Source organism: Cupriavidus gilardii, assembly GCF_008801915.1.
Lineage (GTDB): Bacteria > Pseudomonadota > Gammaproteobacteria > Burkholderiales > Burkholderiaceae > Cupriavidus > Cupriavidus gilardii.
In genome coordinates this window covers 112,398-164,285 of sequence record NZ_VZOV01000011.1, presented here as the reverse complement: position 1 = coordinate 164,285, position 51,888 = coordinate 112,398, and the positions used below count along the sequence as shown (strand labels likewise).

Below are 51,888 nucleotides of genomic sequence, written 5' to 3'. Positions count from 1 at the left end.
GGCCGCGCCCGACGGCGGGGTCGCCAATGGCGCCGGCGTGGCGCGCGGCGGCGTGCCGCGCGCCGCCAGCGGCCGGGCCGGCAGCGCGATGGTCTGGCGCGCGCCATTGCGTTCGATCACGACCGCGCGGTCGCGGATCTCGACCAGGCGGATCTGCTGCGACAGCGCGGCGCCGGCGCGCAACGCCTTCGGCGGGCCGTTGTCGATCGACACCACCGCCGCCCCGCCGCCGGCCGGGTCGGCGATCACGCCGAGCAACTGCACGTCGCGCACGCCGGCCTGCGGGCTGCCGCCGAACAGCGTCGCGATGGCGCCGGTCTCGACCGCCTCGGTCTGCGCGACGCGGGCGGTCTTGGGCACGGGGATCGTATCCATCGCGCTGAACGTCAGCACCCAACGCGTCGCCAGCGCGCACAGCGCGACGAATAGCAGCAGCGTGGCGACGCGAGGCAGCCAGGCGGCGCCGGCATCGAAACGGAAAGCGGATGGCAGGGACAGTGGCACGAGATCGCGTCGGGCGGTCCGCGATGGGCCGCCGCAGGTTGTCGATGGCGGCAAGCGTAACAGAGCGTCATGTCGATTGTCTTGCGGCCCGCATGACGGCCGCCGCCCTCGCGAGGACAGCGGCGATGTCGGTGCCTGTCCGGTACCGAGGCGTCACAAGCCGCGGGTATACTGGACGACCATCCCACCGGTGCGCGACGCGGTCGCCGCGCCGGCTTCGACTCCGTCGACAACCTAGGCCTGAAAACCCGATGCGCAGAAACACTCCGTCCCGCTCCGCCCTCGCCCGAACCAGCCAATCCGGCGCCGCCCGCCTGCGCCGCCGCCGTGCCGGCTTCACGCTGATCGAGATCATGGTGGTGATCGTGATTCTTGGCGTGCTGGCGGCACTGGTCGTGCCCAAGATCATGAGCCGCCCGGACGAAGCGCGCATCGTCGCGGCGCGCCAGGACATTTCGTCGATCATGCAGGCGCTGAAGCTGTACCGCCTCGACAACAGCCGCTATCCGACCACCGAGCAGGGACTGGCGGCGCTGGTCACCCGCCCGACCACCGAGCCGATCCCCAACAACTGGAAGGGCGGCGGCTATCTGGAAAAGCTGCCGCGCGATCCGTGGGGCCAGCCGTACCAGTACCTGAACCCGGGCGTGCGCGGCGAGATCGACGTGTTCAGCTTCGGCGCCGACGGCCAGGCCGGCGGCAATGGCAACGACGCCGATATCGGCAACTGGGACTGACGGTCCCGCCGCCGGCCGACGCCCGTCTTCATCATGGCCACCGGCCCGCACCGCACCCAACGCTCGCATGCCGCGCCCCCGTCGCGCAGACGGTCACGCGGCTTCACGCTGCTCGAGCTGCTGGTCGTGATGGTGCTGGCCGGCATCGTGGTGTCGATGGTGGCGATCAACGCCACGCCCAATGAGCGCGGCCGCATCCTCGACGACGGCCAGAAGGTCGCCCGCCTGTTCGAACTGGCGCAGGAAGAGGCGCAGCTGCGCGCCCGGCCGCTGGCCTGGGAAGCCGACCCGCAGGGCTGGCGCTTCCTCGAGGCGACGCCGTCGGGCTGGATGCCGCTGCTCGACGACGTCTTCGCGCCGGGCCAGTGGCGGCTGCCGCTGGACCAGGTCGCGGTGACCGCCGGCGCCGCCGGCCAGGGCGGCGCGCGGCTGGTGTTCGGCCGCGAATGGATCGACGCCCCGCGGCAGCTGGTGCTGGTACGCGGCAATGTCCGCGTCGAGGTGACCGGCGACGGCACCGGCCGCTATTTCGCCAGCGCGCAATGATTCCGCACCGCCGCGCCCGCCTCCCTCGTGCGGGAACGCCCGGCCGCCGCCCGCGCGGCTTCACGCTGATCGAGGTACTGGTCGCGCTGACGATCCTGGCGGTCGCGCTGACCGCCGCGATGCGGGCGATGGGCTCGATGATCGAGGCCGGCGGCTCGCTGCAGCAGCGCATGCTGGCCGGCTGGAGCGCCGACAACCAGCTGGTCGCGCTGCGCCTGACCAAGACCTGGCCCGAACCCGGCACGCGCGGCGCGCCCTGCCCGCAGGGCGGCATCGCGCTCTATTGCGAGCAGACCGTCGCGCCGACCCCGAACCCCGCCTTCCGCCGCGTCGAAATCGCGGTCTACCCGTCCGCCGAAGACCGCTCGGTGCGGCTCGCCTGGCTGGTCACCATCGTTCCCAATGAAACGCGCAACCTGCTCTGAGGCGCGTGGCTTCACGCTGATCGAGATGCTGGTCGCCATCACGCTGCTGGCGGTGATGGCCGTGATGGGCTGGCGGGGTCTGGACGCGATGACGCGCGGCCGCGAACGCCTGGTCGACCACGACCAGCGGCTCGACGCGCTGAAGCTGCTGTACGGCCAGTTCCAGACCGATTGCGAGAACCTGGCCCGCCCCGAGGCGCTGCAGCAGAGCCCGGTCGAGCTCGAGGACGGCCGGCTGCTGCTGGTGCGCGATCGCCGCGAGCCGGGACTGCCCGGTGCGTGGCAGGTGGTCGCATACCGCGTCGAGAACGGCGCCGTGGTGCGCGCCGCCTCGCCGCCGCTGGACAACCGCCAGGGGGTGCAGGCGGCGCTGATCGCGCTGCGGCAGCCCGGCGGCGGCGGCGAGCTGGTGCGGCCGCTGGTGCCGAACGCGGAGGGACTGGCCGCGCGCGCCTGGGTCGAGCCGGGCGGCTGGCGCGATACCAGCGGCGAGCTGCGCGCGGCGCTGCGGATCGGGGCGGCCAGCGCGGTACCGGCCAGCAATGCGCAGATCGGCGTGCCGGCCGGCGCGCTGCGCGGGCTCGAACTGGTGGTGGTGGCGCGGATGGGCGACGGCGACACGCCGCGCCGCTTCGACAAGCTGTGCATGACGGGGCAATGAGCGCGATGAACGGCACCTTCCGCGCCCCTTCCGTGCGCCCGCGAGCCGGCCGCCACCGCGGCGCCGCCGTGGTTACCGCGCTGCTGATCGTCACGCTGGCGGTCGTCGTCGTGTCCGGTCTGCTGTGGCGCCAGCAGGTGCAGATCCGCTCGGTCGAGAACCAGCGGCTGGTGGCCCAGGCCGCCTGGATCGAACGCGCCGCGGTCGACTGGGCGCGGCTGATCCTGCGCGACGACCTGCGCCGCTCCAACGTCGACCATCTCGGCGAGCCGTGGGCGGTGCCGATCGCCGAGACGCGGCTGTCGGACTTCCTCGGCGCCGCGCTGCGCACCGACCGCGCCGGCGAAACCTCGTTCCTGTCCGGCCGCATCCTCGATGCACAGGCCCGCTTCAATCTGCGCAACCTGGTCACCACCAGCGCGGGCGCCAACGGCGGCATCTCGGTGACCATCGACCCGGCCGGGCTCGCGGCCTATCGGCGCCTGCTGCGCGTGCTGGGGCTGAACCAGGGGCTGGCCGAGGCGACCGCGCGCTATCTGCTCGAGGCGGAGCGGGCCGGCGCCGGCCGCGCCGCGCCGCGGCCGCCCGACAGCCTGGCCGACCTGATGGCCATCCCCGGCTACGAGCCCGACATGCTGCCGGTGCTCGAACCCTTCGTCGACCTGCTGCCCGACCGCACGCCGGTCAACGCCAACACCGCCGATCCCGAGGTGCTGGCCGCGGTCATCGACAAGCTGCCGCTCGATCGCGCCCGCGAACTGGTACGCCAGCGCGACCGAGCCTATTTCAACAACGTCGGCGACCTGCAGACCCAGCTGCGCGCGATCGCGCCGCAGGCCGATGCCGGCGTCGGCACCGCGCTGGAGACGCGCTCGCACTACTTCCTGATCTACGGGCTGATCCGCCACGAGCGGGCGGTGCGGATGCAGGTCTCGCTGGTTCGGCGCGCGGCGATCCTGGGCAGCGCCCAGGCGACCCAGGTGGTCTGGACCCGCGACCTCGAGCGGATGCCGGAGCTGCGCTGATGGATGGGATGCCGATCGCCGCCGCCCGCCGCGAACGCGCAAACCGCCCGCACCGCGGCCTGCCGCACGTCCCCGAAACGGTTGACGCGAATCCGCCACAAAGGCAAGGTATGCTGATGCCTTGGCGGAAAGGCATTTACCGGCACCCGGCTATGCAAACGGCGATCGCTGCCGGCACAGCCGAGACCGGGCCGGACCAAGCCCTGGCATGGAACCGGGCCAGATTGCAGACGCGCCGCCACGCCGTCGACGATTCCGCCATCCATCTTTACTGCCGCGCAGTCCCAAGGAAACCTTGAGCACCACCCTGTTCGTCCGCCTGCCGCATCGCCCCCACGATCAACCGCAGCCCTGGCGCTTCGGGGCGATGCCGTTCGCGCTGGTGCGCGATGCCGTCGCCGCCCAGGGCCGGCGCGAGCGTGCGCCCGCCGCGGGCCATCTGCTGCGCGAGGGCCAGGCGCCGATCGCCGAGCTGCCGGCGGCCGACCGGCTGGTGCTGATCGTCGCCGCCGCCGACGTGCTGGTGACCACCGCCGCGGTGCCGCCGCTGGCGCCGAACCGGCTCAAGCTGGCGCTGCCGAACCTGGTCGAGGATTCGCTGGCAGCCGATGCCCAGGCCTGCCATATCGCGGTCGGGCCGGAGGCCCCGCAAGCCGCTGCCGATGCCAGCAGTGCGGCCGCCGCGGCGCGCGGTCCGCGCCGCCGCCTGCTGATGGTGACCGAGCGCGCCTGGCTGCGCGCGGTGCTCGACGCCTTCGCCGAGCACCGCCATCGCCGCCGCCATCTGCTCGCCGCACAGTTCTGCCTGCCGCTGCTGCCGGCGGCGGACCAGGCCGCCGCCGCGCACGCATCGAGCCCCGCCGGTCCCGCCGCGGCGCCCGAACCGGCCGCCCCGTCCGAGCCGTCGGAGCCGCCCGCCACATTGGCGCTCGAGGCCGCCTCCAGCGCGCTGGCCGCCGCGGCCCCGCTGCTGGACGGGGAGGCGGACACCGGCCAGGCCGCGCCGGTCTGGCAGCTGACCGTGCGCACCGACCGCTATCAGGGCTACGGCCTGCTGCTCGGCGACGACGCACTGGCCGCCTGGCAGGCGCTGGCGCCGGCAGGCGTCTGGTACGCCGACCGCAAGGCCGCGGCGCTGCCGACGCTGAACTCGGTACGCCCGCTCGGCTGGCCGGTCTGGATCGAGGGAGCGCAAGCCGCGCTGCGCGAGAGCGCGCTCGATCTGGCGCAGTTCGACTTCGCGCAGGGCCGCGCCGACCGCTGGAACCTGCGCGCGTGGCGCGCGCCGCTGGCGCTGGCCGCCGCGCTGCTGCTCGTCCACCTGGCCGCGCTGAACATCCACTGGCTGATGCTGCGCGGCGAGCAGGCACGGCTGCAGCAGGCCCAGACCCAGCTGCTGCGCAGCGCCTTCCCGCGCATGCCGGTGGTGGTCGATCCGCCGCTGCAGATGCGCCGCCAGGTCGAGCAGCTGCGCCTGGCCAGCGGCCGCAGCACGCCCGACGACTTCCTGCCGCTGGCCGACCGCTTCGCCCAGGCCGGCCGTCAGCTGCCGCCGGACGCGCTGCTGGCGCTCGAATACCGCGGCAAGACCCTGCACGCGACGCTCAAGCCCGGCACCGACACCAATGCGCTGCGCCAGGCCGCGCGCCAGGCCGGCCTGTCGATGGAAGAAGACCGCGCGCCGGCCGAACCCGCCCGTTCCGGCGGCGGCCCCGCGCCCGCCGGCTCGCGCTGGATCATCAAGCCCGGAGCGCTGTCGTGATGCGCGCCACCACCTCCGCCGGCCTGGCGGCGAAGCTCGGCAAGCTGCGTCCGCGCATACCGGCACGCTGGCGCGAACAGGCCGAGGCCTTCTGGACCGCGCGCAATCCGCGCGAGCAGACGCTGCTGGCGGTCGGCGGCGCGCTGCTGGCGCTGACGATCGGCTACAGCGTGCTGTGGGAGCCCGCCGCCGAAGGCCGCGAGCGGCTGCAGAAGAGCCTGCCCGAACTGCGCGCCCAGCTGGCCGAGATGGAAACGCTGGCGCAGGAGGCGCGCGGCCTGTCGGCCAGCCCTGCGCCGGCACTGCGTGGCGAGGCGCTGGTGCAGGCGCTGCGCGACGGCCTCGCCCAGCACGGCCTGAGCCCCAGCCGCGTCGCACCGACCGGCGACAACACGATCCAGGTGCAGCTCGACAAGGTGCCGTTCGGCGCGGTGGCGGCCTGGCTGTCGGACGTGCGGCAGCAGCAGCGCCTGAAGGTCACCGACGCGCGCATCGTCTACGTCGGCGCCACCGCCATCGTCAACGTCACCGCCACCTTGCAGGGACCCGGGGCCGGCCCCGAGCGTCCGGGCGGACGCGGCTGATGGCGCGGCTGGAAGCGCTGCGCCTGCGGCGACGCGAGCCGCGGCCCGCCCGCCGCCGTGGCCTGCTGCGCTGGACGCTGCTGGGCCTGGCCACGGTCGTGGTCACGATGATTGCCGCGCTGCCGGCCGCCTGGATCGCCGACGCGGTCGCCAGCCGCACCGAGGGCCGCGTACTGCTGGCCGATGCCGCCGGCTCGCTGTGGCGCGGCAGCGCCACGCTGGCGTTGTCCGCCGGCGCCGGCAGCCGCACCGCCACGGTGCTGCCCGGCCGCCTGCAGTGGCAGGTCGCGTTCTGGCCGCTGCTGACCGGCTCGCTGCGGCTGGTCGCCCAGCACACCGAGGCGATGCCGGCGCCGGTCGCGGTCACGGTGACGCCGTCCGGCTGGCGCGCCCAGTCCGGATCGCTGCGGCTGCCGGCCTCGCTGCTCGAAGGGATCGGCGCGCCGTTCAACACGCTGCGCCCGGACGGCGCGATGCGGCTGGACTGGAGCGCGCTGGAGGGCCGTTTCCGCGCGGACGCGGGCAGCGGCGGCCGGCCGGCCCGACTGTACGGCCACCTGACGCTTCGCATCGACCAAGTATCATCGGCCGTCAGCCGGCTGCGGCCGCTCGGCAGCTACCGCGCCGAGATCGACTGGACCGGCCCCACCGGCATGCTGCGGCTCTCGACCGTGGCGGGGCCGCTGCACCTGGAAGGCAGCGGACCGCTGGGCCGTCAGGCACGCTTCGAGGGCACCGCCCACGCGGACCCCGACGCCGCCAATCAGTTGGCCTCCCTATTGAGCCTGCTGGGAAGACGTGAGAACAATGTGACCAGGCTGCGCTTCTGATCCGGCGCAAGGCACGACGCTTGGCACGACGCCAGGCACCGCGCCAGGCACCGGGCCGCGCAACCAACCGACGCTTATGACGACAACAGACCGACGCCCCATCCTGCCCACCGCCTGCGCGCGCGCCGTCACGGCGCTGTGCGCCCTGTCGCTGATGGCGCCGGCCCCGCTCTGGGCGCAGGCACCCGGACAGGCGAGCCCCGCCGTGCCGGCCCCGCCCGACATTACGCCGCGCAACCGCGACGAGGTCGTGCTCAATTTCGTCAACGCCGACCTGGAAGCGGTCGTGCGCGCGGTGGGCCAGGCCACCGGCAAGAACTTCGTGATCGACCCGCGCGTCAAGGGCACCGTCAATCTGGTCACCGAGGCGCCGGTGTCGCGGGCGCAGGCGCTGGAAACGCTGGGCTCGGTGCTGCGGATGCAGGGCTATGCGATGGTCGAGGCCAACGGCTTCACCAAGGTCGTGCCCGAGGCCGACGCCAAGCTGCAGGGCTCGCCGACCGTGGTCGGCGCCGGCGCCAGCCGCGGCGGCCAGGTCGTGACGCAGGTGTTCCGGCTGAACTACGAGTCGGCCAACGCGCTGGTGCCGGTGCTGCGCCCGATGATCGCGCCGAACAACACGATCACGGCCTATCCGGCCAACAACACGCTGGTGATCACCGACTACGCGGACAACCTGCGGCGCATCGGCCGGATCATCGCGGCAATCGACGCGCCCGCGTCGGGCGAGGTCGAGCTGATCCCGCTGAAATACGCGATCGCCAGCGATGCCGCGGTGGTGCTGCAGCGCCTGCTCGACCCGGGCGCGGCCGGCGGCGCGCCGGGCGGCGCGGCCGGTCCGGCGGTCGATGCCAGCCTGCGCACCTCGGTCGTCGCCGAGCCGCGCAGCAACGCGCTGCTGGTGCGCGCGACCAGCCGCGCGCGCCTGCAGCAGGCGCGCCAGCTGATCGAGAAGCTGGACCAGCCGCACGCGCGCCCGGGCAACATCTGGGTGGTGCCGCTGAAGAACGCCGATGCGGTCAAGCTGGCGCCGACGCTGCGCGCGATCGTCGCGGCCGATGCCAGCTTCAACGTCGCCCAGCAGGGCCAGGGCGGCATCGGCGGGATCGCCGGCGCCGCCGGTGGCGCGGCGGGCATGGCCGGCGCGCAGAACATCGCCGCGCCGACCGGCCAGTTCACCGGCGGCACGACCGGCATGGGCGGCTACGGCCGCACCGGCAGCACCGGCGGCGGCTTCGGCGGCGGCACGGGCGGAACCGGCTCGGCCTTCTCCGCCTCGTTCGCGCCGAACCAGATTCCGACCACCGGCGGCATCATCCAGGCCGATCCGTCGACCAACTCGCTGATCATCACCGCCAGCGAAGCGGTCTACCGCAGCCTGCGCGCGGTGATCGACGACCTCGACGCGCGCCGCGCGCAGGTCTACATCGAGTCGATGATCGTCGAGGTGACCTCGACGCAGGCGGCCGAGCTCGGCATCCAGTGGCAAGGCATCCTCAGTTCGGCGGGCGGCAACAACAACTTCTTCGCCGGCACCAACTTCGGCACCGGCGGCAGCAACATCATCAACCTGAGCGGCGCGGTCTACGACATCTCGCAGAACGGCGCCGCGGGGATCGAGCGGGCGGCCGGGCTGGTGCCCGACATCGGCGGCCTGAACCTGGGCGTGGTCAACCGCGCGCTGGGCCTCGGTGCGCTGCTGCGCGCGCTGGGCAGCCAGGGCAGCGTCAACCTGCTGTCGACGCCGAACCTGATCACGCTGGAGAACGAGGAAGCCAAGATCCTGATCGGCCAGAACATTCCGATCACCACCGGCTCTTACGCGCAGAACAACGCGGTCGGCGGCGGCACGCCGTTCAATACGTTCGACCGCAAGGATGTCGGCATCACGCTGCGGGTCAAGCCGCAGATCACCGATGGCGGCCTGGTCAAGCTGCAGATCTACCAGGAGTCGTCGTCGGTGGTGCCGGGCACCACCAACCTGATCCAGGGCCCGACCACCAATGTCCGTTCGATCGAGACCAATGTGCTGGTCAACGACGGCCAGATCATCGTGCTGGGCGGCCTGATCGAGGACAACTACGGCGACGGCGTGCAGAAGGTGCCGGGCCTGGGCGACCTGCCGTGGATCGGCGGGCTGTTCCGCTACGAGAACAAGTCGCGCGCGAAGACCAATCTGCTGGTGTTCCTGCGCCCCTACGTGATGCGCACCTCCGGCGCCACCGACCGCATCACGCAGGACCGTTACGGCTATATCCGCGGCGAGCAGCAGGGCTTCGTCTCGCCGAACATGATGATGCGCGACACGCAGACGCCGGTGCTGCCGCCCGCAGACGCGCCGGCCGCGCCGTTCGTCGATCCGCGCAACAATGGGCCGGTGCCCGGTCCGCTGCCGCTCGAGCAGACGCTGCCGCCGCCGGGCCCGACCTCGCGCGCGCCGAACCAGGGCGAAGGCGCCTGAACGCGGGCAGACCATACAGGCGATCACGATGGCGACAGTCCCCTCTTCCCTTCCCGGCCCGGCCGCGCCGGCGCCCGGCGCCCCGGCCAACGCCAACGCCGCCGCGAGCCCCGTCGACACGCCGCTGTCCTCCCCGATCGCGGCGCGCCTGGTGCCCTACGGCTTCGCGCGCGAGGCCAGGCTGCTGGTCGCGCACCAGCGCGCCGACGGGCTCGAGGTCTGGGTCAGCCGCGCGACCTCGCCGGCGGCGCTGGCCGAGCTCGCGCGCGTGCACGGCCCGCTGCATCTGCGCGTGCTCGACCCCGAAGCGCTGGAACGGGCGATGTCCGACGCCTACAACCGCCAGGACGGCACCGCCGCGCAGGTCGTCGGCGAAGTCGAGGGCGAGGTCGACCTGTCGCGGCTGATGCAGGACATTCCCGCGGTCGAGGACCTGCTCGAATCGGAGGACGACGCGCCGATCATCCGCATGATCAACGCGCTGCTGACGCAGGCCGCGCGCGAAGGCGCCTCGGACATCCATATCGAGCCGTTCGAATCGGCCTCGGTGGTGCGCTTTCGCGTCGACGGCACGCTGCGCGACGTGGTGCGGCCGAAGAAGGCGCTGCACGGCGCGCTGATCTCGCGGATCAAGATCATGGCCCAGCTCGACATCGCCGAGAAGCGGCTGCCGCAGGATGGCCGCATCACGCTGCGCGTCGGCGGGCGGCCGGTCGACGTGCGGGTGTCGACGCTGCCGACCGGCCACGGCGAGCGCGCCGTGCTGCGTCTGCTCGACAAGGAGGCCGGCCGGCTCGACCTGGCCAAGCTCGGCATGGCGCCCGCCACGCTGCACGCCTTCGACGAGCTGATCCGCCAGCCGCACGGCATCGTGCTGGTGACCGGCCCGACCGGCTCCGGCAAGACCACCACGCTGTACGCGGCGCTGTCGCGGCTCGATGCGCGCACCACCAACATCATGACGGTCGAGGATCCGATCGAATACGACCTCGACGGCATCGGCCAGACCCAGGTCAATGCGCGCATCGACATGACCTTCGCCAAGGCGCTGCGCGCGATCCTGCGCCAGGACCCGGACGTGGTGATGATCGGCGAGATCCGCGACCTCGAAACCGCGCAGATTGCGGTGCAGGCCTCGCTGACCGGCCACCTGGTGCTGGCGACGCTGCACACCAACGACTCGGCCTCGGCGGTGACCCGGCTGGTCGACATGGGGATCGAGCCCTTCCTGCTGTCGTCGTCGCTGCTCGGCGTGCTGGCGCAGCGGCTGGTACGCCGGCTGTGCCCGCAGTGCAAACGCGAGGAGACCATCGCGGTAACGCCGGCGCAAGCCGAGACGCTGCTGGCCGACGGCAAGCCGCTGCAGAAGCTGTGGCACCCGGTCGGCTGCGACAAGTGCGGGCAATCGGGCTACCAGGGCCGGATGGGCGTCTACGAGCTGCTGGTGGTCGACGACCGCATCCGCACGATGATCCATCGCCAGTCGCCCGAATCCGAAATCAAGCAGACCGCGCTCGCCAACGGCATGCATACGATGCGCGGCGACGCGCAGCGCTGGATCGACAGCGGCGCGACCTCGCTGGAAGAGGTGCTGCGCGTGACGCGCGATTGAAGCGCGATCGAAGCGCGATTGAAGCCGGGATGGAACGCTTGCGAGCGCGCCCCGTGCCGAGGTCCGTGCCACCGAACCCCGTGACCTGAGCCATGCCAGCCTACCGCTATGAAGCCGTCGACGCCGCCGGCAAGACCGACCGCGGCGTCATCGAGGCCGACAGCCCGAAGCAGGCCCGCACCCATCTGCGCACGCGCGGGCTGACCCCGCTGACCGTCGATGCGCTGGGCAGCGCGGCGCAGGCCGCGCGCGGCAGCGCGGTCGGCTTCGGCCGCCGGCTGTCGACGCAGGAGCTGGCGCTGTTCACGCGCCAGCTGGCCAGCCTGATCGTCGCCGGCCTGCCGCTGGATGAAGCGCTGGCGGCGCTGGCCGACCAGGCCGAGCGCGCCTACGTGCACGAGCTGCTGGCCGGCGTGCGCGCCGAGGTGATGGGCGGCAGCGCGCTGTCGGTCGCGCTGTCGCAGCACCCGCGCGACTTCCCCGACATCTATCGCGCGCTGGTCTCCGCCGGCGAGCACTCGGGCCACCTGGGCCTGGTGCTGGAGAAGCTGGCCGGCTACATCGAGACCCGCAACGCGCTGACCGCGAAGATCCGGCTGGCCTTCACCTATCCGGCCATCGTCACCGTGGTGGCATTCGCGATCGTGATCTTCCTGCTGTCGTACGTGGTGCCGCAGGTGGTCAGCGTGTTCGCCAACACCAAGCAGAAGCTGCCGTTGCTGACGGTGATCATGCTGGCGCTGTCCGACTTCGTGCGGCAATGGTGGTGGGCCGCGCTGATCGTGCTGGTGCTGGCGGTGATGGCGGTCCGCGCCATGCTGCGCCAGCCCGGCGTGCGGCTCGAATGGCATCGCTGGCTGCTGACCGCGCCGCTGGCCGGCAAGCTGATCCGCGGCTACAACACCGCGCGCTTTGCCAGCACGCTGGCGATCCTGGTGTCGGCCGGCGTGCCGATCCTGCGCAGCCTGCAGGCCGCGGGCGAGACGCTGGGCAACGAGGCACTGCGCGCCAACGTCGAGGACGCCACCACGCGCGTGCGCGAGGGCTCGTCGCTGGCGCGCGCGCTGGCCGCGCAGAACCAGTTTCCGCCGGTGCTGGTGCACCTGATCCGCTCCGGCGAAGCCACCGGCAATCTGCCGACGATGCTGGAGCGCGCCGCGCAGGGCGAGGCGCAGGAACTGGAACGGCGCACGCTGTTCCTGACCAGCCTGCTCGAACCGCTGCTGATCCTGACGATGGGCGTGGTGGTGCTGCTGATCGTGCTGGCGGTGCTGATGCCGATCATCGAGATCAATCAGCTGGTGAGGTAGCGCGCGGTCCGCCGCGCGAGGCGGACCGGAACGATCGACTTCTCGGCGTTATTCCGCAGCCGCCGACTTCTTCGCTGCGCGCTTGCGCGGAGCCGGGCTGCGGCGCTTGCGTGCGGGCGGCGCGGCCTCGCTGGACTGCACCGATCCGGCGGTTTCCACCGGTTCCTCCGGCTCGGCCATCGCCGGCGCGTCGGCGCCTGGAACCTCCAGCGCTTCACCCGCCGCGGCCGGCGCGGCAAACACCGTGCTGTCGATCGGCCATGGCGTGTCGCTGAGCTTCACGTCCGGACGGCGCGAGGCCCGGCGGCCGCGCGCCGAGCGCGGCGCCGCCGCGGGTTCGGGATTGCCATGGGCGGCATGGCCGGCCTGCTCGGTCGCGGCGGCTACCGCGGGCTCGTCGAACTGCTCCGGCTCGGGCGCGGGCACGGGTTCGCCGACGGCCGGCGCGGCTTCGGCCGGTGCCGGTTCCAGTGCGGGTTCCAGTGCCGGTTCCGGGGCCGCGCTGCCGCGTCCGCGCTGACCGCCCCGCCCCTGGCCACCCTGCCCCGCGTGGTCGTGCCTGTCTCCCCGCTGCTCACCGGCTCGCTGTTCACCACCCCGCTGCTCACCACCCCGCTGCTCGCCGCCGCGCTGTTCGCCGCCTCGCTGCTCACCGCCTCGCTGTTCGCCACTGCGCTGCTCGCCGCGGCGCTTGAGCCGGACCCAGATGGTCTTGTTGTTGCCGCCGTTGCGGGTCTCGACCTCGAACAGGCCGGTCGCGGCAACCAGCTCCGACAGCTTGCCGTAGCCGTAGTTGCGCGAATCGAATTCGGGCGCCTGCTTGGCGATGTGGGTGCCCATGCTGCCCAGCGTGGTCCAACCCTCCTCGTCCGAGACCGCCTGCGCGGCCGATTGCAGCAGCCGCACGAGGCGCGTGTCCTGCCGTAGCTCGCCGCCGCTGCGGCGGCGCGCAGGCGCGGCGGCCTCGTCCGCCTCGTCGGCACCGACGTCGCCGCGCAGCAGATCCGAGTAGATGAACTTGTCGCAGGCGGTGACGAAGGGCTTGGGCGTCTTGCGCTCGCCGAAGCCGTAGACCGTCAGGCCCTGCTCGCGGATGCGCGAGGCCAGCCGCGTGAAATCGCTGTCGCTGGAGACGATGCAGAAGCCGTCGAATCGGCCGGTGTACAGCAGGTCCATCGCGTCGATGATCATCGCGCTGTCGGTGGCGTTCTTGCCGACCGTGTAGCGGAACTGCTGGATCGGCTGGATCGAATGCGACAGCAGGCATTCCTTCCAGCCCGACAGATTGGGCTTGGTCCAGTCGCCGTAGATGCGCTTGACGGCGGCCACGCCGTACTTGGCCACTTCGGCCAGCAGGCCTTCGACGATGCCGGGCCCGGCATTGTCGGCGTCGATCAGAACGGCCAGGGTCGCGGTGCCCTGGCGAGGATTTGGATTCATCGGTTTGTCCTGGGGGAGCGGTCGCTCCAGCAGTGGGAGGTTGCACCACCGCGGCGGGGGGCATCCGGCGGACGCCGCCCGCTGCCGGGCTTGGATGCAGTGCAGTGTACACGCCGGGGCTTGTCCATTCGGGAAATCGCCGAGCCGGAAGGGGCTTGGGATGCTGCGCCGCAGGGTGCCGTGTCAACGTCGCCGGTGCTACCATGCCGGGCAGAGACACGGTCGCCAACGCCTTCACAAGAGGCCTGCCGCGGCTGCCCACCACTGAAGTGTGTCGGCGATCCCGACAACATGCCCGAAGAGGAGCACCCATGAATGCCCCCCTGACCGCCCCGGTCAGCGACGCCATCCGTCGCGCGCTCGCCAACGTTACCCTCGACGACAAATACACGCTCGAACGCGGCCGCATCTACATCAGCGGCACGCAGGCGCTGGTCCGTCTGCCGATGCTGCAGCAGGAACGCGATCGCGCCGCCGGCCTCAATACCGCCGGCTTCATCTCGGGCTATCGCGGCTCGCCGCTGGGCGCGCTGGACCAGGCGCTGTGGAAGGCCAAGTCGCACCTGGCCGGCCACAACATCGTGTTCCAGCCGGGCCTGAACGAGGACCTGGCCGCCACTGCGGTATGGGGTTCGCAGCAGGTCAACATGTACCCGGGCGCGAAATACGACGGCGTGTTCGGCATGTGGTACGGCAAGGGCCCGGGCGTGGACCGCACCGGCGACGTCTTCAAGCATGCGAACTCGGCCGGCTCGTCGAAGCACGGTGGCGTGCTGGTGCTGGCCGGCGACGACCACTCGGCCAAGTCGTCGACGCTGGCGCACCAGTCCGAGCACATCTTCAAGGCCTGCGGGCTGCCCGTGCTGTTCCCCGCCAACGTGCAGGAATACCTGGACTACGGTCTGCATGGCTGGGCGATGAGCCGCTACTCGGGCCTGTGGGTGGCGATGAAGTGCGTCACCGACGTGGTCGAATCGTCGGCCTCGGTCGAGCTCGATCCGCACCGCGTGCAGATCGCGCTGCCGCAGGACTTCGCGATGCCGCCGGGCGGCCTCAACATCCGCTGGCCCGATCCGCCGCTGGAGCAGGAAGCGCGGCTGCTCGACTACAAGTGGTACGCGGCGCTGGCCTATGTGCGGGCCAACCGGATCGACCGCATCGAAATCGATTCGCCGCACGCGCGCTTCGGCATCATGACCGGCGGCAAGGCCTACCTCGACACGCGCCAGGCGCTGACCGACCTGGGCCTGGACAAGGAGACCTGCGAGCGCATCGGCATCCGGCTGTACAAGGTCGGCTGCGTCTGGCCGCTGGAAGCGCAGGGCGCGCGCGCGTTCGCGCAAGGCCTGCAGGAAATCCTGGTGGTCGAGGAAAAGCGCCAGATCATGGAGTACGCGCTGAAGGAAGAGCTGTACAACTGGCGCGACGACGTCCGGCCCAAGGTCTACGGCAAGTTCGACGAGAAGGACAATGCCGGCGGCGAGTGGTCGATCCCGCAGAGCAACTGGCTGCTGCCGGCACACTACGAGCTGTCGCCGGCGATCATCGCCAAGGCGATCGCCACGCGCCTGGACAAGTTCGACCTGCCCAGCGACGTGCGCGCGCGCATCGCCGCGCGCATCGCGGTGATCGAGGCCAAGGAGCGCGCGCTGGCCACGCCCCGCGTCGCGGCCGAGCGCAAGCCCTGGTTCTGCTCGGGCTGCCCGCACAACACCTCGACCAACGTGCCCGAGGGCTCGCGGGCGCTGGCCGGCATCGGCTGCCACTACATGACGGTCTGGATGGACCGCAGCACCAGCACCTTCAGCCAGATGGGCGGCGAGGGCGTGGCCTGGATCGGCCAGGCGCCGTTCGCCGGCGACAAGCACGTGTTCGCCAATCTCGGCGACGGCACCTACTTCCATTCGGGCCTGCTGGCGATCCGTGCGTCGATCGCGGCCGGCGTCAATATCACCTACAAGATCCTGTACAACGACGCGGTCGCGATGACCGGCGGCCAGCCGGTCGACGGCCAGCTGTCGGTGCAGGACATCGCGTTCCAGGTCGCGGCCGAGGGCGCGAAGCGGATCGACATCGTCACCGACGAGCCGGAGAAGTACAGCGCCGCGATCAAGCTGCCGGCGGGCGTGAGGATCCACCATCGCAACGATCTGGACCGCGTCCAGCGCGAGCTGCGCGAGGTGCCGGGCTGCACCATCCTGATCTACGACCAGACCTGCGCGACCGAGAAGCGCCGCCGCCGCAAGCGCGGCAGCTTCCCCGACCCGGCCCGCCGCGTGTTCATCAACGACACCGTCTGCGAGGGCTGCGGCGACTGCTCGGTCAAGTCGAACTGCCTGTCGGTCGAACCGCTGGAAACGGAGCTCGGCACCAAGCGGAAGATCAACCAGTCGTCCTGCAACAAGGACTTCTCCTGCCTGAACGGCTTCTGCCCGAGCTTCGTGACGGCCGAGGGCGCGCAGCTGCGCAAGCCCGAGGCGCACGGCGTGTCGATGGCCAACCTGCCGCCGCTGCCCCAGCCGGCGCTGCCCGCGCTGGAGAAGCCCTACGGCGTGCTGGTGACCGGCGTCGGCGGCACCGGCGTGGTGACCATCGGCGGCCTGCTCGGCATGGCCGCGCACCTGGAACAGAAGGGCGTCACGGTGCTCGACATGGCGGGCCTGGCGCAGAAGGGCGGCGCCGTGCTGTCGCACGTGCAGATCGCCGCGCGGCCCGAGGACATCCACGCCACCCGCATCGCGATGGGCGAGGCGGACCTGGTGATCGGCTGCGATGCGATCGTGTCGGCCACCGACGAGGTCCTGTCCAAGGCGCAGGCCGGACGCACGCGCGCGATCGTCAATACCGCGCAAACCCCGACCGCCGAGTTCATCCGCAATCCGAAGTGGCAGTTCCCCGGTCTGTCTGCCGAGCAGGACGTGCGCAACGCGGTCGGCGAGCAATGCGACTTCGTCAATGCCAGCGCGCTGGCGGTGGCGCTGCTCGGCGACGCGATCTACACCAATCCGCTGGTGCTCGGCTATGCCTGGCAGAAGGGCTGGGTGCCGCTGTCGCTGGACGCGATGGTGCGCGCGATCGAACTGAACGGCGTGTCGGTCGACAAGAACAAGGCCGCGTTCGAATGGGGCCGCCATATGGCGCACGACCCGGAGCATGTGCTGTCGCTGACCGGCGAACTGAAGCGCACCGCCGAGGGCGCCGACGTGGTCAAGCTGCCGACCTCGTCGGGCGCGCTGCTGGAGAAGCTGATCGCCCATCGCGCCGAGCACCTGACCGCCTACCAGGACGCGGCCTATGCCCAGACCTATCGCGATGCGGTCAATCGCGTGCGCGCGGCCGAGAGCGCGCTGGTGGGTGCAGGCAAGCCGCTGCCGCTGACCGAGGCGGTGGCACGCAACCTCGCCAAGCTGATGGCCTACAAGGACGAGTACGAGGTCGCGCGGCTCTATACCGATCCGGTCTTCCTCGACAAGCTGCGCAACCAGTTCGAGGGCGAGCCGGGCCGCGACTACCAGCTGAACTTCTGGCTGGCGCCGCCGATGATCGCCAGGCACGACGAGCAGGGCCGGCTGATCAAGCGCCGCTTCGGCCCGTCGACGATGACGATGTTCAAGCTGCTGGCCAGGCTCAAGGGCCTGCGCGGCGGTCCGCTGGACGTGTTCGGCAAGACCGAGGAGCGCCGCACCGAGCGCGCGCTGATCGGCGAGTACCGGGCGCTGCTCGACGAGCTGGCGGCGGGGCTGAACGCCGCCAACCACGGCACCGCGGTGGCGCTGGCCAGCCTGCCCGACGACATCCGCGGCTTCGGCCACGTCAAGGCCAACAACCTGAAGGCAGCGCGCTCGCGCTGGCAGACGCTGCTGGCGCAGTTCAGGAATCCGGCGCAGGGGCAGCAGGCGGCTTGAGGCTACCCTGGATCCCCGCGGGCTGGCTCCCCTCTCTCACTTGTGGGAGAGGGGGAGAAAACCGGCGCGGGATGCCGTCGCTGCCCTACTCCACCTGCGCCAGCTTGTCCTCGCCCTTCTTCACATACATCGAGTTCTTCGGCTGCGCGAACACGCGCCGCACCATCGGCTCGAAGAACGACAGCGGCAGCGTGTCGTAGTCGGTCATGAAGGCCGCCGCATCGTACTTCGCGCAGAACTCCGCGGTGCGCTCGAACAGCTCGGGCTGACTGCGGAATTGCTCGCGCAGGTTGCGGTCCAGGCCCAGGTGGTGGAAGAAGTAGTAGCCCTGGAACACGCCGTGCTTTTCCACCATCCACAGGTTCTCGGCACTGACGAAGGGCTTCAGGATCGCCGCGGCGATGTCCGGATGGTTGTAGCTGCCCAGCGTGTCGCCGATGTCGTGCAGCAGCGCGCAGACCACGTATTCTTCGTCGCGGCCGTCGCGGTGGGCCAGCGTGGCGGTCTGCAGGCAGTGGGTCAGCCGGTCGATCGGGAAGCCGCCGCAATCGCCGTCGAGCAGCCGCAGATGGGCCAGCACGCGGTCGGGCAGCGCGGCGGCATAGGGCATGAACTCGGCCGAGATCGCGGCCCAGTCTTCGCGGGTGCCCTGTTCCATATGGCTGAAGCGCGCACGCGGCGCCTGGTGGGATTCGCTCATGGTGGTCTCCTGGTGGGGTCGGCGCTGATGCGCTCTTGGGGATTCCGGCATTGTGACACCGGTTGATGCCGCTACACTGTCGGGATACCGACAATCGCCGCCACCAGCCCGGACCCGCCGGCTGGAGCCCACCCGCTGAAGCGACCCGCGGCACCTTCCACGGAACCGAGGAGAACACCATGCCATACCAGGGCAGCTGCCATTGCGGCCGCATCGCATTCGAGGTCGAGGGCGAGATCGACGCCGTGCTGTCATGCAATTGCTCGATCTGCCAGCGTCGCGGCCATCTGCTGTGGTTCGTGCCGCGCGAGCGCCTGCACCTGAAGACGCCCGAGTCGGACTACTCGACCTATCGCTTCCACACGATGAAGATCGCCCACCATTTCTGCCCGGTGTGCGGCTGCGGCCCGTTCGGCGAAGCCATCGATCCGAAGGGCAAGCCGACGGCGGCGGTCAATGCGCGCTGCCTGGAGGGGATCGACCTGGACAAGCTCAAGGTCATCCCGTTCGACGGGCGCCGCCTGTAGTGTTGCCTCTAATGCCGCCGCACTGACACCATGCTGACGATCCGGGGCATCGATCATCTGGTCCTGCGAAGCGCCGACGTGCCGGCGCTGCTGCGCTTCTACGTCGACGTGCTGGGCTGCACGCTGGAGCGCGAGCAGCCGAAGCTGGGGCTGACGCAGCTGCGCGCCGGCGCCAGCCTGATCGATCTGGTCTCGCTCGATGGCCCGCTCGGCAAGGCGGGTGGCGCGGCACCCGGTCCCGAGGGCCGCAATCTGGACCACTTCTGCCTGCGCGTCGAGCCTTTCGATGTGCAGGCCATCACCGCCCATCTGCACGCGCACGGCGTCGAAGCGGGACCGGTCGAATCGCGCTACGGGGCCGAGGGCACCGGACCGTCGATCTATCTGCGCGACCCCGATGGCAATGTGATCGAGCTGAAGGGACCGCCCGACACCAGGGCATAGCGCCTGGACGAGCAAAGGGGCCGACGCGCGATGCCGCGGCGCAACGCCCCGCGCACGCGGCGCCGGAGCGCCGCTACAATCGGGTTTCCCCCTAACATGCGCCGCCGGCATCGCATCGGTGGCCACGGCGCCGGCCTCCCCGGCGCATGCCATGACGACACCCGACCTCTCTTCCGGTCCGCGCCCCGACACCGCCGGCTCCGCCCCTGCCGCGGCAAGCGCCACCGGCGCGGCGGAATCCACCGAGCCACAGCCCCATCCCGCCCCCTGGTCCGAACCGCCCCGCCATCTTGCGTGGGTGCTGGGCCTGACCGAGACCATTTCGTGGGGCACGCTGTACTTCACCTTCACCGTCTTCATCGAGCCGATGAGCCGGACGCTCGGCTACGGCAAGCCGTTCCTGGCCGGCGGCTATTCACTGGGGCTGCTGGTGTGGGCGCTGTGCTCGTTTGCGGTCGGCCGGCTGCTCGACCGCGCACCGGCCCGCTGGGTGATGGGCAGCGGCTCGGTGCTGGCCGGACTGGGACTGATGCTGTGGGCCTGGACGCCGAATCCGACGCTGTTCCTGCTGATGTGGGTGCCGCTCGGCCTGGCGATGGCCACCACGCTGTACGAGCCGGCCTTTGTCGTGCTGCGCCAGGCCTACGGCGACGGCTATCAGAAGTCGATCGTCATCGTGACGCTGGTGGCGGGCTTTGCCAGCACCATCTTCATTCCGCTGGCGCAATGGCTGGTGTTGCATATCGGCTGGCGCGGCACGCTGCTGATCTTCGCCGCGCTGAACCTGCTGGTCTGCGCGCCGCTGCATGCCAGGCTGCGCTTCAGGCCGCATCCGACCTATGCCAGCGTGCAGCCGGTCGCGCCGCTGGGCGCGGGCTCGCCAGGCATCGCCACGCTGGCGCTGCGCGATCCGGTGTTCTGGGCCGTGGTGCTCGCCTTCACCGCGCTGGCGGTGGTGGCCTCGCTGCTGGGCGCGCACCTGATCCCGATGCTCAACGAGAAGGGCCTGCCGGTCGGCGAACAGCTGATGGTGGCCGCGCTGATCGGACCGGCGCAGGTGATCGGCCGCCTGGCGATGGCGCGCATGCCGTCGCGGCAGCCTGTGAGGATCGCGATGCCGGTCTATCTGGTGATGTGCCTGGGCCTGCTGACGCTGGCGCTGGGCCATGGCAAATGGCTGATGCTGGCCGCGGTGCTGTACGGCTGCGCCAACGGCATCAACACGATGCTGCGCGCGATGGCGATGCCCGAGCTGATCTCGCGGCACCACTATGCGACGCTGAACGGACTGATGATGACGCCGGTGCTGCTGATGCAGGCGATCGCCCCGTGGCTCGGCGCGCTGATGTGGAGCGCGGCCGGCGGCTATTGGCTGATGCTGTGGGCGATGGTGCTGCTGGGGCTGGCGGCGCTGGGCGCGTTCGCCTATGCGCTGCGCCGGCGCGGCATGCTGGGGGCGCCGCCGGCCGGGGCCTAGCCGGCCGCCACCATACTCAAGCCGCTGCGGCCACGCCCATGCCGTCGAAGACGAAGGTGTCCATCGCCAGCACGCCGTAGGTCACCGCGTCGGTCGCGCGCACGACCTCCGCCGCCCTGGCGGGGGCAGGCGAGCCAGCGTTTGCAGGGCCTGCGTTGGCGCCGACGGGCCCCAGCGCGGCCCCCAGCGCGACGAAGAACGGCAGCAGATGCTCGTCGGTCGGGTGGGCCCGGCGCGCATGCGGCGCCTCGCTGCGGTAGCGTGAAATGCGCGCGGTATCGCCGCTGCGCAGCGCCTCGTCCAGCGCCTCGACCATCCAGCCGCGAAACGCCTCGACATAGGGCTCGGCCGCGCCGCCATGCTGGACCGGCCGTTCCTCGCCGAACACCTCGCGCAGGTTATGCGTGAAGCTGCCGGAGCCGACCACCAGCACGCCCTCGTCGCGCAGCGGCGCCAGCGCGCGGCCGATCTCGATCTGCACGGCCGGGTCCAGGTAGGGGTTCAGCGCCAGCTGCACCACCGGCACGTCGGCTTTCGGGAAGAAATACCGCATCGGCAGCCAGGCGCCGTGATCGAGCGGCCTGGCTTCGTCCAGCGCGACAAAGCCCGCGCCCGGGATGCCTGCGGCCTCGATCAGCGCCTTGACGCGCCCCGCCAGCGCGGGAGAACCCGGCGCGTCGTAGCGCAGCGCATAAAGCTCCGGCGGGAAGCCGCCGAAGTCGTGCCACGCCTGCTGCCGCTCGGCGGTGGTCACGGCCAGCGTGCTGTAGATCCAGTGCGCCGAGATCACCAGCACCGCGCGCGGCTTCACGGCGCGCAGGCGCTCGCCCAGCGCATCGAACGCCGGGCCGACCGGGCCGGGTTCGATCGCCAGCATCGGCGAGCCGTGGGAGACATAGAGCGCGGGCAGCATGGGGGGTCCTTTCGACATCGTGGGTTCGTGGAATACCGGCCTAGTTTGACAAATCCCCACCGCCCGGGCGTGAAGCGTTGCGGACGGGTCGGTCAAATATTTTGAAATTCAGCGTTGCGGCGTGGTCCCCTGCCAGCGGGGGCGAAGTGGCACTAACATGGCGGCTTGCCTGCCGGGTCGCCAGCCCCGGCCGATCAACGCCCTCGAGACAACCCAGACTACCGAGACGACGGAGAGACGATGACCACCATGCCCGCCACCACCAGACCGAAGCAGGCCGGACCGGCGCCCGTCACGCCGCTGCCCCGCTGCGGCTGGTGCGGCACGCTCGAGGACTATTGCCACTACCACGACAACGAGTGGGGGTATCCGGTCGACGACGACCGCCGCCTGTTCGAGAAGCTGTGTCTCGAGGGCTTTCAGGCGGGGCTCAGCTGGCTGACGATCCTGCGCAAGCGCGAGGCCTTCCGCAAGGCGTTCGCCAACTTCGACGTCGAGAAGGTGGCCCGCTTCGGCGAGCGCGACATCGAGCGGCTGCTCGGCGATGCCGGCATCGTGCGCCACCGCGGCAAGATCGAGGCGGCGATCAACAACGCCCAGCGCGCGCTCGAGCTGCTCGAGACGGAGTCGTCGCTGGCCGCCTATCTGTGGCGCTACGAGCCCGACCCGAAGAGCCGGCCGGCCGTGCTGACGCCCGAGGTACTGCGCACGATGACGACCTGCCCCGAGGCGACGGCGTTGTCCAAGGACCTGAAGAAACGGGGCTGGCGCTTCGTCGGGCCGACGACGATGTATGCGCTGATGCAGGCGATGGGCATGGTCAACGACCACCAGCAGGGTTGCTGGGCGCGCGAGGAAGCGCAGCGTAAACGGGCGGCCTTCAAGGTGCCGCGTTGACCGACGGCCGCCGTGGCCGTATCTGCGGCTGCTGCGGCGACGTGCATAGCGTGCGCAAACGCACAACCAGCCTCCGCCTCGCGCAACGGTGCCCCATGGTCTTTAAAGATTGTTTACGTATACGTAGATAGTAGTAGTAGGTAAACGGCGCCCTCGGCAGTGGATAAGGGCGTCGCGCCCTTGCGGCACAAGGCCTGGCGGACCGGATAAATCCCAGGGGAAAACCCGACGTATACGGGATAACCCTGCGCCCCCGCGGAAACGGGTTCGGAACGGGCCGGACTTTTCCGTGCGGGCTCCACAGCTGGCCCACAAGCTGCCCAGCGCTTGTCCCTCGTGCGGCGCACAGGACGGGCACAGGGTTGTCCCCGGAGTTATCCCCAGGGCGCCATTGCCACCCCTGCAGCGTTCAGTGCGAACTCGGCCGCAACGCTCGCCGGCCTCGCTGCACCAGCATCACGCCGGCCAGCACGATCGCACCGGCGATCACGCCGCCGACCAGATTGATCAGCAGCGGTCCCAGCCAGGACAGGAAGGGCCCGACGCCGCCAATGCCGCCAAGCCATTGCGCGGCGCTCTCTTCCAGATGATGCGCCCACGGCAGCCCGTGGACCAGGATGCCGCCGCCGACCAGGAACATCGCGACGGTGCCGGCGACCGACAACGTCTTCATCAGCATCGGCGCCAGCCGCAGCAGGCCATCCCCGACGCGGCGCGCGAAGCCATTGCCGCGCTCGCTCAGATAGAGGCCGGCGTCGTCGAGCTTGACGATGCCGGCCACCAGCCCATAGACGCCGACCGTCATCAGCAGGCCGATCGCGGTCAGCACCGCCAGCCGGGTGCCGAACGGCGCGTTGGCGACGGTGCCGAGCGAGATCACGATGATCTCCGCAGACAGGATGAAGTCGGTGCGGACCGCCCCCTTGATCTTTTCCTTTTCCAGCGCGACCAGGTCGACCGCGGGATTGGACGCCGCTTGCCGCAGCGCGGCGCGTTCGACCGCCTCCCTAGCGCGCTCGGTCGGCTCGGCGTGGCCCGGCAGGAAGCGATGGGCCAGCTTCTCGAAGCCCTCGTAGCAGAGAAACGCGCCGCCGATCATCAGCAGCGGCGTCACCGCCCATGGCGCGAAGGCGCTGATGGCCAGCGCCGCCGGTACCAGGATCACCTTGTTGCGCAGCGAACCGAGCGCCACCGCCCACACCACCGGCAGCTCGCGCTCGGCCTTCAGGCCGGTCACCTGCTGCGCGTTCAGCGCGAGGTCGTCGCCGAGCACGCCCGCGGTCTTGCGCGCGGCGACCTTGCTCATCGTGGCGACGTCGTCCAGGATCGTCGAAATATCGTCGAGCAGCGCAAGCAGGCTGGCACCGGCCATCTCAGCGGTCTCCCTGCGGCAGTTGGCCTGCATCGGTACGGCGATCGAAACTCGGCATGGTTCGGACTCCTGGGGGGGTGGAGAGTCGGCAAGGCGCCGCGGACCGCGGCGGGGACCGCGAGTGGCGCCGCCATCGCGCCATACTGCCATAGCCCGTCGCGCTTCCGGCATGGCGGGCATGTCGGATTTTGTCTGATTTTTTTACGTCACTCGGATCGGTAGCATGGGGCGTCATGCGCAGGCACCGGGCGGCTATTGCGCCGGCGCCACCGCCTTCCCATTCCACCCGGTCGCCCATGCCCCAATCCCTTGCGCGCAGCGATCTGCTGCGTACGCTCGTCATTCCCGTGCTGCTGGCCGCGCTGCTGGTCGCGGACCTGCTGACCCCGCTCGGCGTCGCCGAGTGGATTTTCTATCTGCTGCCGATCTGCCTGTGCGTGTTCGTCGACCGGCCGATGATGCCGCTATGGACGGCCGCCGGGGCGACCCTGCTGATGGCGGCCGGCTATATCTTCTCGCCGGGCGGTGGCGATCCGACCGTCGGCCTGATCAACCGGCTGTGCGGCACCGTGGTGATGTGGTTCCTCGCCGCGGCAATCTATCGCTATATCGCCAGCCAGCTGCAGATGCGCCGCTTTGTCTGGCTGCAGGAGGGCCAGGTGCGCGTGGTCCAGCAGACGCGCGGGCTCGATACGCCTGCCGAAGTCGGCACCGCGCTGCTGCGCGCCCTGGTGCCGCTGGCGCAGGCCCAGGCCGGCGTCGTCTACCGGCTCGAGGACGGCGGCCTGAAGCGGCTCGCCGGTTGGGCCGCGCCGGCCGACACCCCCGAGCACCTGGCGCTGGGCGAGACGCTGGCCGGACAGGCCGCCAGCGAAAACCGGCCGCTCATGGCGCGCGGGCTGTCGTCGCACTATCTGCGCATCGGCTCGGCGCTCGGGCGCGACGTGCCGCAGGCGGTGGTGGCCGCGCCGCTGACTTCGGACGGCCATGTGGTCGGCGTGGTGGAGCTGGCGTTCGCCAGCGCGCAGCCGAAGCTGGACGATACCGTCGAACTGATCGGCCGCGTCGCCGAGGCGGCCGGCGTGGCGCTGACCGCCTCGACGTATCGCGCCCGGCTGGAGACGCTGCTGGCGCAGACCCAGCGCCAGGCCGAGGAACTGCAGGTCCAGCAGGAAGAACTGCGCGTCTCCAACGAGGAGCTGGAAGAGCGCGGGCGCGCGCTGATGGAATCGCAGGCGCGGCTGGAGACGCAGCAGGCCGAGCTCGAGCAGAGCAATGTCCAGCTGGAGGAGCACACCCAGCTGCTGGAGGCGCAGAAGCGCGACCTGCTGCAGTACCAGGCCGAGCTCGCCGCCGGCGCACGGGCCCTGGAGCGCGCCAACCAGTACAAGTCCGAGTTCCTGGCCAACATGTCGCACGAGCTGCGGACCCCGCTGAACAGCGCGCTGATCCTGGCCAAGCTGCTGCAGGACAACAAGGAAGGCAACATGACGCCGGAGCAGGTGCGCTATGCCGCCACCATCCATTCGGCCAACACCGACCTGCTGAACCTGATCAACGACATCCTCGACCTGTCCAAGATCGAGGCCGGCCATCTGACGGTGCAGCCCGAGCCGGTCGATATCGAGGCCGTGGTCGGCGGACTCGCGCAAGGCTTCGCGCCGATCGCCGCGCAGAAGTCCGTGCAGTTCCGCATCGAGCGCGCGCCCGGCCTGCCCGCGACGCTGGTCACCGACAACGTGCGTCTGCAGCAGATCCTGCGCAACCTGCTGTCCAACGCCTTCAAGTTCACCGAGCGCGGCGAGGTGGCGCTGTCGGTCACGCGCGATGGCGACGACGGCGTGCGCTTCGCGGTGCGCGATACCGGCATCGGCATCCCGCGCGACAAGCAGGCCATCATCTTCGAGGCCTTCCAGCAGGCCGACGGCACCACCAGCCGGCGCTATGGCGGCACGGGTCTCGGACTGTCGATTTCGCGCCAGCTGGCGCAGCTGCTCAACGGCACGCTGACGGTCGACAGCGAGCCGGGGGCGGGCAGCACCTTCACGCTGACGCTGCCGCTCGAATTCGTCGGCCCGGCCGCGCCGGCGGCGGCGGTCTCGTCGGTGCCGCCGGCCCCGGCCGCGGTGCTCGAAGCGGCGGCGCAGGTCGCGGCCGAGGGCGGCATCGACGTGACCGAGGCCCTCACGTCACCGCAGCCGGCGCCGGTGCCCGACGCGGTCGCCGTCCATTCCGCCGCCGCCCCCGCCGCCGGCGCCAGGCAGCCGCAGACCGCGCCCACCGCGCCGCCGATGACGATCAGCGCGCCGCCGCTGCACACGATGCTGGGCCCGGCGCCGATCGACGACGACCGCAACCGCCGCTCGCGCGGCAACCGCCTGATCCTGGCGATCGAGGACGACGTCGCCTTTGCGCAGATCCTCTACGATCTGGCCCACGAGCTCGACTTCGACTGCCTGCATGCGACCACCGCCCAGCAGGGGCTGGAGCTGGCGCGCGAATACCAGCCCTGCGGCATCCTGCTCGATGTCGCGCTGCCCGACCATTCGGGACTGACGCTGCTCGACTGGCTCAAGCGCGACCCGGCGACGCGCCATATCCCGACCCATCTGGTGTCGATCAGCGACCATGCCGAGGCGGCGCTGCATCGCGGCGCGATCGGCTACACGCTCAAGCCGAGCGGCCGCGACGACCTTGCCAGCGTGATCCGGGAGCTGGAGGCGCGCATGGCGCGCGGCGGCATGCGCACGGTGCTTGTGGTGGAGGACGACGCCACGCTGCGTGACAGCATCCGTGCGCTGCTGCAATCGGCCGATATCGAGATCGTCACGGCCGACACCGTGTCCGCGGCGCTGGCGCGGCTGTCGGAGCGCCGCTTCGACTGCGTGGTGATGGACCTGGCGCTGCCCGACGGCTCGGGCCACGACCTGCTCGAGCAGATGGCGGCCGATGCCTCGTATTCGATGCCGCCGGTGATCGTCTACACGGGCCGGCAGTTGTCGGCGGAGGACGAGCAGCAGCTGCGCCGCCATTCCAAGTCGATCATCATCAAGGGCGCGCGCTCGCCCGAGCGGCTGCTCGACGAGGTCACGCTGTTCCTGCACAGCGTCGAATCGGCGCTGCCGCCCGAACACCAGCGCATGCTGCGCGCGGTGCGCAGCCGCGACGACGCCTTCGAGGGCCGCAGGCTGCTGCTGGTCGAAGACGATGCGCGCAATATCTTCGCGCTGTCCAAGGTCATCGAGCCGCTCGGCGCGCAGGTCGAGATCGCGCGCAACGGCCGCCAGGCCCTTGAAATTCTCGATGGCCGCGACGATATCGACCTGGTGCTGATGGACATCATGATGCCGGAGATGGACGGGCTGACCGCGATGCGGCACATCCGCCAAGATGGCCGCCATGCGCGGCTGCCGATCATCGCGCTGACCGCCAAGGCGATGTCGTCCGACCGCGAGGCCTGCCTGCTGGCCGGCGCGAACGACTACATCGCCAAGCCGATCGATATCGACAAGCTGCTTTCGCTGTGCCGGGTATGGCTGCACGCACGCTGACCCCTCCTGCCCCGCCGTCGTCCGGCCAGGTGCCGGCGGACGATGCGTTCACGGCCGTGCCCGCCGACGACTTCGATATCGAACTGGAACTGCTGCTCGAGGGGATCTTCCGCAAGTACCAGCACGATTTCCGCGGCTATTCGCGCGCCTCGCTGCGCCGCCGGCTGTCGCAGGCGCTGCGCGACCTGAAGCTCGACACGCTGTCGCAGCTGCAGGACCGCATGCTGCGCGATCCGGCGCTGTTCGCCCGGCTGTTCCAGTACCTGACGGTGCAGGTCAGCGAGATGTTCCGCGACCCGTCGTACTTCCGCGCGATCCGCGAGCATGTGGCACCGGTGCTCAAGACCTATCCGTCGATCACGGTATGGGTGGCCGGCTGCAGCAGCGGCGAGGAACTGTGGTCGCTGGCGATCCTGTTCGCCGAGGAGGGCCTGCACGAGCGCACCACCTTCTATGCGACCGACATCAATCCGGCGGCGCTGGCGGAGGCGCGCGCCGGGGTCTACGACGCCGGGCGGCTGCGCGGCTTCGGCCGCAACTACCTGGCCGCGGGCGGCCGGCATTCGCTGGGCGACTACTATCACGCCGCCTATGGCAAGGCGAAGTTCGACGCCGGCCTGGTGTCGCGGGCGGTGTTCGCCGACCACAGCCTGGCCACCGACAGCGTGTTCCAGGAAGCGCAACTGATCTCGTGCCGCAACGTGCTGATCTACTTCGACCGTACGCTGCAGGACCGCGCGCTCGGGCTGTTCCGCGACGCGCTGGTGCGCCACGGCTTTCTGGGCCTGGGCAGCAAGGAGACACTGCAGTTCAGCGCGCACGCCGAGGCCTTCGAAGCGGTGATGCCCTCGGACAGGCTGTACCGCAAGCGATGAGCGCCGCATGAACGACGCACCGTACGCGCCGCGCGCGGAGCTGAAACCATCGCCCGAGGCCGTCGTCATCGGCGGCTCGGCCGGCGGCATCGAGGCGCTGAACGTGCTGCTGCCGATGCTGCCGGCGGCCTTCCGGCCGGCGCTGATCGTGGTGCTGCATCTGCGGCCCGATACGCCGAGCCTGCTGCCGCAGCTGTTCTCGCTGCGTTGCGCGCTGCCGGTATGCGAGGCCGAGGACAAGATGCCGGTGCGGCACGGCCACTTGTACCTGGCTCCGCCCGACTACCACCTGCTGGTCGAACGCGACGGCGCGCACGGCGGCGGCCATGGCGGCGCACCGGCACAGGGCGTGCGGCTCGCGCTGTCGGTCGATCCGCCCGAGCGCTTCTCGCGCCCGTCGATCGACGTGCTGTTCGAGTCCGCCGCGCACGCCTGGCGCGAAGCGCTGGTCGGCATCCTGCTCAGCGGCGCCAACGATGACGGCGCACGCGGGCTCGAGACCATCCGCCGCTGCGGCGGACGAACCTGGGTGCAGGCCCCGGATACCGCGTCGGCCGAGACGATGCCGGCGGAGGCGATCGCGCGCGGCGCGGTCGACGAGGTGCTGACCCTGGAAGCGATCGGCAGCCGGCTTCGGCTTGCCGTCCACTGAAAACCCTGCCATGTCCGATCCCATCAAGATCCTGACCGTCGACGACATCGCCAGCAATCTGACCGCGCTGGATGCCGTGCTGGCCCGGCCCGATGTCGAACTGATGCATGCCAACTCGGGCCCGCAGGCGCTGGACCTGCTGCTGGAGCACGAGTTCGGCCTGGCCATCCTCGACGTGCACATGCCGGGCATGGACGGCTTCGAGCTGGCGGAGCTGATGCGCGGCAGCACCCGGACCAACCATATCCCGATCCTGTTCCTGACCGCGGCCGGCTACGACAGCCAGCGCACCTTCAAGGGCTATGCGACCGGCGCCGTCGACTTCCTCTACAAGCCGCTCGACGCCAACATCCTGGCCGCCAAGGTGGACGTGTTCGTGCAGCTGGCGCGGCAGAAGCAGCAGCTGGCCGAGCAGCTCGCCACCACGCAGCGGCTGCTGAAGGCCAACGAGATGCTGATGGCGGTGCTGGCGCACGACCTGCGCACGCCGCTGTCCGCGATCCTGGCCTCGACCTCCTTCCTCGAGCGCTTCTGCCACGACGAGAAGACCGCGCCCGCGGTCGAGCGCATCCGCCGCAGCGGCACGCGCATGGTGCGCATGGTCGATCAGCTGCTCGATGTCGCGCGGCTGCACGGCGGCCGCATGCAGCCCTCGCTGCAGCGCGAGGACCTGCATGCGCTGTGCGCGGCGATCGTCGACGAACACGAGAGCCGGCACGGCAAGGGCCGGCTGCTGCTGGAACGCTTCGGCGATACGGTCGCCACGGTCGACCCCGGGCTGCTGTCGCAGGTGCTGGCCAATCTGATCGGCAACGCGCTGCAGCATGGCGACGCCGCGGTGCCGGTGCGCGTGCGCATCGAGGGCGGCAATGCACGCGTGACGGTCGCGGTCAGCAACGGCGGCACCATCCCGCCCGATCTGCTGCCGCATCTGTTCGACGCCTTCCGCTCGGGACGCTCCGCGACGGAATCGGAGGGGCTCGGGTTGGGCCTGCATATCGCGCGCGAGTTGGCGATGCTGCATGGCGGCGATATCGAGGTGGTGTCGCGCGAAGGGACAGGGACGACCTTCACGGTGTGGGTGCCGCGGCAAGGGGGTGTGTAGCGGTTCGCTGGTCTCGGCGCGCTGGTCATTCAGTCCGTAATACCCGCGCCATCTGCTGCGCCGCCTCCTGCAGCACCGGCACCGCCCGTAGCAGCCCCTCCAGCGGTACGCGCGCGGTGGGCGCATGGCAGGCGATCGCCGCCAGCACCGGGCGCGCGCTGGCAGCGGCCGTGCCGTTCGCCTCCGATCCCAACTCGCGCACCGGCACCGCCACCGCCGTCATGCCGCGCACGAATTCCTCGTTGTCGACGCCGATGCCGCGGGCGCCGAGCCGGTCGAGCTCGGCCTCCAGCAACGACAGGTCGGCCAGCGTGCGCGGCGTATTGCGCGTCAGCACCAGCCGCTGCAGCGTCTGCTGCCGCTCCAGCCGGCTCATCGCCGACAGGAACAGCTTGCCGCTGGCGGTGCAGTGAAGCGGCACATGGATGCCCGGCGACAGCTGCAGCCGCAGCGGCTCGTGCGTTTCGACGCGTTCGACATAGAGCACGCGATCGCCGTCCAGCGCGGTCAGATTGCAGGTCTCGCCGAGGGCCGCCACCAGCCGGCCCAGGATCGCGCGGCATTCGCGCAGCACCGGCGGGCTGCGCAAGGTCTGCAGCGCCAGCCCCGCGGCCCGCGGTCCCGGCACGAAGCCGCGCTCGGCCGGCATCTGCAGCACGAAGCCGGCGTGCTCCATCGCCGCCAGCAAGCGCATCAGCGTGGTCTTGGGCACGTGCAGGCGCTGCGACAGTTGTGCCAAGGTCTGCGGATGCTGGGCGCGCGCGAGCGCATCGAGCACCATCAGCACCCGCAGGCTGCGCGCGTCCTCCTCGGCCGCCCGGGGGTCCGACGCGCTATCTGCTGCACTGCGATTCTGAAACGGAATTTGCACGTTCTGTTTCACTTTCCGCGCCTCCACGCGTATTGCCTTTTCATTTTCGGGTCGGCAAATAAAATCGGGACAAGTCGTTCCATTATAAGAACGTTGCTCGCAGGCCCCGGCGCCAATCCGCTTCGGACAAACCCTGCCCGCAACACCCGACCAGGAGACAGCGACGATGTCGCAAACCGTTGACTACATCGTGGTGGGCGCCGGCTCGGCCGGCTGTGTGCTGGCCAACCGGCTCAGCGAGGATGGCCGCCACGCGGTGTGCCTGCTCGAGGCCGGACCGCCGGACCGCTGCCCGTGGATCCATATCCCGATCGGCTACGGCAAGACGATGTTCCACAAGGAGGTCAACTGGGGCTTCCATACCGACCCCGACCCGAACATGCTGAACCGGCGCATCTACTGGCCGCGCGGCCGCACGCTCGGCGGCAGCAGCGCGATCAACGGCCTGATCTACGTGCGCGGGCAACGCGAGGACTACGACCACTGGGCCGCGCTAGGCAATCGCGGCTGGAGCTGGGACGACTGCCTGCCCTACTTCCGCAAGCTCGAGAACAACGACCTCGGCCCCGGCCCGACGCGTGGCACCGATGGGCCGCTGAACGCGACCTCGATCGATCGGCGCCATCCGCTGGTCGATGCCTTCATCGAAGCCGGCCAGTCGCTCGGCCTGCCGCACAAGGCCGATTTCAATACCGGCGACCAGGAAGGCGTCGGCTACTACCAGCTGACCACGCGCAAGGGCTGGCGCTGCTCGACCGCGGTGGCCTATCTGCGGCCGGCACAGTCGCGCCCCAACCTGCGCATCGAGACCGGCGCGCATACGACCGCGATCCTGTTCGAAGGGCGGCGCGCGGTCGGCGTGCGCTATATGCAGAACGGCCGCCAGCACGTGCTGCGCGCGCGCCGCGAAGTGTTGCTGTGCGCGGGCGCGCTGCAGTCGCCGCAGCTGCTGCAGCTGTCCGGCATCGGCCCATCGGCCCTGCTGCGCGAGTTCGGCGTGCCGGTGGTGCACGCGCTGCCCGGCGTCGGCGAGAACCTGCAGGACCATCTGCAAATCCGGCTGATCTACCAGGTGGCGCGGCCGATCACCACCAACGACCAGTTGCGCTCGCTGTTCGGCAAGGCCCGCATGGGGCTCGAATGGTTGTTGTGGCGGCAAGGGCCGCTGGCGATCGGCATCAACCAGGGCGCGATGTTCTGCCGGGTGCTGCCGCAGGAAAGCGCGACGCCAGACACGCAATTCCACTTCGCGACGCTGTCGGCCGACATGGCGGGGGGCCAGGTCCATCCGTTCTCGGGCTGCACCTATTCGGTCTGCCAGCTGCGGCCCGAATCGCGCGGCACCGTCCGGATCCGCTCGACCGATCCGTTCACGCCGCCGTCGATGCAGCCCAACTATCTGTCGGCCGAGCTGGACCGGCGCAGCGCGATCGCCTCGGTCCGCTTCGCCCGCCGCGTGGCACAGACCGAGCCGATGCGCTCGCTGATGCAGGCCGAGTTCCGGCCCGGCGACGCGGTGCAGTCGGACGACGAGATCCTGCATTTCTGCCGCGAGTACGGCGCCACCATCTTCCACCCGTCGGGCACCGCCAAGATGGGCCCGGCCAGCGATCCGCTCGCGGTGGTCGATCACCGGCTGCGTGTGCATGGCGTGGCAGGTCTTCGGGTGATCGATTGCTCGGTGATGCCGACGCTGGTGTCAGGCAACACCAATGTGCCGGTGGTGATGATGGCCGAGCGCGCGGCGGACTTCATTCGGGAGGATGCGCGGGCCGAGACCGTCAGCGAGATCGTCGGCGCGACGGCGGCCGGTTCTGCCCGGGTCGAACGCGTGCCGGAGCATCAAGCCGAACGCGATACCGAGCGCCAGGCTGAGGCCGGGACCGAGCGCCAACCCGAGCGCCGCATCACCGAGCCGGTCTGACCCCGGCCCGCCATCGCGCCGCCCACGCATATCGCAGCGAACCCGGGCTCGGTTCGCTGCGCAACCGAAGGCCGAGCCCCAGCAGCGCGAGCGCCCGCATACTCATTCCACCAAGGGCGCCGTCCATCCAAAGGAGACAAGCATGGCAAGCCCCAACGAGCAGGCGGTACGCAAGGTCGCGATGGCCGCAGTGATCGGCGCCACCATCGAGTGGTACGACTTCTTCCTGTACGGCGTCGTCGCCGGCATCGTGTTCAACAAGCTGTATTTCCCGGCCGGCGATCCGGTGGTCGCGACCATGCTGGCCTACACCACCTTTGCGGTGGGCTTCGTCACGCGGCCGCTCGGCGGCGTCATCTTCGGCCACTTCGGCGATCGCGTCGGCCGCAAGAGCATGCTGGTGATCACGCTGATGATCATGGGCATCTCGACCTTCCTGATCGGCCTGGTGCCGACCTACGACAGCATCGGGCTGTGGGCGCCGATCCTGCTGCTGTTGCTGCGCGTGCTGCAGGGCATCGGGCTCGGCGGCGAATGGGGCGGGGCGGTGCTGATGGCCTACGAATACGCGCCGCCGGGCCGCAAGGGCTTCTATGCCTCGCTGCCGCAGATCGGGCTGTCGATCGGCCTGTGCCTGGCCTCCGGCGTGGTGGCACTGCTGTCGCTGACGCTGACCGACGCGCAGTTCCTGAGCTGGGGCTGGCGCGTGGCCTTCCTGATCTCGGCCGGCATGGTCTTCGTCGGCATGTATATCCGGCTGTCGATCAAGGAGACGCCCGAGTTCACCGCGGTCAAGCAGCGCAACGCCGAGACCCGCATTCCCTTCGTCGACATGATGCGGCGCTATCCCGGCAATATCCTCAAGGGCATGGGCGCGCGCTATATCGACGGCGTCTTCTTCAATGTCTTCGGCGTGTTTTCGATCAGCTATTTGACCCAGACGGTGAAGATCAGCCGCACCGAGGCGCTGACCGGCGTGATGGCCGCCGCCATCGTCATGTGTTTCTTCATCCCGTTCTTCGGTCATCTGTCGGACCGGATCGGCCGCACCCGCGTCTACTTCTGGGGATCGCTGATCACCGCGTGCTCGGCCTTCCCCGCGTTCTGGCTGATGCTCAACGGCGGCGGCAACGTGATGCTGCTGTGGCTGGCCATCATCGTGCCGTTCGGCATCTTCTACGCCGCGGTCTACGGTCCCGAGGCGGCGCTGTTCTGCGAGCTGTTCGACGCCAAGGTCCGCTATACCGGCATCTCCTTCGTCTACCAGTTCTCGGGCATCTTCGCCTCGGGGATCACGCCGATCATCGCCACCGCGCTGCTGAAGTCGGGCGAGGCCAAGCCGTGGCAGATCTGTGCCTACGTGATGTTTGCCGGGCTGGTGTCGGCGGTGTCGGCGGCGTTGATCGGGCGGTCCTCGGGGACCGGTGAGGTACGCGAGGCGTCAGGGGTGGCCGCGGCGCCTGCCAGGCCGATGCGTTAAACGTCAATCGTCGGCCAGGGCCGGAGCCGAGGCTTCGGCCTTTTCTTCGACCAGGAACTTGACGTTCAAGGTCGTCCACTCGCTGGAGCGGATCACCAGCCGATTGCCCTCGATCGGGTAGAAGCGCCCGTGCTCCTCCAGGCCGCGCCCACGGTCGTCGGTCAATTTGCGGCGGGACGCGGCCGACAGGATGATCCGCTCGAGCTCCCCGTCGCTCTTGAACTCGAAATCCTCCAGCAGGCCGGTGTAGAGATACGACTGGTCCTTCATCGGCACCACGGCGCTGACGACCACCATCGCGCCGTCGCTGATGCCCGAATCGATGCCGCTGAAGAGGTAGTACCAGGGCGCCTGCTGCCGGAAAAAACCGCTCGCCCAGCTGTTCGGATGGTCCAGGTGAAATCGGCTGACCAGCCACCGGCGCAGCATCGCCAGCGCGAAGGCAAGGCCAAACGTCCCGGCGAAGAAACCGAACACCGGCCACGGGTGTTCGTTCAGCCATTCATAGCGGTGCGGCGGGACGCTGGCTGCCGCGGTACCGCCTGACAGCATGCGCAAGGCGTCGCCGAGATAAAGCTGGTAGCCGAAATATTCGGTGGCGGCGAGCCCGACCGCGGCATCCACGATCAGCGCCAGCACGATGGACTTGATCGCCGTCGCCCCGAAGGGCGTCATGTCGGCTTCGCGCGCCTCTCTGGCCTGGCTGTAGTGGTGGTAAAGAAAGCCCGGCGCGACCAGGAAAAACAGCAGGATCGCGGGCAGCGCGATGTTCAAGGTCAGCCCTGGGCGGGAATCAGCTTCAGCTTGACCTCGCGCTCAACGCCGTTGGCGGCGTCCCGGATCTTGAACGTCCTGGTGGAGTTCAGCTTCCCGGTGGCAATGAACTCGCGCAGCGCCTTGTCGCTCTCGGGATCGCTGCGGATCAGCTTGACCGTGTTCCTGACAGTGGCTTTCATCGCTTGTCCTCCGATGGGAAAAGTATAGTCGACGTGCCATGGACGGCATCGGAGATAAGCCGACGTGGAAATCAGCCCCTGGAAACAGACTCAGCCGCACCGAAGCGCTGGCCGGCGTGATGGCCGGCGTGATGGCCGCGGCCATCGTCATGTGTTTCTTCATCCCGTTCTTCGGCCACCTGTCGGACCGGATCTGGCGTACCCGCGTCTACGTCTGGGGATCGCTGATCACCGCGTGCTTGGCTTCCCCGCGTTCTGGCTGATGCTCAACGGCGTCGGCAACGTGATGCTGCTGTGGCTGGCCATCATCGTGCCGTTCGGCATCTTCTACGCCGCGGTCTGCGGGCCCGAGGCGGCGCTGTTCTGCGAGCTGCTCGACGCCGAGGCCCGCTATACCGGCTCTCCTTTGTCTACCAGCTCTCCGGCATCTTCGCATCGGGCATCACGCCGATCATCGCCACCGCGCTGCTGAAGTCGGGCGCGGGCAAGCCTTGGCAGATCTGTGCTTAGGTGATATTTGCCGGGTTGGTGTCGGCGGCGTCGGCGGCGTTGATTGAGGCGGTCGGCCGGGACGGGGAAGTTGCGGGGGGGCGGCCGGTAGCGGCGGCGTCAGCCAGGCAAATGCGGTAAGTCGTTCAAGGAGCCAAGGTTACAAGCTTACGTTGTAAATCGCTGGCGCATTGGCATATACTGCGCGCAAGTGGACTGGGAGTTCCCGGTCGGCGTCATGGCCTCGGTGAGATCATCGGGGCCTTTCGCTTTCCTGGGGTGGGAAAATCTTCAGACCCCAGTTCTCGATGCCCTCGCCCAACCGCTCACGGCCTCCGCTGCAGAAAAACTTGCGCCGGAGTACCTCGAACGCGCGGTTCTCCTGTCCCGGGCGAAGCACACTCATACCGACTGGGCGCGCCACAAGATCCGCCAGTTGAAGGCCAGGTGAATCGACCTTCTTGTCGGCAAAGACGATGTCGAATGGCAACGTCCTTCCAAACCGGTTTGCCCCGTCGCAGATACGCCGGAATTCGAGCTCCAGTTCGTTGTCTTCCTTTTTACCCCGGCATTCGACAATGACGTGGGTAAGCGCGCCATCCTGGTTCTTCTCGAGCATCAGTTCGTAAAGCGTTTCCAGGCAGAATCCCAGCGCCATGTGATAAGGATTACCGTCCTCGCCCCTTCCACGCAGCTTCGCTTTGTCGATGATGCAACTGATCAGGATGAAATTGCTGGATTCAATGATGCCGGTGAGTTCGGATAGGAACGCCTGTTTGTGCTGTCGACTCATGAACTTGAACTCGCCCTTCTCCTTTCGGATTTCGTGTTCATGCAACACGATCGAGTCATGGCCGAAGTGGTTGAACTTGAATTTGTGGAGCGCCGGCACGACCTTTTCGCTGTAGTGCCTTTTGTAGAACACGCAGAACGCAAGGACAAAGAGCGGATAGTGAGGGTCCAACGTCTGCATGCCATGGTCGCCGCTTTCGTCAACGTAGACCACGAAATTGCTGAACCGCCCCGTAGGGGATGTCGCTCCACTCGTATCTTGCGCAGTAGTCGACGATTCGGTATCAAACAACGCGAACTGCTGATGCAACGCCTGCTTGTCCATCCGAGCCACCTCTCAGACCGGCATTGACCCGCAGACCTTGCCGCAGGCCCATACAAAAAAGGGCGCGGATCAAAATCCGCGCCCTTTTGTATTTGGTGGACCGAAGGAGGATCGAACTCCCGACCTCTGCATTGCGAACGCAGCGCTCTCCCAGCTGAGCTATCGGCCCGTAGCGGGCGATTATAGCGTGAGCTTCCCGGCGATTTCAAGCCGGGGCGGCGCGCCCGCCGCCCGGGGTTTCAAGCCGCCATGCCCGGATTGCCGCCCATCCCCTTGACCGACGGCAGGTTCAGCGGCGCCGCGGCCACTTCCTTGCGCTGGCGCAGCCAGCCGGCCATCAGGTCCCAGATCTGCGGGCCGCCGTTGTGGCGGGCTTCCTCGGCGACCGGGGCCCAGCCGGCGACCTTGTAGGTCTTGCCGGCCTCGATCGGCTTGCCCTTCAGGCGCATCTCGGTGATGCGCTTGCCCATCGGCGCGGCCGGGTCGATGGTGTACTGCAGGCCGCCGACGCGGACCATGTCGCCGCCCTGCTGGTAGTAGGGGTCGGGATTGAACAGGTTGTCGGCGACGTCCTCGAGCACCGTCTTGATGGTCTCGCCGCTCATCTGCGTCACCGTGGTGTACGGATAGGTGATCGCGGTCTGGTCCATCAGCCGTTCCATCGTGATGCCCTCGCCGGGCAGCAGCGTGGTGCCCCAGCGGAAGCCCGGCGAGAACGCGATCTCGGCGCCCTGCACGTCCATCAGTCCGTCCAGGATCAGCTGGTCGAAGGTGCCGTTGAAGTTGCCGCGGCGGTATAGCAGTTCCTTGTTGACCGCCAGCACCTCGCCAAGCTTCTGCTCGTAGGGGGCGCGGACCTTGCGGATCAGCGCCTCCATCGCCGGATCGGCCGGCAGGTAGTCGGCGAACACCGGCAGCAGCCGGTAGCGGAAATCGGCCACCTTGCCGCCGCGCACGTCGAAGTCGAGCACGCCGAGGAACTTGCCGTTCGAGCCGGCGTTGGTGACCAGCGTGGTGCCGCCGGCGTTGCGCACGCGCACCGGCGCCGGCACGCCGTCATGGGTGTGGCCGCCGAGGATCGCGTCGAGTCCGCGCACGCGCGAGGCGAGCTTCAGGTCGACGTCCATGCCGTTGTGCGACAGCAGCACCACCGCCTGCGCGCCCTTGGCGCGTGCCTCGTCGATGATGCGCTGCAGGTTCTCTTCCTGGATGCCGAAGGTCCAGTCCGGCACCAGATAGCCCGGATTGGCGATCGGCGTATAAGGGAAGGCCTGGCCGATGATGGCGACCGGCACGCCGTTCATCTCGCGCAGCGTGTAGGCCTCGAACACCGGGTCTTCGAAGTCCTTGGTCTTGATGTTCTGGGCCAGGAAGGCGACCTTGCCCTTGAAGTCGCGGTCGACCACCTCGCGCACGCGCTCGGCTCCCAGCGTCATCTCCCAGTGGGCCGTCATCACGTCGACGCCAAGGGTCAGCGCGGCATCGATCATGTCCTGGCCGCGCGTCCACAGCGCGGTCGCGGAGCCCTGCCAGGTATCGCCGCCGTCGAGCAGCAACGCGCCGGGACGGCTGGCCCTCAGCTGCTTGACCAACGTGGACAGATGCGCGAAGCCGCCGACCTTGCCGTAGCGGCGCGCGGCCTCGGTGAAATCCAGGTAGGTGAAGGCGTGCGCCTGCGCGCTGCCCGGCGCGATCTGGTAGTGCTTCAGCAGCGCCTGGCCGACCAGGTGCGGCGGCTTGCCGGCATAGTCGCCGATGCCCAGGTTGACGCTGGGCTCGCGGAAGTGGACCGGCAGCAGTTGCGCATGGCAGTCGGTGAAATGCAGCAGATGCACGTTGCCGAAGCGCGGCACGTCGTACAGCCTGGCGGCGGCCTGTGCCGCCTGTGCGTCGCGCGTGGGGAAAGCCATGCCCGCGGCGCTGGCGATGGCCAGCACCTGCAGGAACTCGCGTCGGTTCATTGTCGTTTCCTCTCGATGGCGGCCGTGCCGTCCGGTGCAGCACCGGGCACGGCCCGCGTTGCCGCCGCGTCAGGGCCTGGCGTACTTCGCCAGCGCGGCGACCTCCTCCTCCAGCATCTCGCCGACTTCCTTCTGGACGACCTTGCCCTTCGCGTCGATCACGTACAGCTCGGGCAGCCCCTTGCGCGGACCGATCGCGGCGCGCAGCGCCGGCGTGTCCATCGCCGCGGGAAAGGTATAGCCGCGCTGGCGCAGATAGCCGACGGCATCCTTCTGATCCTTGTCGATGCTGATCGTCAGCACCTGCAGCGGCGTGCCGCGCGTGCTGTCGTAGAGCTTCTGCAGCCGCGGGTTCTGCAGCGCGCAGAACGGGCACCACGAGGCCCAGATCTGCACCACCAGCGGCTTGCCGGCCCAGTGCTCGGGCGGCACGGTGCGGCCATCCAGCAGTTGCACCGCCGGCAGCCGCACGGTGTCGCCGACTTCCAGCGCGGCGGCAGGCGTGGCGACTGTCAGTGCGAGGACCGCCGCGGCGGCGAGCATCGCGCCATGCAGCCTCTGCCGCCAGCCGACCGTCACCACCGCCGTGGCCCGCATCGCGCGCCCCTTACTGGTTGACCGGCGAGGCCGGATCCAGCAGCAGCGCCATCACGTCGCGGATCTGCTGCTCGGTCAGGATGCCCTTATGGCCGAAGCGCGGCATGTTGGAGCACGCGGCGAAGGCGTTCGAGTCCCAGATCTTGCCCCAGGTGTACTTGAGCACCGCCTCGGAGTTGCCGCGCAGCTTGCCGTACTGATACAGCGACGGACCGATATTGCCGAACGAGATTTCCGCCTTGGTCATCTGGTGGCAGGCATAGCAGTTGCCGCCGTTGACGCCGCCGGGCGGGTCGGAGAACTGCATGCCGCGGCCGAGCTGGGCCACCTTCTCGCCTTCCTTCCAGTCGCCAAGCCAGCGGTTGTCGGCCGGATAGCGGATCTTCTGCTGTTCGGCGGCCTCGATCTTCCTGGCCACTGCGGCCGGCACCTTGCTGCGGTCCGGATAATCGCTGCACAGCTGTTGCATCTCGTCGCGCTCGAGCACGCCCTGCAGCGTGGCAGGACCTTTCGAGCTGAACGAGTTGGCGATCAGGCGTTTCATGTCGCCATCGGAAACCGGCGGGATATTGGCCGCTGCCTTCGGCGTGGCCTTGCCCTTCGATGCCGCGCCATCCTGCGCCATCGCCAGCGCCGCCAGCATCGCGAGCGCACCGCCGACCGCTGCGGCGGCAACGGCGGCGCCCCACCGCGATTGTTTTTTCTGGATCATGTTCGTGCTCTCCCCCTGGTTCAGCGCTTCAGGCCGGGGCCGTCGTAGGTGCCGCCGTTGGCATTGCGCGCCAGGAACATCGTGAGCGCGGTGATCACATCGGAGCCGTAGGCGGGCTCGGGGAAGCGCTGCTGGCGCAGGCAGTCGTAGAGCCGGTGCTGCATCGTGCGGACCTCGCCCTGGGACACGCGGTAGGCCGGCCAGGTGGTGTAGGCCGCCTGGGCGCCCTTGTCGGTCAGCAGGTTGGGCAGGTCCTGCAGGCGGATGCGCTGGCCGTCGACCGCATGGCAGGTCGCGCAGGCGAAGTCGTAGGCGCCGCCGCGGTAATAGAACATCTTCTTGCCGAGCGCGTAGACCTGCTTTTCTTCCGGATGGTCGAGCTTGACGTTCATCTTGACGCCGCGCGACTCGCCGGTGACGAAGGCCACCAGCCGCTCGATGTCGGAGCGCTTGCCCGAGGACGAGAACGGCGTGGCCTTGGCCTGCTGCTCGGTCAGCCCCTGCAGCGTCGTGCGGCACCACACCAGCCGCTGCTCCAGGTCCATCACCTTGCCGGCGTCGGCGAAGTAGCGCGGCAGCTCGGCGTAGGCGCCCTTGGTCACGCCGGGGCCCTTGCCGAGGTCGCAGCGCTCGAGCGATACGTTCTTCGGCCCGGCCGGCTTTTTCCACAGTTCCTCGCCGGCAGCTTCCCACAGCTCGGCGGGATTGCCCTCGGCCAGCATCTGCCGGTATTTGGCGATTTCGTCGGTGGTATTGCTCTCGCCCTGCGCCTGCACGGCCATCGCGCCCGTCAGCGCGACGGCGCCGGCGACGGCCAGCGCGGGCCAGCCAAGGCGGCGTCGGTTCGGTCTCATGGGGTTTCTCCTCTCGGTCTCGCCGACCAGGCGGGCCGCTGTTGTTCTATGCGCCAATCGTTCGATGCGCGAATCGTGCCGCACGTGGCGCCACACATCCCGCTACGGCTTGATATAGGCGTAGCCTTCGTCCTGCTGCAGCCGGGCGATCTCGACCACGCCCGCCTGCACGATCTTCGTCTCGAGCAGCAGCTTGTTCTCGGGAATCTGGCGCGCGGTCAGCGTGTTGCGGCAGACGCGGAACTCGACGCCCATGCCGGCCAGCGCGCCGACCGCGGCATCGAAGGTGTTGCCGCGCGCATCGCGTGCGCCCTCGACCAGGAAATCGACGCCATAGCCGAGCGCGACCACGACGATCTTCGTATTGGGCGCCCCGGCCAGATGGTTGCGCAGATTGCCGATCGCGCGCACCGCCTGGTCGTTGCCTTCCGACAGCTGGTACACCACGCGGTGGCGCCCGCCCCCGCTGCGGGGAGCGGCCGCAGTCTGGGCCGCGGCCCGGCTCCCGAGTCCGACCGCCGCCAGCGCGGCGGCCGCCTTTGCAAAGAATGCTCGACGCATGATCTTCCTTCCGCCGTGTCCGCCGCGCCTCGTGCGCGGCCGCCGACCCGGCTACCGAAGGGGCACCTTACCAGAGCGGCCGGCAAGCTGCCGCCCGCGCCGGCATCACGAGATGGTGGCCTCGTCGGTCCGCTTGTCGCCGCGATTGTCGACCCAGGTCACCGTGACCTTGTCGCCCTTGGCGCCGCCCTTGAACTTGAAGTTCAGGAACGGGTCCTTGGACACCGCCGGGCCGAAGTTCGCGTGGAAGACCTCCTTGCCCTTGCACTGGGCGCTGACCGTCTGGATGTGCCAGGCCGGGATGGTCTTGCCGGACGCGTCCTTGCGCTGGCCGGTTTCCATATCGTGTTTCATCAGAATCTTGACGTCGACCACGCCGCCGTTCTCGGTGGCGCGTACGCGCATCGGGTCTGCCATGACGTTCTCCTGTTGCGATGGGCAGTCTGGGGGAGCGGAATCCGCGCTCGGCTTGTCAGCCGCCGCAGCCGCCCAGCGTCACCTTGATCTCCTTGGAGGCGACATACCACTTGCCGCCGGCCTTGACGGCCGCATGCACCACGGAGGTCTGGCCCATCTTCACGCGCGTGGAGACGAACGGCTCGGTACCGGCCGGGATCACGAAGTCCGCGGCCAGCGTATTGGGATTCTTCTCGACCAGGATCGCGATCTGCTCGGTGTCGGGCAGATTGCTGGTGACCGCCACCGGCACCACCGCGCCGTTCTCGGCGATATCGGGCGCGTTGAAGGCGATCGCGCCGCTCTTCTCCGGCGCACCGCCGCCCAGCGCCTTGATCACGTCATTGACGCTCTTGCCCTCGAAGGCCGCCTTGTTCCATTCGGCCGCCTGCGCCTCGCCGATCAGGCCCGCGGCCGCCATCAGCGACACGACGGCGCTGACCCGCAGCATCTCTCGTCTTGTGATGTTCATGGTGTCGTGCACTCCTGCTTCTACCCGCCCCGCGGTATTCGTTTGGCCGCCAGGCCGGCGGCCTGGCGCGGGCGGTGCATCGCCGCCCGTTTGCTGCTTGTGCTGCTGTAGCTGCTGCCGTTCTTCTTCGGGCCGGCTACCGCGGCGCGACTGCGATCGCCGCCGGCACGCCGGCCCCTCACCAGGCAATTACTTGGCCGGTGCGCCCGCCAGGACCCACTCCAGCACGGTCTTCACGTCGGCTTCGCTGATATTCGGGTTGGCCGGCATCGGCACCGGGCCCCAGACGCCCGAACCGCCCTTCTTGACCTTGTCGGTCAGCTTCGCCATGGCGCCCTTGTCGCCCTTGTACTTGGCGGCGACTTCCTTGTAGGACGGCCCGACCAGCTTCTTGTCCACCTGGTGGCAGCCCATGCAGGCGTTCTTGGTGGCGATCTCCTGGGCCTTGGCCGCGTCGACGGCGGCGTGGGCGGAGGCCGCACCGGCCAGCATCATGGCTGCGATCACGAACTGCTTCATTGTTCTCCTCTCCAAACTGGAATGAGCCGTGGGGACGGCACGGCCGTGTGGCAGTGGATCTGCCCGGCACGGCGGCGTATTGGTCCGGCCCGGCCCCCTTCGATGGAGGCGCCAGGCGGCCCAATACGCTATTTTGCCTCAAGTATCCACTTCACCATGGCTTGAATATCCGATTCTGGAACCTGCGGTTGCGGCGGCATCGGCACCGGTCCCCACGCGCCTTGCCCGCCGCCGCGGATTTTCTGTGCGAGCGCACCGTGGGCGTCCTTGCCGCGATAGCGCTGGGCGATCTCGTGGAACGACGGGCCGACCAGCTTGCGGTCCGGCGCGTGGCAGGCCAGGCATTGGTACTGGCCGGCCAGCCTTGCGCCGACGGGTTGAGCAGCCGCCGTGGTGGCCTCGGCCTTGGCCTGCTGCGCGGCTGGCGGCTTCGCCTCGTCCTCCGGCGAACCGGTGGCGATGCCGCGCACCGGTCCGAAGCTGCGCTGCTGCGCCGCCAGGTCGCCGTGCGCGCCGCGCGCGTATTCCGGGATCAGCGAACTGACCTCGACCTTGCCGGCGCAGTTGGACATGCAGGCGGTATTGCGCGTGTCCGGCTTGCCGCGGCCCGGCCACAGGCCGTGCTGGGTGGTCATGCCGTTGCGGTTCGGCAGCCTGCGCTGGACCTCGCCGATATTGGCGTCCGACAGCGTGAAGTCGGCCGGCACGATATCGCCCAGGTTCAGGATGTAGGCGGTCACCGCGTAGACCTCGTCGACGGTCAGGCTCCTGGGCTTGTCCCACGGCATCGCGCGGTGGATGTAGTCCCACAGCGTGCTGACCGTGCTCAGCTTCATCAGCGAGGTGCGGTAGGGCTGCGATCCGGTCATTGCCGCGACCCGTCCGCTGGCGATATCGGCCGCCGTGGTACCGCCGGCGATCGGCGTGAAGACCGCGTTGGATTCGCCGAAGTCGCCGTGGCAGGAGGCGCAGCGCGCGTCCCAGACGGCCTGGCCCTGGGCGACGGTGCCGCGGCCGGGCGGCAGGCCCTGGAAGTCGGGGCGGACGTCGATGTCCCAGGCCTTCAGTTCGGCGGCGGTGGCGGTGCGGCCGAGCTGGGCGCGGGCCGCCCTGGTGTCCTTGCTGTCCTTGCTGTCGGTGCGCGCCGCGCCTTTCGGCTCGGCCTGCGCGGCTTGCGGCAGGACCGCCGCCCCCGCGATGCCGAGCAGCAGGCCGGCCAGCATGGCGCCACGGCGCCAGCCCGCGCGGGCGCCGGCGCGGGCCGGATTGCCGCTATCGCACCTGGACATTGGACACCTCGCCGCTGGCCGCGACCAGCCAGCTCTGGATCGCGTTGTTGTGATAAATCGAACGCGTGCCGCGTACCGCGCGCAGCTGCGCGATGGTCGGCTGCACGTAGCCGGTCTCGTCGATCGCGCGGCTCTGCAGGATCGCCGGCGAGCCGTCCCAGATCCAGTCCAGATTGAAGCGCGTCAGGCATTTGGACAGCACCGGCGTTTCCAGCCGCGCGGTGCGCCAGTTGCGCCCGCCGTCGACCGATACGTCGACGCGCCGGATCTTGCCGCGGCCCGACCATGCCAGTCCGCTGACGTTGTAGAAGCCCTTGCCGGTCAGGCGCTGGCCCCCCGACGGCGTGGTGATCACCGACTTGCACTCCTGGATCGACGTGTACTGCCGCAGCATGCCGTCCGGCATCATGTCGACGTAGTGCAGCGTCTCGTCCTTGGTGTTCCAGGGGCGGTCGCCCAGTTCCAGCCGGCGCAGCCATTTGACCCACGACACGCCCTGCACGCCCGGCACCACCAGCCGCAACGGGTAGCCGTTCTCGGGCCGCAGCATCTCGCCGTTCATGCCCCAGGCGACGATGATCTCGTCGGCCAGCTCCATCGGGATCGTGCGCGTCATCGCCGAACCGTCGCCGCCCTCGGCCAGCAGATAGCGGCCGCGACGCTGGTCGGCGCCGGCGTCGTCGAGCAGCACGCGCAGCGGCACGCCGGTGAACTCGCAGCAGGACAGCATGCCGTGCGTGTATTGCACCGTCGGCACCGCGACATTGCCCCACTCCATGCCGGTATTGGCACCGCATTCGATGAAATGCATCCGCGACACGGACGGCAGCCGCATCAGCTCGTCCATCGTATAGACGCGCGGGGCCTTGACCAGGCCGTTGATCATCAGCCGATGGCGGGTCGGGTCGATGTCGTGCCAGCCCTGGTGATGCCGCTCGAAATGCAGGCCGTTGGGCGTGATGATGCCGAACAGCCCCTGCAGCGGCACGAAGCTGACCGAGGCCGCCGAGACGCGCGTCAAACCCGGCGATTCGCGCCGCATCAGCGCGGTTTCGTGACTGGAAGGCTGGCCGTAGGGCCTTGCGGCGACCGGCTGGCCGAGCGAGGTGGCCCACGGTTGGGGTTTCAGGATCGCGGGATCGCCTTCGGCTGCGCTGCTGGTTGCGCTGCTGGCTGCGCCGTGGGTTGCGCTATCCGCGGCCGCGGCGCGCGCCGGCCTGCCCAGGCCCGCCGCTGCCGCCGTGGCGCCGGCCGCCGCGAGAAAGCTGCCGCGCAGCAGATCGCGCCGGCGGCTGTCGATGCCGTGGCGCCCGATCTCTTGCCGCAGGTCGGCGCTGACGAAGTGTTCCGGCGCGGGCACGATGCGGCCCGGGCGACTGCGGTCCGGCACGTTCGGTCTCCTCCGGCCGCTCGCCGCGCTCCGGTGCGGGCGCGGTCGGCATGCCTTGTTCGTATTGGGTCGCGCGCGCCGGTGGGGACCGATGCGCGCCTGGTCCTGCTCGCGGCTTGCCGCGCTCAGCGCGCCGCGGCGGCAGCCCCCGGCTTGCGCCGTGCGGCCGTGCGCCGCTTGGGCTCCGCGGGCATGAAGCGGTCCACCATCGCGACCTGCTGCGCGTCGTCCTCGATCCGCGCGGCAACCTGCACGCACACGGTCCGGCACAGCTCCACCACGCTCTGGTCGGCGATCGCGTAGTACACCAGGTTCGCTTCTTTGCGCCGCGCCAGCACGCCGGAGCGGAACATCGCGTTCAGGTGGCGCGACACATTGGCCTGCGACGAACCGACCGTCTCGACCACCGCGCCGACCGGCTTCTCGCCGTCGCACAGCGCGTGCAGGATCTTCAGCCGCGTCGGCTCGGCCAGCAGCGCGAAGTAATGCGACACCTGTTCGAAGACGCGGTCCAGTTCGTTCATGCGATTCACTATATGCGTATATGCGTGATGACGCATATATCGTTTACCCCGCCTGCGGCGATGGTGGCGCTCAGGCCACGCCGGCCATCTCGGGCCATCTCGAGTCATGTGGCCGCCGCCCCGCAGCGTCGTGAGAGTCGAGGCCATGCTCGCAGCCTTGCTAAAGTCCGCGGCATTCGACGATCGAGCCGCGGTACTCGGCGCCCATACATTGCGCTCCTCCACCACGACGAAGGAGCACCGAAACATGGCCCGGATCTATCCGACTCCCAGTTCCCACGAGGCGCTATTGCAAGCCGCCGAAGGCACGGCAGCCGCCGCACATGGCGACGCGGCCGGCGCGATGGGCTCTACGGCGCCGTACTTCGAAACAAGGGGCGCCGTGCAGATCGGCCCCTATTCGGGCCGTCTGCGCTATCTGACGCCGCCGCTTGCAAAGCGGCCGACGCGCGCCATTGCAGAGCTCGATGAAGCGGTGCAAAAACAGCGCAGCCTCTGCAGGAAACTGTTCGACAAGGTGTTTCGGGGCATCGGCCTGGACGGCCAGGTATTGCTGACCGAGACACAGTTCCACACGTTCCGGTACGTGGACAGCCTCTATGGACTCGCAGTGGATTCGATCGGGCAAGGAAAGCGAACCGAGGCAAGCGAGAACATTGCCTGCATGGCGGCTTCCATGGAGGTCATCCGGGACGCGTCGGCGGCATTGGCGCGCATTCGGACGGCCGGCCGAAAGGGCGATCGCTCCGCGCTCGAACGTATTGCCGTCTCGATCTCCGTGCCGATCGTCGCCGAAGCGGCGTGGCGCGACGCCGTCAACATTCGGCGGCTCGTCGCGTTGTGCAGCACCAGCCGGCACATTCTTTCTCTCGCGGAAACCGGTGATCCGATGCACCAGGGAAGCGCGGTGGCCGGCCTGTGCCGCATGCTGGACGACGATGCGACCATCCAGCGTATTGCCGACACACTGGCCAACGAAATCCGCGGCATGTCGTTCAGCGATGCCCGCAGGCGGGTGCTGCCCTTCCTGATTCAGGGGGCGCACTCGTCCTTTGCCATCGACCGTGCGGGCCAGGACCGCGTGCCGCGACTGTGGATAGCGCTGCGCGACACCGTGGCGACGAGCGAGGACGCGGCCATCCTGGCGAACGATCACGTCGCGTGCGGCCTGGGGGCATATCACCGCGCGATGAACTTCGTGCTGTCGGATAAGCCGACCAGCGATCGGATACGACTATCCCTGCTGGACCTGCTTCATATGGATCCGCTCGGCAACGGCTGGCGCATCAGCCCGGAAAACGGGCGCAAGGTGACGGCGTTTCTGACGGGCACTGCCGTGGAAAAGCAGGCGCAACCCGGCACGGCCTTGTCGCGCAGTGCGCTGCAGCTGGTCTGGGGCCACTCGGTCATCGCGACCGCCATCGACAAGTCGGCGCGGGACGCCATCGCGGCGGACGGCGACACCAAACCGTTGCAGCCGCTGCTGCGCACGCATCCGAACAAGAACTACGTCGCGCAGTATTGCCGCATTTCGCCCGTCATCGACACATGGAGCCGCGTATGCACCAGCCGCTATGGCGCACGCGAGGAGATTCATGCCGGCGCAAGCAGCAAGCCGCGGCGCGACGCCGCAGCCGTCACGTCATTTGCGGTGGCTTGATGCCGGCATTGCCGAGTCCTCGCCTGGCGCGGCGCTGCCCGGGCGCTACCCGGGCGCTTATCCGGGCGCTTATCCGGGCTTATCCGAGCGCGTCCGCCCAGATCGCGTTGGCCCAGGCGAACGCGTAGGTGCCTTCGAGCGTATTGGGCGCCGTCGACACGCCGCCGGAGTCCGGCACCGTCACCATCGTCTTCTTCTGCGGATCGTAGCGATGCACGCTGGCGACGTGGATCACTTCGCGATCGGACGTGAAGCTGTAGCAGGTGTTGTTGTACAGCGGCTCGGGATTGGGCTGCCTTCCCGACAACAGCGCGACGATCGCGGCCGCCGCGATCTTGCCGTGCTGGTTCGCCATGTGGCCGGACTTCGGCATCAGCGGCGCGATCTGGATGGCGTCGCCGAGCACGTGGATGTTCGGCACGGCCTTCGATTCGAAGGTCAGGAAATCGACCTCGCACCAGCGGCCGTTGGCGGTGGCCAGCCCGGTATTGACCGCGATCGCGCCGGCGCGCTGGGCCGGCACCACGTTGGCGACGTCGACCCGCTCGTCGTCCTGGACCTCGAACTTCAGCGTGCGCGTGGCCGGGTCGATATCGACGGTCCGGTATTGCGGCCGGTATTCGACGATGCCCTTGTACTTGCTGGCCCAGACCTGCTTGAACAGCGCGGCCTTCGATGTCACGTCGGGGTTCGCGTCGAGGATCAGCACCTTGCTGCGCGGCTTGGCCTGGCTGAAATAGTGCGCCACCTGGCAGGCACGCTCGTACGGTCCCGGCGGGCAGCGGTAAGGCGCGAGCGGCACCGTCAGCGCATAGGTGCCGCCGTCGCGCATCGCTTCGAGCTGGCGGCGCAGCGCCACGGTCTGCGGGCCGGCCTTCCATGCGTGCAGGATCTGGTCGCCGCCGGGCCGCTTCAGTCCCGGCACGTCGTCGGGCATGAAGTCGACGCCCGGAGACAGCACCAGGCGGTCGTACGGCAGCGTGGCGCCGCTGGCCAGGCGTACCTGGCGCTTCGACGGGTCGATCGCGGCGACGGTGTCGCGCACGACCTTGACCCCGTGGCGCCGGCTCAGCGCATCGTAGGAGATCGTCAGGTCCTCGATCCGCTTGCTGCCGCCCAGCACCAGGTTCGACAGCGGGCAGGAGATGAACGTCGGGTTCGGCTCGACCAGCGTCACGTCGATCGTGTTGTCGCTCCACTCGCGCAGATAGCGCGCGGCGGTCGCGCCGCCGTAGCCGCCGCCGACCACCACCACCTTGCCACCGCTGGCGCGGGACGTGCCGGCGCTGGCGCAGCCGCCGAGCAGCGTGCCGAGGGTCGCCGGGCCGACCGCCGCGGCGGCTGCGGCCGCACCGAGAAATTTGCGTCGTTGCATGTCAGCCTCCCCTTGCTCGTTCCTGGGACCGCATTACTTGACCGCGGCGAACCACTTCGCCATCGCTGCGATCTGCTCGTCGGTATAGCCCTTGGCGATCTGGTGCATCACCGTGGCCTCGCGCTTGCCGGTCTTGAACGCCTGCATCTGTTCGATCAGATAGGACTGCGGCCGGCCGGCCAGTCCCGGCACCGGGCTTCCGGCGGGTGCACGGCCGGAAGGGCCGTGGCAGGCGGCGCAGGCGGCCGCCCAGTTGCGGGCCTGCTCGGTCGTGGCATCGGCGGCACTGGCCGGCGCCATCGCGAGCATCGCCATGGCGGCCAGGCAAGCCGCGGCGGTTCGCGGGGGATTGTTGTTCTTCATGGTCTCGCTCCTCGAATCGGCACCTCGGCGCATCGATCGGCCGCGCGGCGCGGACCGGACGAACGACAGGCCGGTCGGGCGCGTGTGTGACGCGCAAGGCAGGGCAACCCTATCACATCAACCGGCGCGGGCGTACTGCGGTTTTCGCAGATAGTCGGGCGGCGAACGCCATTGGGCCGCCGCAACACCAGCGTAGGTCAGCCGGAGGCGCGGCGGGAGGGAGCCGGACGGCGGAGGGACGGAGCAAGGCGCGCCGGGCCGGATCGAAGGATCACCGGCGCGCCTGTGCGGTCAGGCAGGCTCAGGACGGAATCACGGCAGGTTGCGGCCCGGAGGCAGGCTGACCGAGCCCGGGACGGGCGACGTCGTCGGCGCGGTGGTCGGCGCGGTGGTCGACGTTGTTACCGGCGAAGACAGGTCGGCGCCGACGGGGGCGGGGGCGGTCGGCGCCGCGGAGCCCGGCGCGGTCTGCACCGGTGCCGGGGTGCCGCCGACCGGTTCGCCCGGCGCCGCGTTCTGCGACGATGCGGCCGCGTCCAGGCGGGCGCGCTCGGTTTCGTCGATGTAGTCGAATACCTTGACTACCTTGCTGACGCCGCCGACATTGCGCGCCGTCTCGGTGGCCCGATCGCCCTCGGGACGGGTCACCAGGCCCATCAGATAGACCACGCCGCGCTCGGTGGTGACCTTGGTGGAATTCGACGGCACGCCTTCGGCCGTCATCAGCATCGTCTTGACCTTGCTGGTCACGAAGGCGTCCTGGCTCTGCGCCGCGAACGATGGCGACGACACGACTTCCAGCTCGTTGACGACCTCGCGGGCGTTCGGCAGGCCGCGGACGTACTGCTCGATCTGCTGGCGCAGGCTGGTGTCCTTGACCTCGCCGGTCAGCAGCACCTTCTTGTTGAACACCGTGACGTTGACGCGCGCGGCGCCGCTGTAGCGCGTCGCCAGCGTGTTTTCGATCTCGAGCTGCAGGCCGCGGTCGACCGCCTGGATCGACGTCGGCCGGCGGTCGGTGGCGCTCATCACGCCGGCGCCCATGGCACCGGCGATCACCGGAAAGCAGCCGCTCAACTGCGTGGCGGCCGTCAGCATCAGCGTGGCGGTGGCGGCGGCGCGGGCGATGGCGGCCAATCGGCTGGCGCCGCGGACGGGCTGGGCACGGCCCGGCGTCGATTCAGCGAGCGCGTCGCGCGAAAAAAGCGAAGTCTTCATGCGTTCCTTGCTGTAGCGGTAATGCGAAAGAGGATCGGCAGCCGGCACGGCGGCCTGTGCCGCGCTCGGGCATGCCCGGTCGGCCGTGCGCCGCAACGCGCATTATGACGGACAGCCTGGCCGCAGCGGCCACCGTGCCATGCAAGCGCCCGGCGACGAAGCGCTGCCCGGTCATTCCGGCTCGCCCGCGCCGAACGCATCGCGCAGCCATTCGAGCCGCCGCGGTCCGATCGCGACCACATCGAGCCGGCAGCGCGGCGCGTGGTCCAGCGTCGCCAGATAGTGATTGGCCGCCTGCAGGATGCGCTGGCGCTTGGTCGTCGTGATGCTGGCCAGCGCGCCGCCAAACGCATCGCTGCTGCGGGAACGGACCTCGACGAAGACCAGCGTGCCATCGGGCGCGCGCATCACCAGGTCCAGCTCGCCGCCTTTGCAGCGATAATTGCGCACCACCAGCGCCAGGCCCTGGCCTTGCAGATAGGCCAGCGCCCGCGCCTCGGCGCGTTCGCCGCGCGCTTTCGCCGTGTCCTTCGTGCCGTCCTTGGCCCGCTCTGTGGCCGAACCGCGTGCCGGGTCGCGTGCCGAGGTTTTGAATGTGCGCATCAACGGAAGTTCTCAAGCATGACTGACTGGATCTCGCTGGCAACCGGCCAGTCCTATCCCACCGGCACGCTGTACGTCGTCGCCACGCCGATCGGCAATCTCGCCGACCTGACGCTGCGGGCGCTGCATGTGCTCGGCCTTGCCGACGCGATCGCCTGCGAGGACACCCGCAATACCGGCCA

At 69.5% G+C, this 51,888-nt stretch carries 48 protein-coding genes, 1 tRNA gene and 1 pseudogene (1 of these 50 cut by a window edge); 25 read left to right on the top strand and 25 right to left on the bottom strand.

The genetic code is table 11. The features are described 5' to 3' along the window. The coding region (locus F7Q96_RS15235) for a type II secretion system protein N (RefSeq protein ID WP_151022915.1) at window positions 1–504 on the bottom strand (504 nt) is incomplete at its 3' end. Between the two features lie 251 nt (window positions 505–755). On the opposite strand from F7Q96_RS15235, the gene gspG reads away from it, so the two are divergent. The 11 genes from gspG (at window position 756) to gspF (ending at window position 12,457) form a co-directional block, all read left to right on the top strand. Beyond that, entirely contained in the window at window positions 756–1,241 is a 486-nt protein-coding gene (gene gspG / locus F7Q96_RS15230; protein ID WP_053822701.1) for a type II secretion system major pseudopilin GspG, read from the top strand. Window positions 1,242–1,274: 33 nt separating this feature from the next. Next, entirely contained in the window at window positions 1,275–1,787 is a 513-nt protein-coding gene (locus tag F7Q96_RS15225) for a GspH/FimT family pseudopilin (RefSeq protein WP_053822702.1), read from the top strand. Then, window positions 1,784–2,212 (top strand): type II secretion system minor pseudopilin GspI, encoded by a 429-nt coding sequence (gene gspI, locus F7Q96_RS15220; RefSeq protein WP_053822703.1) that lies wholly within the window; start codon window positions 1,784–1,786, stop codon window positions 2,210–2,212. The genes F7Q96_RS15225 and gspI overlap by 4 nt, the downstream gene beginning before the upstream one ends. Further along, a complete protein-coding gene (locus F7Q96_RS15215; RefSeq protein WP_053822704.1) occupies window positions 2,190–2,873 on the top strand; it encodes a PulJ/GspJ family protein in 684 nt (227 codons plus the stop codon). The genes gspI and F7Q96_RS15215 overlap by 23 nt, the downstream gene beginning before the upstream one ends. Beyond that, window positions 2,870–3,898 carry a type II secretion system minor pseudopilin GspK gene (gspK, locus tag F7Q96_RS15210; RefSeq protein WP_390884882.1) on the top strand — a complete coding sequence of 343 codons (1,029 nt, stop codon included), beginning with the start codon at window positions 2,870–2,872 and terminating at the stop codon, window positions 3,896–3,898. The genes F7Q96_RS15215 and gspK overlap by 4 nt, the downstream gene beginning before the upstream one ends. A gap of 295 nt (window positions 3,899–4,193) precedes the next feature. Beyond that, window positions 4,194–5,660: a type II secretion system protein GspL gene (gene gspL, locus F7Q96_RS15205; RefSeq protein WP_053822705.1), complete on the top strand. Its 1,467-nt coding sequence runs from the start codon at window positions 4,194–4,196 to the stop codon at window positions 5,658–5,660. Then, window positions 5,660–6,244 carry a type II secretion system protein M gene (locus F7Q96_RS15200; protein WP_151022913.1) on the top strand — a complete coding sequence of 195 codons (585 nt, stop codon included), beginning with the start codon at window positions 5,660–5,662 and terminating at the stop codon, window positions 6,242–6,244. Before gspL ends, F7Q96_RS15200 begins: the two co-directional genes overlap by 1 nt. Further along, a complete protein-coding gene (locus F7Q96_RS15195; RefSeq protein ID WP_151022911.1) occupies window positions 6,244–7,074 on the top strand; it encodes a type II secretion system protein N in 831 nt (276 codons plus the stop codon). The genes F7Q96_RS15200 and F7Q96_RS15195 overlap by 1 nt, the downstream gene beginning before the upstream one ends. 76 nt (window positions 7,075–7,150) lie before the next feature. Continuing rightward, complete coding sequence (gene gspD / locus F7Q96_RS15190) at window positions 7,151–9,535, top strand: type II secretion system secretin GspD (RefSeq protein WP_151022909.1); 2,385 nt, start codon at window positions 7,151–7,153, stop codon at window positions 9,533–9,535. Between the two features lie 28 nt (window positions 9,536–9,563). Continuing rightward, window positions 9,564–11,147 (top strand): type II secretion system ATPase GspE, encoded by a 1,584-nt coding sequence (gspE, locus tag F7Q96_RS15185; protein WP_170266002.1) that lies wholly within the window; start codon window positions 9,564–9,566, stop codon window positions 11,145–11,147. 92 nt (window positions 11,148–11,239) lie between these two features. Continuing rightward, window positions 11,240–12,457: a type II secretion system inner membrane protein GspF gene (gene gspF / locus F7Q96_RS15180; protein ID WP_053822708.1), complete on the top strand. Its 1,218-nt coding sequence runs from the start codon at window positions 11,240–11,242 to the stop codon at window positions 12,455–12,457. A gap of 48 nt (window positions 12,458–12,505) precedes the next feature. On the opposite strand, the gene F7Q96_RS15175 is transcribed toward gspF, so the two are convergent. Further along, window positions 12,506–13,897, bottom strand: coding sequence for an NYN domain-containing protein (locus tag F7Q96_RS15175; protein WP_151022907.1), 1,392 nt, complete (start codon window positions 13,895–13,897; stop codon window positions 12,506–12,508). A 311-nt stretch (window positions 13,898–14,208) separates the two neighbouring features. Here F7Q96_RS15175 and F7Q96_RS15170 point away from each other — a divergent pair, with 311 nt between their 5' ends. Next, a complete protein-coding gene (locus tag F7Q96_RS15170) occupies window positions 14,209–17,802 on the top strand; it encodes an indolepyruvate ferredoxin oxidoreductase family protein (protein ID WP_053822709.1) in 3,594 nt (1,197 codons plus the stop codon). Between the two features lie 85 nt (window positions 17,803–17,887). Here F7Q96_RS15170 and F7Q96_RS15165 read toward each other — a convergent pair whose 3' ends face one another. Next, window positions 17,888–18,502 carry an HD domain-containing protein gene (locus F7Q96_RS15165; protein ID WP_053822710.1) on the bottom strand — a complete coding sequence of 205 codons (615 nt, stop codon included), beginning with the start codon at window positions 18,500–18,502 and terminating at the stop codon, window positions 17,888–17,890. A 179-nt stretch (window positions 18,503–18,681) separates the two neighbouring features. Here F7Q96_RS15165 and F7Q96_RS15160 point away from each other — a divergent pair, with 179 nt between their 5' ends. The 3 genes from F7Q96_RS15160 to F7Q96_RS15150 all read left to right on the top strand — a co-directional run bounded on the left by F7Q96_RS15160 (window position 18,682) and on the right by F7Q96_RS15150 (window position 20,950). Then, on the top strand, window positions 18,682–19,029 hold the full coding sequence (locus F7Q96_RS15160; RefSeq protein ID WP_053822711.1) for a GFA family protein: 348 nt from the start codon (window positions 18,682–18,684) through the stop codon (window positions 19,027–19,029). 30 nt (window positions 19,030–19,059) lie between these two features. Next, window positions 19,060–19,473: a VOC family protein gene (locus F7Q96_RS15155; RefSeq protein WP_053822712.1), complete on the top strand. Its 414-nt coding sequence runs from the start codon at window positions 19,060–19,062 to the stop codon at window positions 19,471–19,473. Window positions 19,474–19,624: 151 nt separating this feature from the next. Next, window positions 19,625–20,950, top strand: a complete 1,326-nt coding sequence (locus tag F7Q96_RS15150; RefSeq protein WP_151022905.1) for an MFS transporter — start codon at window positions 19,625–19,627, stop codon at window positions 20,948–20,950. Window positions 20,951–20,966: 16 nt separating this feature from the next. Here F7Q96_RS15150 and F7Q96_RS15145 read toward each other — a convergent pair whose 3' ends face one another. Further along, window positions 20,967–21,863 (bottom strand): DODA-type extradiol aromatic ring-opening family dioxygenase, encoded by an 897-nt coding sequence (locus F7Q96_RS15145; protein ID WP_082371566.1) that lies wholly within the window; start codon window positions 21,861–21,863, stop codon window positions 20,967–20,969. Window positions 21,864–22,112: 249 nt separating this feature from the next. Here F7Q96_RS15145 and F7Q96_RS15140 point away from each other — a divergent pair, with 249 nt between their 5' ends. Beyond that, window positions 22,113–22,760, top strand: a complete 648-nt coding sequence (locus tag F7Q96_RS15140; protein ID WP_053823227.1) for a DNA-3-methyladenine glycosylase I — start codon at window positions 22,113–22,115, stop codon at window positions 22,758–22,760. A gap of 409 nt (window positions 22,761–23,169) precedes the next feature. Here F7Q96_RS15140 and F7Q96_RS15135 read toward each other — a convergent pair whose 3' ends face one another. Next, on the bottom strand, window positions 23,170–24,132 hold the full coding sequence (locus F7Q96_RS15135) for a DUF808 domain-containing protein (protein WP_053823228.1): 963 nt from the start codon (window positions 24,130–24,132) through the stop codon (window positions 23,170–23,172). 296 nt (window positions 24,133–24,428) lie between these two features. Here F7Q96_RS15135 and F7Q96_RS15130 point away from each other — a divergent pair, with 296 nt between their 5' ends. Genes F7Q96_RS15130 through F7Q96_RS15115 form a run of 4 tightly spaced genes read left to right on the top strand, consistent with a single transcriptional unit; the run spans window position 24,429 to window position 30,315 of the window. After that, window positions 24,429–27,683 (top strand): response regulator, encoded by a 3,255-nt coding sequence (locus tag F7Q96_RS15130; protein ID WP_151022903.1) that lies wholly within the window; start codon window positions 24,429–24,431, stop codon window positions 27,681–27,683. After that, window positions 27,665–28,558, top strand: coding sequence for a CheR family methyltransferase (locus tag F7Q96_RS15125; RefSeq protein ID WP_226994783.1), 894 nt, complete (start codon window positions 27,665–27,667; stop codon window positions 28,556–28,558). Before F7Q96_RS15130 ends, F7Q96_RS15125 begins: the two co-directional genes overlap by 19 nt. 7 nt (window positions 28,559–28,565) lie before the next feature. Then, on the top strand, window positions 28,566–29,210 hold the full coding sequence (locus F7Q96_RS15120; protein WP_053822714.1) for a chemotaxis protein CheB: 645 nt from the start codon (window positions 28,566–28,568) through the stop codon (window positions 29,208–29,210). Window positions 29,211–29,220: 10 nt separating this feature from the next. Then, window positions 29,221–30,315 (top strand): hybrid sensor histidine kinase/response regulator, encoded by a 1,095-nt coding sequence (locus F7Q96_RS15115; protein WP_053822715.1) that lies wholly within the window; start codon window positions 29,221–29,223, stop codon window positions 30,313–30,315. Window positions 30,316–30,340: 25 nt separating this feature from the next. On the opposite strand, the gene F7Q96_RS15110 is transcribed toward F7Q96_RS15115, so the two are convergent. After that, on the bottom strand, window positions 30,341–31,198 hold the full coding sequence (locus F7Q96_RS15110; protein WP_053823231.1) for an IclR family transcriptional regulator: 858 nt from the start codon (window positions 31,196–31,198) through the stop codon (window positions 30,341–30,343). A gap of 154 nt (window positions 31,199–31,352) precedes the next feature. Here F7Q96_RS15110 and F7Q96_RS15105 point away from each other — a divergent pair, with 154 nt between their 5' ends. Further along, window positions 31,353–33,110 (top strand): GMC family oxidoreductase, encoded by a 1,758-nt coding sequence (locus F7Q96_RS15105; RefSeq protein WP_053822716.1) that lies wholly within the window; start codon window positions 31,353–31,355, stop codon window positions 33,108–33,110. Between the two features lie 142 nt (window positions 33,111–33,252). Next, entirely contained in the window at window positions 33,253–34,590 is a 1,338-nt protein-coding gene (locus F7Q96_RS15100) for an MFS transporter (RefSeq protein ID WP_053822717.1), read from the top strand. A 3-nt stretch (window positions 34,591–34,593) separates the two neighbouring features. Here F7Q96_RS15100 and F7Q96_RS15095 read toward each other — a convergent pair whose 3' ends face one another. Continuing rightward, on the bottom strand, window positions 34,594–35,364 hold the full coding sequence (locus F7Q96_RS15095; RefSeq protein WP_053822718.1) for a DUF6338 family protein: 771 nt from the start codon (window positions 35,362–35,364) through the stop codon (window positions 34,594–34,596). Between the two features lie 2 nt (window positions 35,365–35,366). Then, a complete protein-coding gene (locus F7Q96_RS15090) occupies window positions 35,367–35,546 on the bottom strand; it encodes a hypothetical protein (RefSeq protein WP_053822719.1) in 180 nt (59 codons plus the stop codon). An 86-nt stretch (window positions 35,547–35,632) separates the two neighbouring features. Here F7Q96_RS15090 and F7Q96_RS15085 point away from each other — a divergent pair. Continuing rightward, window positions 35,633–36,176 (top strand): annotated as a pseudogene (locus F7Q96_RS15085) (MFS transporter); the annotation flags it as partial. Between the two features lie 112 nt (window positions 36,177–36,288). Here F7Q96_RS15085 and F7Q96_RS15080 read toward each other — a convergent pair. The 13 genes from F7Q96_RS15080 to F7Q96_RS15020 all read right to left on the bottom strand — a co-directional run bounded on the left by F7Q96_RS15080 (window position 36,289) and on the right by F7Q96_RS15020 (window position 46,487). Continuing rightward, window positions 36,289–37,152 carry a DUF3800 domain-containing protein gene (locus tag F7Q96_RS15080; protein ID WP_053822720.1) on the bottom strand — a complete coding sequence of 288 codons (864 nt, stop codon included), beginning with the start codon at window positions 37,150–37,152 and terminating at the stop codon, window positions 36,289–36,291. Window positions 37,153–37,245: 93 nt separating this feature from the next. Continuing rightward, a tRNA-Ala gene (locus F7Q96_RS15075) sits at window positions 37,246–37,321 on the bottom strand. 70 nt (window positions 37,322–37,391) lie between these two features. Then, window positions 37,392–39,113 (bottom strand): thiosulfohydrolase SoxB, encoded by a 1,722-nt coding sequence (soxB, locus tag F7Q96_RS15070; RefSeq protein ID WP_053822783.1) that lies wholly within the window; start codon window positions 39,111–39,113, stop codon window positions 37,392–37,394. A 69-nt stretch (window positions 39,114–39,182) separates the two neighbouring features. Next, window positions 39,183–39,656 carry a TlpA disulfide reductase family protein gene (locus F7Q96_RS15065; protein WP_249041684.1) on the bottom strand — a complete coding sequence of 158 codons (474 nt, stop codon included), beginning with the start codon at window positions 39,654–39,656 and terminating at the stop codon, window positions 39,183–39,185. A 64-nt stretch (window positions 39,657–39,720) separates the two neighbouring features. Continuing rightward, entirely contained in the window at window positions 39,721–40,422 is a 702-nt protein-coding gene (gene soxX, locus F7Q96_RS15060; protein WP_144425852.1) for a sulfur oxidation c-type cytochrome SoxX, read from the bottom strand. Between the two features lie 20 nt (window positions 40,423–40,442). Then, window positions 40,443–41,276, bottom strand: a complete 834-nt coding sequence (gene soxA, locus F7Q96_RS15055; protein ID WP_053822784.1) for a sulfur oxidation c-type cytochrome SoxA — start codon at window positions 41,274–41,276, stop codon at window positions 40,443–40,445. Window positions 41,277–41,378: 102 nt separating this feature from the next. Then, window positions 41,379–41,837, bottom strand: a complete 459-nt coding sequence (locus F7Q96_RS15050; RefSeq protein WP_053822785.1) for a DsrE family protein — start codon at window positions 41,835–41,837, stop codon at window positions 41,379–41,381. A gap of 105 nt (window positions 41,838–41,942) precedes the next feature. Continuing rightward, window positions 41,943–42,254, bottom strand: coding sequence for a thiosulfate oxidation carrier complex protein SoxZ (gene soxZ, locus F7Q96_RS15045; RefSeq protein WP_006577471.1), 312 nt, complete (start codon window positions 42,252–42,254; stop codon window positions 41,943–41,945). A 55-nt stretch (window positions 42,255–42,309) separates the two neighbouring features. After that, window positions 42,310–42,765 (bottom strand): thiosulfate oxidation carrier protein SoxY, encoded by a 456-nt coding sequence (soxY, locus tag F7Q96_RS15040; RefSeq protein WP_053823237.1) that lies wholly within the window; start codon window positions 42,763–42,765, stop codon window positions 42,310–42,312. A gap of 189 nt (window positions 42,766–42,954) precedes the next feature. Further along, a complete protein-coding gene (locus F7Q96_RS15035; RefSeq protein WP_006577473.1) occupies window positions 42,955–43,284 on the bottom strand; it encodes a c-type cytochrome in 330 nt (109 codons plus the stop codon). 128 nt (window positions 43,285–43,412) lie between these two features. Further along, window positions 43,413–44,507: a c-type cytochrome gene (locus F7Q96_RS15030; protein WP_082371655.1), complete on the bottom strand. Its 1,095-nt coding sequence runs from the start codon at window positions 44,505–44,507 to the stop codon at window positions 43,413–43,415. Between the two features lie 49 nt (window positions 44,508–44,556). Next, window positions 44,557–45,963: a sulfite dehydrogenase gene (gene soxC, locus F7Q96_RS15025; protein WP_053822786.1), complete on the bottom strand. Its 1,407-nt coding sequence runs from the start codon at window positions 45,961–45,963 to the stop codon at window positions 44,557–44,559. A gap of 125 nt (window positions 45,964–46,088) precedes the next feature. Next, window positions 46,089–46,487: an ArsR/SmtB family transcription factor gene (locus F7Q96_RS15020; protein WP_226994791.1), complete on the bottom strand. Its 399-nt coding sequence runs from the start codon at window positions 46,485–46,487 to the stop codon at window positions 46,089–46,091. A 247-nt stretch (window positions 46,488–46,734) separates the two neighbouring features. Between F7Q96_RS15020 and F7Q96_RS15015 the strand changes: the two genes are divergently transcribed. Continuing rightward, window positions 46,735–48,147 carry a hypothetical protein gene (locus F7Q96_RS15015; protein WP_144425853.1) on the top strand — a complete coding sequence of 471 codons (1,413 nt, stop codon included), beginning with the start codon at window positions 46,735–46,737 and terminating at the stop codon, window positions 48,145–48,147. 79 nt (window positions 48,148–48,226) lie between these two features. Here F7Q96_RS15015 and F7Q96_RS15010 read toward each other — a convergent pair whose 3' ends face one another. The 4 genes from F7Q96_RS15010 to F7Q96_RS14995 form a co-directional block, all read right to left on the bottom strand. Further along, entirely contained in the window at window positions 48,227–49,522 is a 1,296-nt protein-coding gene (locus F7Q96_RS15010) for an NAD(P)/FAD-dependent oxidoreductase (RefSeq protein ID WP_053822789.1), read from the bottom strand. Window positions 49,523–49,555: 33 nt separating this feature from the next. Next, window positions 49,556–49,885 (bottom strand): c-type cytochrome, encoded by a 330-nt coding sequence (locus F7Q96_RS15005; RefSeq protein WP_053822790.1) that lies wholly within the window; start codon window positions 49,883–49,885, stop codon window positions 49,556–49,558. Between the two features lie 312 nt (window positions 49,886–50,197). Continuing rightward, the gene (locus tag F7Q96_RS15000; RefSeq protein WP_053823238.1) at window positions 50,198–50,983 is read right to left on the bottom strand and encodes a BON domain-containing protein; all 786 of its coding nucleotides are present in this window, start codon (window positions 50,981–50,983) and stop codon (window positions 50,198–50,200) included. Window positions 50,984–51,274: 291 nt separating this feature from the next. Further along, entirely contained in the window at window positions 51,275–51,706 is a 432-nt protein-coding gene (locus F7Q96_RS14995; protein WP_053822791.1) for a YraN family protein, read from the bottom strand. A gap of 18 nt (window positions 51,707–51,724) precedes the next feature. Here F7Q96_RS14995 and rsmI point away from each other — a divergent pair, with 18 nt between their 5' ends. Beyond that, window positions 51,725–51,888, top strand: partial view of a 16S rRNA (cytidine(1402)-2'-O)-methyltransferase gene (gene rsmI, locus F7Q96_RS14990; RefSeq protein WP_053822792.1) — the beginning only. The gene runs 736 nt beyond the window's last position; only the first 164 of its 900 coding nucleotides appear in the window; its start codon is at window positions 51,725–51,727; the stop codon falls past the right edge of the window.

Bases quoted from the DNA above. Each gene is read 5' to 3' on its own strand.
- soxZ (WP_006577471.1), bottom strand. From the start codon at position 42,254: ATGGCAGACCCGATGCGCGTACGCGCCACCGAGAACGGCGGCGTGGTC.
- F7Q96_RS15105 (WP_053822716.1), top strand. From the start codon at position 31,353: ATGTCGCAAACCGTTGACTACATCGTGGTGGGCGCCGGCTCGGCCGGC.
- F7Q96_RS15000 (WP_053823238.1), bottom strand. From the start codon at position 50,983: ATGCTGACGGCCGCCACGCAGTTGAGCGGCTGCTTTCCGGTGATCGCC.
- gspI (WP_053822703.1), top strand. From the start codon at position 1,784: ATGATTCCGCACCGCCGCGCCCGCCTCCCTCGTGCGGGAACGCCCGGC.
- F7Q96_RS15195 (WP_151022911.1), top strand. From the start codon at position 6,244: ATGGCGCGGCTGGAAGCGCTGCGCCTGCGGCGACGCGAGCCGCGGCCC.
- F7Q96_RS15200 (WP_151022913.1), top strand. From the start codon at position 5,660: ATGCGCGCCACCACCTCCGCCGGCCTGGCGGCGAAGCTCGGCAAGCTG.
- F7Q96_RS15165 (WP_053822710.1), bottom strand. From the start codon at position 18,502: ATGAGCGAATCCCACCAGGCGCCGCGTGCGCGCTTCAGCCATATGGAA.
- F7Q96_RS15115 (WP_053822715.1), top strand. From the start codon at position 29,221: ATGTCCGATCCCATCAAGATCCTGACCGTCGACGACATCGCCAGCAAT.
- F7Q96_RS15020 (WP_226994791.1), bottom strand. From the start codon at position 46,487: ATGAACGAACTGGACCGCGTCTTCGAACAGGTGTCGCATTACTTCGCG.
- F7Q96_RS15090 (WP_053822719.1), bottom strand. From the start codon at position 35,546: ATGAAAGCCACTGTCAGGAACACGGTCAAGCTGATCCGCAGCGATCCC.
- F7Q96_RS15030 (WP_082371655.1), bottom strand. From the start codon at position 44,507: ATGCTGGCCGGCCTGCTGCTCGGCATCGCGGGGGCGGCGGTCCTGCCG.
- gspD (WP_151022909.1), top strand. From the start codon at position 7,151: ATGACGACAACAGACCGACGCCCCATCCTGCCCACCGCCTGCGCGCGC.
- F7Q96_RS15215 (WP_053822704.1), top strand. From the start codon at position 2,190: ATGAAACGCGCAACCTGCTCTGAGGCGCGTGGCTTCACGCTGATCGAG.
- F7Q96_RS15135 (WP_053823228.1), bottom strand. From the start codon at position 24,132: ATGGCCGGTGCCAGCCTGCTTGCGCTGCTCGACGATATTTCGACGATC.
- F7Q96_RS15050 (WP_053822785.1), bottom strand. From the start codon at position 41,837: ATGCGTCGAGCATTCTTTGCAAAGGCGGCCGCCGCGCTGGCGGCGGTC.
- soxX (WP_144425852.1), bottom strand. From the start codon at position 40,422: ATGATCCAGAAAAAACAATCGCGGTGGGGCGCCGCCGTTGCCGCCGCA.
- F7Q96_RS15145 (WP_082371566.1), bottom strand. From the start codon at position 21,863: ATGCTGCCCGCGCTCTATGTCTCCCACGGCTCGCCGATGCTGGCGATC.
- F7Q96_RS15120 (WP_053822714.1), top strand. From the start codon at position 28,566: ATGAACGACGCACCGTACGCGCCGCGCGCGGAGCTGAAACCATCGCCC.
- F7Q96_RS15155 (WP_053822712.1), top strand. From the start codon at position 19,060: ATGCTGACGATCCGGGGCATCGATCATCTGGTCCTGCGAAGCGCCGAC.
- F7Q96_RS15140 (WP_053823227.1), top strand. From the start codon at position 22,113: ATGCCCGCCACCACCAGACCGAAGCAGGCCGGACCGGCGCCCGTCACG.
- F7Q96_RS15005 (WP_053822790.1), bottom strand. From the start codon at position 49,885: ATGAAGAACAACAATCCCCCGCGAACCGCCGCGGCTTGCCTGGCCGCC.
- gspE (WP_170266002.1), top strand. From the start codon at position 9,564: ATGGCGACAGTCCCCTCTTCCCTTCCCGGCCCGGCCGCGCCGGCGCCC.
- F7Q96_RS15150 (WP_151022905.1), top strand. From the start codon at position 19,625: ATGACGACACCCGACCTCTCTTCCGGTCCGCGCCCCGACACCGCCGGC.
- gspF (WP_053822708.1), top strand. From the start codon at position 11,240: ATGCCAGCCTACCGCTATGAAGCCGTCGACGCCGCCGGCAAGACCGAC.
- F7Q96_RS15175 (WP_151022907.1), bottom strand. From the start codon at position 13,897: ATGAATCCAAATCCTCGCCAGGGCACCGCGACCCTGGCCGTTCTGATC.
- gspG (WP_053822701.1), top strand. From the start codon at position 756: ATGCGCAGAAACACTCCGTCCCGCTCCGCCCTCGCCCGAACCAGCCAA.
- soxA (WP_053822784.1), bottom strand. From the start codon at position 41,276: ATGAGACCGAACCGACGCCGCCTTGGCTGGCCCGCGCTGGCCGTCGCC.
- F7Q96_RS14995 (WP_053822791.1), bottom strand. From the start codon at position 51,706: ATGCGCACATTCAAAACCTCGGCACGCGACCCGGCACGCGGTTCGGCC.
- F7Q96_RS15160 (WP_053822711.1), top strand. From the start codon at position 18,682: ATGCCATACCAGGGCAGCTGCCATTGCGGCCGCATCGCATTCGAGGTC.
- F7Q96_RS15225 (WP_053822702.1), top strand. From the start codon at position 1,275: ATGGCCACCGGCCCGCACCGCACCCAACGCTCGCATGCCGCGCCCCCG.
- F7Q96_RS15010 (WP_053822789.1), bottom strand. From the start codon at position 49,522: ATGCAACGACGCAAATTTCTCGGTGCGGCCGCAGCCGCCGCGGCGGTC.
- F7Q96_RS15065 (WP_249041684.1), bottom strand. From the start codon at position 39,656: ATGCTCGCCGCCGCGGCGGTCCTCGCACTGACAGTCGCCACGCCTGCC.
- soxY (WP_053823237.1), bottom strand. From the start codon at position 42,765: ATGAACATCACAAGACGAGAGATGCTGCGGGTCAGCGCCGTCGTGTCG.
- F7Q96_RS15080 (WP_053822720.1), bottom strand. From the start codon at position 37,152: ATGGACAAGCAGGCGTTGCATCAGCAGTTCGCGTTGTTTGATACCGAA.
- F7Q96_RS15125 (WP_226994783.1), top strand. From the start codon at position 27,665: ATGGCTGCACGCACGCTGACCCCTCCTGCCCCGCCGTCGTCCGGCCAG.
- F7Q96_RS15130 (WP_151022903.1), top strand. From the start codon at position 24,429: ATGCCCCAATCCCTTGCGCGCAGCGATCTGCTGCGTACGCTCGTCATT.
- gspK (WP_390884882.1), top strand. From the start codon at position 2,870: ATGAGCGCGATGAACGGCACCTTCCGCGCCCCTTCCGTGCGCCCGCGA.
- F7Q96_RS15015 (WP_144425853.1), top strand. From the start codon at position 46,735: ATGGCCCGGATCTATCCGACTCCCAGTTCCCACGAGGCGCTATTGCAA.
- F7Q96_RS15170 (WP_053822709.1), top strand. From the start codon at position 14,209: ATGAATGCCCCCCTGACCGCCCCGGTCAGCGACGCCATCCGTCGCGCG.
- F7Q96_RS15035 (WP_006577473.1), bottom strand. From the start codon at position 43,284: ATGAAGCAGTTCGTGATCGCAGCCATGATGCTGGCCGGTGCGGCCTCC.
- soxB (WP_053822783.1), bottom strand. From the start codon at position 39,113: ATGAACCGACGCGAGTTCCTGCAGGTGCTGGCCATCGCCAGCGCCGCG.
- F7Q96_RS15100 (WP_053822717.1), top strand. From the start codon at position 33,253: ATGGCAAGCCCCAACGAGCAGGCGGTACGCAAGGTCGCGATGGCCGCA.